The sequence below is a fragment of the Mycobacterium sp. 236(2023) genome, assembly GCF_029623955.1.
Classification (GTDB): Bacteria; Actinomycetota; Actinomycetes; order Mycobacteriales; family Mycobacteriaceae; genus Mycobacterium.
Window position 1 is genome coordinate 168,882 of the sequence record NZ_JARSBP010000009.1, and the last position, 57,671, is coordinate 226,552.

Sequence of the window (57,671 nt, forward strand, 5' to 3'; positions counted from 1 at the left end):
GACGATCTCGCCTTTAATACGACCGCGGTCAGACACCTCGTACCCGTTCTGCCGCGCCCAATCCCGGATGGCCGCAAGCTGTTCAGATGGCACCCTGCCGTTGCCCTTCGCCTTCGGCCGCCTCGCTTGGCGAGAGGTCCCGAGCTTTTCCGCAGCCGCGATATACGGTTTGAACGCTTTTTCGAGCTTTGTCACATTCGCTTTAGAGAGGTCGATCTGATAATCGACACCACGCAGCGAGAAACTTACCCGCTCACCGCCGCCGTCTAATATTTCAGAACCGTCAATATCGTCGACGAGTTGGCGGATGATTACCTCGGCCATGACTTCTCCTATCTTTCTCCGCCCCCTGCAAGCAAGTAACGATAGCAGCCGCTTGCGGAGCGACCTTCAGGGTATTCCGGGTGCGAAGGAGTCGTGAGTCAAAACTTCTGTCTAAAGCCAGATAAAAGTTGCGATCCAAGAAAGATTGCCCCCGTTGCAACGACTGTACGAGCGCCGAAGCAATTACCTTTTGAACCTCAAGAGTTGGGCTGTGGCGCCGGTAACCACCCTCTGGCCATCAGCTCGAGCACAGTAAGTGCCGATAGACAACTAGTCATACCAGTTCTGGCACACGCTGGAGGCTTCTCCGCCCAGTGGTTCGGCGAAGATTGTTTGGGGACATCTGAATTCGTGACGTCTCGTGTTGAGCGCATCAGGTGTACGCGGGCGCCATCTCGGTGATTATTCATGCAACCAACGCTAACCGAATCGACAAGCAATGATGTGCACGATTTTGTAGAGTGAATGTCATGCAGCCCTTTCGGGCATCGCTCTGCCACTGTTTACACTAAGCCATGTTGCACCTAGTTACATGTACCCAAGCGCACGCCGCACTTCAACAATCTGATCGAGATCTGGTTGTTGCGGGCTGCCGTGAAGGGTCAAGTATCGACCGTCGCCAAAATCTTCTCTTGAGATTCCGTCACCGAGAACTGCGGTGTTGAGCGGTATGTCGCTGCGCAGGTAGGTGAGCCACCCGACGTCGAGCTGGGGTGTCTTGCGGCCCTGCGCCTTGATGAGCTCATGGGTTGTCACAGCTACGTGGTCGGGTTCCCAGACCCGAACAATCGTGGTCAGGTATTCACGAATCAGATCAGGACTTGTGCCCGTATTCAGTTGAAAGACAACGCGATTAAATCGGCGTCCCGGCTTCTGGTAGCCCGCGCGGACGTAGTACTTTGCTTCCTGCGCCCATCGTTCCGCACCGTCAGTGCTGAATTCTGTAAGACTCTGTCGGGCGAACTCAAAGGTGAAGGCTTGGGCCGTTAGCGGTCCGCCAACAAATTCCTCGGTCTGCCGGACAACTGCCGCCGCGACCGCACTGCTGTCGTTGGCTGCAATCGGCACGAAGGGCATAACGACTTCACCGGCTAGCCGTTGCCGTTCGCCCCACGGACCGTAGGCGTCTGGTTCCGGGGGAAACAGTTCCCAAGAGCGCAGCACCCGTTCGGCGCACGACTCAGCGTTTTCCGGGCGGTCACCCCACGACGCAATTAGGTCCAACACAGCCTCATCCTTACCTTGGTGGCACGAAGACGACAGTAATCAGATCGTCGTAACCGAGCGTGTCGACCAAGCGTTCAATCGCGATGGCGACCCTCGGTTCGGCGACGCGCCATTCCACTGGTACGCCTCCGGCCAATTCGGCGGCGCTGTACTGGCGGCCAAGTTGTTGCGGGATGTCCCGCGCCGGCCCGAGTTCTGGCTTGAAGTTGCCGTCAGGACCAACCATCCAGTCGTAATTCTCGCCCTTCGCCTCGAAGAGCAGTCCGTCGGGTCCAGCATCCGGGTCATAGCCGTCGAAGTCGGTGCGACCGGGCTGCCCGTCCCCGCGCGGCAACTCGTATTCCATGTCTGCAGGTGCACCCGTGACCTGTTCTTCATACGCACGCGAGCCGGTCGAACCACCCCCACGCCGTTCGGCCACCCACTCACCGGGACCACGCACCACTTCACTGGGTAACACTCCTTGTTTGGCAATGGGGGGTGGCGGCACGATGGGATCACCCAAAGTATCGATTGCTGCGCTGACCGAGGAGTAGTACTTGGTCATGGCGCGAACCGCCTGGTCCTGCAGACGGTTGAACTCTTCGAGCGCCTTCGCCACTCCTGCTGCGTTCAACCCGAATGTTTCGCTGTTGCGTTTGGCTTGGTACTCCATGTTCTGGCGCGCATGCTTGAACTGATCTGGTGTGGGGCAGTCATTTTCGGCTTCGTCAAATGAGTGCGCAACCCCTTCAGCAGCAATCCCGAGCCGGTCCGCCCACCGTGACGCTGACTCCAACCATTCCCCATGACTGCGAACATTGTTGGCGGCGTTGTGCTTTCCATCAAACCAGTCAGCATCGATCTGGCCCGCCACGAATCGGGCATCGTCCGAAGCGAGTAGCAGTCCGCGGGCGTTGTCGAGCCAATCGTCGGACAAGTTTCGGATACTGCCCGAGCCCGGCCCGCCGTGCAGCTGTTCGGCGAAAACCTCGCCGGGCAGGTTCGGCAGCCCCAACAGCTTCGGGATTCTCGGAATCGGCGGTTGCCGCGGTGCTGGTGGGACTGCCGGCATCGCAGGTGCTCCGCTGTCAGTGATTCCCGGTGCCGCATGGACCGTGACCCGCTGGATATTAAGGGCGTTCTTCTCGTCGGCGACGACGAACATCACTGCCACAGAATGGATCACCGCTCCAGCCTGATCACGAAGCAGGGAAGCGTAATTGGTGACGACGACCAGACCGTCCTCATGCTCGATGAGGATGAGCGCCGCCCGCGACGACACCATGTCCGATCCCGGTGCCGCGCACCCAGACGGCTTCAGCGGGTCACCGATTGACGCCAGCTTCTGGCCATCGGCGACCAGCCCGTCGGGATCGACCTCGATCCGCTCTGTCACCGACTCCCCCCGGGTGCAGTTGACGTACGACGCTCCTCGACCCCCGCTAGAACGTACCGCGTCCCGAGACGGCCCCCGTGCGCTATTTTTCGCAGCGGAGGATCGGGGGCGTGCCGTATCGAGCCGGCGCTTGCAGCGCAGCACTTCGCATCGGGTGGAGTGCGGTTGGCCTGCGGCGTAGCCGTGACTGTAGCTACGGTAACGGGGTGGTTGCTGGAGTGCCAGCCAGACGCGGCAAGCAGATCGTTAGGTCGTTTCACCTGCAAGAACTTTTGTCCGGACCTGCACAAAAGTGTTAGGTGTGCAATATAGTCACGTCATGGCAAACGGGGGGTCTGTGGTGGCGAACAGGCACGGGAGCCGGCACAGTCAGTCGAACACGCTGATACCACCTGCGACCAGACGCCGGTCGGACACCAGCACGAAGCGGCGCATTCCAATAGCTTCTTCTCGCGCCTAGGAGAGCTTTACGCCGAGGCGCATTATCTGAATTCGGAACCGATTCCCGATAGGTGATTTTCAGGCAATCTCATTAAGACCAGCGCTGAGTACCGACTTCACCCTTAAGCCGCTGCCCGTAACCACACGGTTGGGTTGAACCCTGCTCACACCCCTCGTTCCGGGCGGCTGGTGGGATAGCCTGCGTCGGCCTGAAGCTTGCGGGTTGCCGCGAGCTCTTCACGTCGAGCTTTAACCAGGCCGGGAAGCTCATCGCGTAGCTGTCGGTTGTGCTGCTCGATCTGCGCGCGTGACCAGCCAAGGTATCTCTCAATGTTCGCGATCTGATCGTCGAACGCTGCGCGAACAGCGGCGCCATCAGAGGGTGGGTTATCGATTAACAGATGTAATTCGTCCATTTCGAGCGCGAGCACCCGCGGTGGATTCGTAGATGAGGTGCTGGCGCGCTGGGTGAACACAACGCGCTCTCCTTCGAATGGCACGACCAGGACGAACCGTGGAACCCGGTGCGTGTGAATCTCGCCGAAGCTCTGGTACTGCTGGTCGACCTCTGTCGCCGGCTTCATCCACGCCTGGTCGGTCAGGAGCCGTGGGCAACAGACTGAGCCGTCGCTGACCAGTTCTGCGACAACCGTTTCCGAGGGCAGACCGAGCAGGCTGTCTGTATCCCAGCGCTGTAACCGGTTCAGGACCTTGCGGTTTGTCGAGTCGAGCGCGGTGGCCAGCAGGTTGCTGGTGTCGTGGAAACTACCGCGGCCAAACAGCTGAACGGTGTCGCCCATCGTGATCCTTTTCGTCCAGAAGAGGTGCCTCGTTGCGCCTGTGCGATGAACACTAAGCGAGGCCACCGACACTTCGGCCCACGCGTATGCCCGCCTTCTCGGAGGGATGTCAGCCTGAGGGCTACTCCGCAGTGTCTGCTTCCGCCACCGGCAGGCCGCTCACCAGCTTTCCGGCATCGATATCGAGGCCGCTGGCAATTTTGACGATCGTCTCTAACCGCAGACTGCGCTGACCTCGTTCGACCTTGCCGAGCTGCGTCCAATGAATGCCGCAGCGCTGCGCGGCCGCTTCCTGACTGAGCCCAAGTTCGAGCCGGCGGTCGCGCACGCGTTCGCCAAAGACACGGGTGGTGGTACTCAGGGCAGCCTTCGCTCGGCCATCTGCGGGCACGGCACCAACCCCATACGCCCCAGGCGCAACGGGCCAGAGCGCATCGCACGCATGCGTTTCATACCCAATCGTATTGCACCCATGCGTATTGACCCTTATGATCATTCCACCGGCCACCCGGACGGCACATCCACCCAACCCTCCTGCGTGGTGCCCGCATGCCCTGAACAGGGCGTATAGGTCACAAGATCGGCCATAGAGGCCAGAAAGGGGCGACCTAATGGCCGCTCACCGTCATCAAAACGTCAGCGAGATTGGCCGCCGCATCGCGGCTGCGGCGCTGCTGGCCGCCAGTGGTGCTGCCGTTGCTCTCGTCTGTGGCACTGGCGTGGCGCTCGCCGAGAACGAACAGAACGTCCAACGCGGTTCGGAGATCGGGATCGTTAACGCCGGGCCTTCCGAGGTTCGATCAAGCGATGTCGGGTTGCTGTTAGCCGGCGCTGCGGAGGCCCAAGCAGGGGAGACCAACCAGGCGTGGTCGTCCATCGGCGACGAGCGATCTAATCCGTTTTCCGAGCCAGGCACTTGTGCCGAGATTTGGGACCCGGCGAATGTTTCCACCGCAGCCGTCGGCGGCGGATTGAACATTCCGGGGGTGTTTTTCGGTGGCTGCTAAGAGCGGACTGACAGAACGAAGGATGGCGACGCGGGCTCAGCGTCTTGGCGCGGCAATCGCTATCACGGCGGCACTGATCGGTGGCATTTGCTTGCTCGGGGGCGGCATGGCGTCAGCGACGGACAAGACGAGTTACAACTGCACGCTGAGCGAGCGGGCCAGCCTCGGGTTCTACGAGGTCGACGACATGCACGATGCGTGCAACAACCTGTCGAGGACTCCGATGACGGCCGTCGTTGGCCAGGAGCGCGCGAGCAAATAGTCGCAGGGGGTGCGGCTTGCTCGAACTACGGACAGGCTTGTAACCACACCTAAGTGCCCGACCTATGGACGTTGCTCCGCTTTGGCTGCATTAGTTTAGTTCTTGGTACTGCGCGCCAGGCAGGAGATTCACCCTCCGCCTGCGAAACAGGATCTGCATAGACACAGACCGTTGGGCGCGAACTGGGCCATCGCTACAAGCGCTGAGCCCATAGGTACATCAGCAATGAGTCTGCTCAGGAAGAGAACCGTCGCGGCGGTCCAGAGGGACTTGCGTGGCGCAGGCCGCGTAACCATTCGAGCGAAACTATGGAGTCACCCAATATCAGCGGTCCGACAAGTTCAGAGACCACTTCTACACCTGTGCCGTCGACCCGCTTCTGGCCAAAACAACGAATTCCCGAAAGTCCATCGAGATCAGCGACAGAGCACCGAGCCAGTGCTGTCAGGAGACCAGGGTCTTCGGTATCAACCACCACCGAAAATGATTGCAATTCAGTGACATTTGACCCGGGGTCGACGAAGACTTCGTCGTCAACAGTGATCGAGCCCGTGCCATCGGATACGACAGGCACGTACAGTGCGAAGATCGCGCGGCAACCTGTTTCGACAGCGTGACGAGAGAAACTGCTACGCCCACCCCTAACGTGAAAGTGTTTGTCGATGAGTTTGGCGATGTCAGCTCCGGTTGAATTGTGAGCAGCCTGTTCCGGTCGAAAAGTGAGCAGGTGTGCTTACGGGGTTGAGTCTGCCTGACGGTCGACTTCCACGGAGGGCAGCGTCTCGATCGTGGTGTGTTTGATGCGGTAGCTGGCCCCTTTGAGGGCGATGACGTCGGCGTGGTGCACGATCCGGTCGATCATCGCCGAGGCGATGGTGGCTTCGCCGAACACCTGTCCCCAACGGGAGAACGGCAGGTTGGAGGTCAATATGATCGACGACTTCTCGTATCGGGTCGACACCAGTTGGAAGAACAGGTTGGCCGCTTCGGTGTCGAACGGGATGTAGCCGACCTCGTCGATGACGATCAGTCCGTAGCGGGAGATCTTGCGCAGCTCGGCCTCCAGCCGGCCGATGCTGTGCGCTTCGGCGAGGCGGCTGATCCACCCGGTCGCCGGGGCGAACGCGACCCGGTGTCCGGCTTGGGCGGCAGCGATCGCCAACGCCGTCGCCAGGTGGGTCTTGCCGGTGCCCGGTGGGCCGAGCAGCACGACGTTGCGGGCCTCGGCGAGCCACCCACCGCCTTCGAGGCGGGCGATCTGGGCGCGGTCCAGGGCGGGTTGGGCGGTGAAGTCGAAGTCGGTGATCGTCTTGATCGCCGGGAATCCGGCATACCGAATACGTTGTCGTGCTCCGGATTCGGCGCGGGCATTGGATTCCACCGCCAACACCGCGGCCAAGTAGTCCTCCAACGACCACGCCGCCGCGCGGCCCTGCTCGGCCAAGCGGGCATAGTGCCCGGCGATCCGCGGCGCCTTCAACAATCGAGACTGATGGGCGATCAGCTTGTCAACCTCACCGGGAACCGGGGTCCGTTTGGTGGACATCAGGCGACCTCCCCGGTCCCGAACACCGCGTCATAAGCACTCAGATCGGCGACTTCCACGTCGACCTGCAGATGGTGCTCGGGTGATGTTCGTCGGTGCAGATACTGTTGGCGCAGGATCAATGCCGCCGCAACGTGTGCCGAATCGGAAGCCAATCCGTGCGCGCCCCAGAGCCTTTCATGATCGGCGACCATCCGGTCACCGCAGTGGGCGCGGACGCGGTCCAGGCCGGCGGTCACGGTGATCATCCGCCCGATCGCCTCGGGATGCACCGAGTACGCACTCGAGCCGATCGCCGCGTAGTAGTCGCGGCCCAACCGGGTGCTCACAGTGGTTCCGGTCGCCGGGGCGACCGGCGGCAGCGTGGCCATCGCCGCCCGGTCGGCGATCAGCGCCTCGGCCGGGATCAGCCGGGTGCTGGCGTGGCGGCGCACGTTGGCCACCGCGGCCAGCCAGTCGCCGAGTTGGGCATTGAAGTCCGTCGGCGAGCTAAACGTGCGCCCGGGCAGGAACGACGTCCCAAGGTAGCCGTTGGCCCGCTCCACCACACCCTTGGTTTCGGGGTCATAGGGTCGGGCCTGAATCAATCGGGTGCCCAGCACCCCGCAAAAGCCGGACACCCCTTGGGCGAGGCGGCCCCGTTGACCGATACCGGACTCGTTGTCCCACAGCAGTGTTCGAGGAATGGCATCGATGTCACCGGAGAGCAGCTGCCACATCCCGGCCAACAGGTCCCCAGTGATCCGCGACGGCAGCATCACCGCGGCGATGAACCGCGAATACGCCGCGACCATCACCAACACCGGAAACGACCGCAACACCCCAGCATGATCGGGCACCACCGCACCGGGAAACCACAGGTCGCACTGCACCTGCTCACCGGGCAGATGGATCAACCGGTCACACGGATCGGCTGGGGCGTACTCCGGACGGATCCGTGCGACGTTCTCCGCGAACCACGAATGCCCACCGGTCCAGCCCACCCGCTGGGCGATCACCGAGGCCGCCATCGTCGGATACTCCCGCAGCAGCACCCGCACCGCCGGCTCCACCGCCAACCACCCAGATGACGCCACCGGCGCTCGTTCATACCGTGGCGGCGACTCCGAATGCACCGCGTTGGCCACGGTGTTGCGCGCCAGCCCCAGCCGTCGCGCGATCTCAGCCTGCGACAACTTCTCCGACCGATACAGCCGGCGGATCTCGGCCCAGTCCTCCACAGTGATCACTCTCCAATCAGAAGGGTGCTCACTTTTCGACCGGAAACACCTGCTCACTTTCCGACCGGAACTGACAGGCGACGTATTCCCACAGTCGTCCAAGCGATTCGGTCAGCTCCGCCTTGCTGGCAGCGTCATGCGGGAGCAGGTAGCCCTGCCCTCGCTTCGCGTGCATTAGTGCCGACCGTTCCCTCTGATATATATGCTTGTAGATCCACTTCCTGTGGTTCGTCACGTTCGGCGGTGTCAAACTTTCAAGGCTCACCAGCTTGTGCGCCTCCTCCAGCGCAGCAGTGAACCAAGACTCTTCCGTTTCCCATTTCATCGAATTATGTTGCGCTGCAGCTTTTCTACACTGCCACCACCTCTGATTGGGCGGGGCTGAAGCAACTTGTCGCCGCGGACGGATATCGCTAAGGAGCGACTCGAACGCGAGGAACAAATTCCGATACGCATCGAACAAGTCATCGGATGTCCGGCACGTCCGCACGAACCGGAACACGTCGTCGGCGATCGGAGTGGGCGGCGGAGGTGAGGGGCGCAGGGTCCCGTCTGAATTCCTGACTTCAGCGGTCATGGTTATATCCATGCCAAACCACTGAGTAGCCCGACATCTCATGACGACACCACCTTCGGCGGAGTCGGGCCACCACACTAAGCAGTCATCGGACGCGTCGCGGATCGCGCAATCAGCCATGCCCGTAACCGACATGTAGTCGAGAGAACGGTTCGCTGCGTTCAACGCTTCGGTTAGTGTCGTGCCGAAGTTGGTCGCGGTCGAAGGGCCGCGGACAATTACGAAGCGTTGCTTCGCGGCCACCGTGGTCAGCCAGCCGTCTAGCAGTACGGAGCATGATCGCCTTGCCGCCTTCCGCAACAAGAACACAGCACCGTGCTGCCATGTGCCTTTCTCGTCCTGAAGCTGGATCCCTGCATACTCGCCAATTGCCACTCGGCGAGTATGGCCCACACTCCTAGCCAGACATTGTCATATCTGCGTTGAGCAACTCGCGCGGATCGATCTCAAGAAAATCCGCAATTCGCTCCAGAGTTTGAAGCGTCAGATTGCGCTCACCGCGCTCTACAGCTCCCATGTAGGTCCGGTGTACACCCATGTAGTCGGCAAACGCTTCCTGGCTGTAGCCGCGGTCCAGCCGAATCTGGCGCAGGTTTCGCCCGACGATCCGCTGCAGCTCGCCTTCCATAGCGGCGCTTACGCTTCCGTCCCGCTACTTGAACGTCTACATACTTATAAGTAGCGTCGGTCAACACCAGCACGCGAAGGGAGGTGTGCATGAGCGGCGGAGAGTAAGACCACCAATCTGATCGATCAGGCTGCCTCGCGACGCTCGTCGCGAGGCAGTTCTGAGTCAAGGGTCCACGTGAGCGCGAAGCCGGCCTTAGACATCAGCCATCCGGGAACCTCAATGCCGATAACTCGCCCCGGCACCGAACTTGGCATCTGTGAGATGCGCGGCGGCACCAACGCACCAACGGTATCGCTAACGCGCATATGAGCGATATCCGTATTTGTGTAGTCGACAGACAGCGAAACATCGCGCGCCGGCTGTGGCGTTTCGAAGAATAGCCGGTGCCCCCACGTCGGTGTCACCGTCCGGAACACCTGCCGGATGCGAACGGGATTGCCAGACAACGCCTCCGGACCAAGGTGGACCGAGTAGGTCTGACCCGTCTTGCGCGCAGTGCGTCGGATCGCTTGCGCCTCGCCATCAACGGTCAGCTCCAACAGCTCATAGAATTCACGGCTGCTGGCGTCCATTCCTGGACGAGGCACCATCATCCACGCGGACGTCGCCGGTACATCCAGACGCAGATCGTTGTACTCGTCCCGATCGGAGACACAAGCGAACCGGCGGACTGGCCCCGACGGGATGGTGGTGTACTCCCACTCCACGACCACATCGAAAAGTGGAGTCCCGCTGACATTTCGCGCGGGCGCGTTCGAAAGCCGCACCCGAACCTCAACGTCGTACCAGCGTTCAGGCGCGCCGATTGCTTGGTCGCGGATATCACGATAGATCTCCCGGGCGAACTGCTCATCGCCAAGTCGCAGGCTCATGACGTTTGAGGCGATGTTGTCGAGCAGTTCGGGATTTGCAACGCGCTTCAAGTCTTCTGGATGGATAGCGAAGCCTTCAATTACGGCATCACGCATAGCCGGCGCCTGTTCTTTGATGATCGCCCGGAACTGCTCGACGGTCGCTTCTTCTTGATCCTTGCGAAGGCTGTACTCGAACAAAGTCCCGAGAAGGCCTGCGCCGAAGAGGGTTCCGCCAAGCTCGGCCAACGGAAGTGCGTGGATCCAACTCCAGAAACCGAGGTCCGTACCAACAAACCAGCCGTTGAGCATGATGAGGAGAATGCCGGACAAGGTGAGGGCTACAGCTAAGAACGCCGCTTTAGTCTTACGGAGACGAAATGCTAAAGAGGAGCGGTTCTTTCGCGTCATGCTTGTGACTATTGTAGCAAAAGACCAGTTCAGTGCATATATCCAGGAACGGGCGCCCACTATGGACGGACGGGTGACGTCAACGCCAATACATGCATCGCTCGTCTGACGCCGGCATGGAGGTACCGGTCTCGCAACGTCGCCTCGTGAGCGAACCCGAGCCGCTTGAATAGTTCGAGCGACGGTTCGTTCCCATCAACGATCCACGCCTCCAATCGCGCCAGCCCGAGATAGCCGAAAGCCCAATCGGTTATGAATTGAACGGCTGTACGCCCATACCCCTGTCGCCGATTGTCTGGTGACCACACACAGACGCCCACTTGGGCCAGACCATTACGCCAATCAATCGCATGCAGGGAGCACTCAGCGACGAGCGACCCGCCAGAGATCTCAACTACAAAGCTGTATTCGTTGCTCAGCTGCGGACCGGCGGTCGCCGCGACCTTACGCAGTAATTCGGATGTGCTGCGGGGTCGCCAATAAGGCGGGCCGAATTGAGCAAGCTCCGCCAAGGAGCCCGATCCCGCGACCACTACCGGAATATGCTCTTCAGATAAAGCACGGATCGTAGTCAGCGGCGAAACGCCTATGTTCACCGGGGCTGTTCGACTCACCATACTGACAATGCTACTTATAAATAGCCGCAGCCCCAAGCGCCGCGAACGCAGATTGCGTGATCCACGACCAACTTGATCCCATGGCATGAAAGACCCGCGCGCCATTTCGGGAGGCGCGGAGACGGCAAAAGTATGCCTATTGCAGATGATTTCATATGTTTTGGCTGACGATCGACTGAGCATGCGATATATGCTAATCTATATTTATAGAATGAAGAAGTATGTCATGCATAAAACCCAATATGTCCAAGAAACAGCCGAAGGATGCCTACCGACCTGCCTGCTCTTCAGTATGCGTCTACCGCACAGCAAGCAGCATGAGCTCGACATTATGACAGTTGGCTTCGCGGCCATACGAGACACTTACACCGCGGCCGTAGTAGCTGGCTTTACGGAACTGTACGAGGCGATTATTGACGTTCACGTTCAGAATAGGCATTTCGCAAAAGAAATGAACGCTTGGTTAGTCAAATATTCGGGGAACGACAGGATTTGTGCGAGGTACGGAAATATTTCCGCGATGATAACTCATAGCGATATTCTTGATGCATCCTTATATGTAGACGCAGGTATCTTGACCCGGAGTTCGATTCACATCCCTCATTTTGTTCACGCCAAATCAGTCAATTCTAGACTCGTTTCGGTCATGGACCCATGGACAGGCGCTACTACGCAGTTCACTCGTTCTCATATTTTACGCGCAAGCGAGGCGCTCGCGTCACACTTTGGATTCGCCCAGATAGCAATCGAAACGCACCCGTTACGAGAAGTGAGAGATGTGGCGTCCTAATTCAATACGGGTAAATCGACTCCAGAGTGCATCGAATAAATCGTCCGGGACGCTCGACCAGTTTTGATTATATACAGAATAGTCTTCGAATGCATGCTCTAGCAACTCGTCCCGCCGTAAGAGTTTGTAGTTAGACCGCTCTGCAAGCAATTGATCCCCCAGAGGCGAGCCTGGGATCGGAAGGAAGCGGAACGCATCAAACATGAGGTCCGGCACGCTTTCAACAAGGTCAACGGTCGATGTCATCTCCCCGTAAGTCTCTCCTGGCCAGCCAATACCTACCGAGGCTCGGACACTAAACCCTAGACTTCTGCATCGGTCGAGCAGCGCCGGTATCGGCAACCGAACAGATCCCTTCCCCAACCGTTTTCGAACAACCGACGAGGCAGCCTCAATCCCGACATACAGTGAGCGGAAGCCAGTCCGATACATATCCTCTAGCAGTCCGGGCTCTTCTAGATCCGGAAGTTGTACGTCGGCCCCGTATCGAAACGGAAAGTCATTCCGCTCATTAACTTGTATGAATGCCTTTAACCGCGCGCGGCTCCGGTCGAGAAAGCAGTCGTCAACAAAATAGAATCCGCTTGCACCATAGATTGAATTGAAATTTACCAATTGTTCGAATAATTGATCAGCAGGAACGAACCGGTAGCGGGTCTCCGATTGGTGGTTATTCAAATAGCAGAACGTACATCGCCGAGTGCACCCCCTGGCGGCAGACACATGGACACTTGGTCGATCGATACCAGGCCAATTTTCTGCTGCACTGATATATTGGCGCACCGGATCCCACCAGGTAGGTATCGCCGTAGCGCCAAAGTTCGCGGCTTCTACGCGAGGCAGCAGTCCGCGCTCGCGCATGCCCCCAGTGACCCAATTCTTCATTGCATCTTCGCCATCGCCGGCGATAAGCACATCTACCCCGTCCCAAAGCGGATGCGTCGGCGTGGGGAAAGCGCTAACTAGCGGTCCCCCTGCTACGATCAGCGACTCGAATTCCCCCGCGCCTATTAGCTGGACGGCGTCCCGAAACCTGCGCGCAGCCATCCCAAGCTTCGTCGTGAAGCCAACGACATTTGGCGAGAAAGTGCGGAAGAGATCATCAACCGCGGACTTTAATTCAACACCATTCCAATCGTAAACACCTACGTCGAAACCGGACACCCTGAGTGTATCTGCGACTTCAAGTGCGCCCCATGGCGGAAAATAATATGGATTCTTATCCGTATAGATACCTGGATGGACTATAGCAATTCTCGGAGCATCGCCGGATATCATACTGCACTAAAGTTTTCAGCAAGGGTCCTCCCTGTTGGGAGATGAACCCAGGTCGAAGGCGGCAGATCAAGGGAGCCCCAGGCTATGCCGGTAACGCCGCTATTGGGAATCGGCGCCAATCGCACGCATTCTATTTTCGGATTATTCTCATGACGATCCGAGATGAATATCATCTCCGTAGCGTCGAAGGCCAACCACCGATCATCAGGAGCGCGTACGAACAGTATCTCGTGATAGACGTGCGATGGGCCCACAATCCACCGCAACTCGCGATTCGCACTCCTCGACCAGATCGCTGTCCACTTCTCCACTTCCGCCGAAGTAACCTTCTGAATCACTTGGCCTGGTAAAACGGTTAAACCCTTCGCTTCGAGGGCCTGTCTGCAGAGGGCGGCGAATACTCCGCAATCGATCGTCTCGGTGCCAGGCAGATCACACCAATACACCGGCCACTCTACCGGACCCCATTCGAATACATCTCGTAGCCAGCTAACTGAATCAGTTATAGTCGATCGTTCGTAAATTCTCGCTCTGGCACTGAACCATAAAAGCATGGAGCTGCACTCATTGCAGTCTCTATGATGGACTATATGGCTTGGCTCCGGCACTTCAGCGCGTTCCAACTTCACCCTTTCCAAAATCGAAGCTCATGCTTGCATCGTATGCTCCGGTGTTTAGAATCGCTACAAAATCGCCAGGATGAAGATCAGCGGGGATACGGAGGCCTATTGCCGGAATATCGTGCTCCATGCAGAGCCTCCCGAGAAGACAACCGCGACCGAACTCTAGCGGCTCCCACCGTCCGTTGTCTGCGCGCTTACGCAGCACATTGCGGAACCGGTTCGACGGGTCAGGGAGTTCAGATATGGAGGCATCAACTACGGCGCATCTTTCGCCACTCATCGTTCGGATGGAGATAACCCTTGAGACAATGGCCATGGACGATTCTACTAAATACTTTCCCGGCTCGAGGAACACCTGCTGTACGGACCATTCACGAGCTTGCTTGGGTTCGAGGGCGGAAACCAGAGCGGTTTCTAAGACGTGGGCACTCACCGATCGCGACCAGCCTCCCCCTAAGTCGACGCAAGTGATCTTTTTGTGCGCGGCAGCGGCTAAGGCGCGGCCTAGAATCAATGCGGCCGACACCTCGCTTGTCCATTTCGGAGCGCCAATAACGCTTGCAGCATGATGAAAGTGTATTGCGATATCCTCGCGTTCAAGTAGGGCTAGCGCCCTAACAGCCGCTAGGAATTCTCTTCGGTCAGACAAATCAATGCCAAACCGGGAATTCAGACCGGGCGGCATCACTCGAATGCCAACTATTTTTGCGCCAATGGAGCCTTCCTTAAGCATAGCTACTATTTGTACAAGCTCAGCGACCGTATCTGCGAAAATGGCGCCAAGATGTTTATTGTAAGCAATATCAAGATTTGGCCAGAACTTGGCTGGTCCATTTAATGTCACGGTAGATTCCGAAAATCCGCCATGTATTGCCGCGCCTAGTTCGGGCTGCGAAATTACTTCCGCACCAAAGTTTCGCCCGCTTAAGATGGTCAACACTCGATGGTCGGGATTTGTTTTTACGGAGTAGGTCAAAGAGATCGGAATTCCGGTTGACATCGAGACTCGGTCTACTACGCTGTTCAGCGCATCCGCTCGTGACTCGATCTCTGCACCTATAAAGATGCGGAGGGGTGTTTGCATTCCGCCGCATCCATCAATCGCCGCAATTAAATGGCGATCTACTTGGCTGCCTTCAAGTTCGATTTCTGCGCGGCGAGACTGCGCGGCGGGGCCGTAGTTGAGATGCCTCGAGAGCGCGGGCATATCGGACGGGTGGAACTTGCTTGCTAACTCAACCGTCATCTTTGCCTGATCTATAACCTCTTCAACAGAGTATTTTGACGGAGCTTCAAGCACTATTCGCACGAACTGACGCGTTCGGCGGGATATAAGATCGAACTTCCGCCCTGTGTAATGAGATACGAGCCGCGCAGGAAGGTTCTTATTTGCAAACGTTGCGCCGTGAATCCATGCCGGGAATCGCGGGTTCACATCGATAAGGAAGTCGGTCCCGTCGTGGGCATGTATGAATTCGAGTTCACAGCCGCCGCTCCAGCCGAGCTCGCGTGCTAGCCTTCGAACACGCTCCAAGAGCGGGGCTGGGACTTCTCTGACAGCCCCGCCCCATGTCTTACCTTTATCAGTGACATGTGTCTTGTACATAACGCACGCGTCCAGGAGTAGACCGTTCGCAGCGCAGAAGGCAATCGATCGTTCTGCGCCGTCGATATGGGACTGAACGATGACGCCGTTATCGCCCCAGAGCTCCACGGTTCGGTGGATCGCACCAATAAGATCTATAGGATTCGACGCGCGGTAGCCCTCGTACCGCGGCCCCTTCACCCACAAATCGTATCCGTGTCGACCAATGAAGTGTTCAATCTCAGACCTCGACTTCAATGCGAGAGTTGGAGGTACTTGCATACCGAGACGCTGAGCGAACACTGCTGCGGGCTTTCGTGCCAAATGAAGTGATTTTGCCGGCGGTACAATGAATCGGGCATCTGCCCGCCTATTTCGAGAGATGAGCTCCGTTTCGACATCTAGACCTGAGATAAAAATCCCTTTGTGAAGGTCGAGAAGCCCCTTCAGGTTACGGACTGCGCCCTCGGGGGAAACGTCCTGCCAGGACGGGAGAACATGAGTGTCATCAAAGATCGTCGAACTTAGTCCGGTAGATCGGCTTGAATAGTCAACTGCATGGACCTTTATTTCTGGCCACATGGACTTCAGCGCGGAAGCCGTTCCTAACGCAGGTGATGGATTTGGTCCGCTATGGGCGCCGGATAGGAATATAGAAATATCGATCCCCACGTGCAAACCTCCTCGGAGTGCTTGAGTTTCGGGCCGCGAGACCAAAGTCGGAGCAAGTGTGATTTATACTTCCAATGTGGCCGACATCTGTTGCCGGTTATTTCATTCGACCGCTGCATAATCTTGTGACGTTTCCAGTTAGCCGATGCCGCATGGAAGTCGGCGTCATCGTATTGAGATTGGTTCCATTTCAATACGAAGGATCGAGGTGGTAGGGTCAGTTTCGCTTTGATTGTTCCCTGCTGGCGACTCGTCGTCTCCCAAGCAACACAAACATAGCAACAGTGCTCCGCGGCTGCTATCTCCCCCTCAAGATGACCCGGTCCTATTGTGACGCACCACAATCTCATCAAATCATAGCGACCAATTGGCTATGAGTCGCAACTTCAGCGAACCTGCCGCAGCTCTGGCGCCAACGAGCATTCCTGCTAGCACTCAGGCTCATCGACCAATCGGTCCGTTCCTGCGTCTAACCCCCGGAGACCACTCGTCGCGCTTCGTGACGAGTCAGGCCCACGTCGTTTCGATCCGTCGTACCACTCCAACCAAACCTCGATACCGCGGTCTCGGAAAGTCCGTGTTCGCACCCACACTCTCGGGTCGGCGATGCGGGTCATTGTCTGCCAGGTCGGCCACACTGGCATCGGCCAGTGAACGACAATCGAGGCCATAACCTCCTGCCCCTCAGGGCCTGTATCGAGCTGCACCCCGTCCGCAACGAGCTCGTAGTAGTAACCCCCGGTAACGTCCGGGTTTGGGCGGAGTGTGAATACGGGCTCGGACACATCGTCACCGTTTAATCGGATCTCCGCTGGCCTCCACGACTCATAAGCCATCATCAGTCGGACGATGAAATCGACTGTGTCGCCGGACTGGAACACACTCACGAAACCCCACGGCCTGTTGGTCTCAGCTCGGTCCCTGATAATCGTCGCGAGCTTGTCCGCTCCGCGGTCACCCCGCCGGAGTGCGGTGCGCTCATCACAATGGAAATCGTTGGCATACTGGCTTTTCCGCTGATCGAGGCTATACCCGCCGATACCCCAGCCAGCCAGATAGAAAAAGGCGCCGATATCCGATTTGGGATCGGCGCCATTCTCTTCGCGAAGCCGCTCGAGTCTGGCCCAGGCTCGTTGCAGGTCTCCCATGCCAAGCGCTTCAATCAGCTCACTCTGTCCACTGAGGCGTTCGACCGTGGGCACATCGGGCATCCGCCGGATCGCACGCAGTTCCTCCACGAGGCGATCACGGACAGGGTCTATGAGCTTTGCCACCCGTGTGCCAGCCTGCCTGTCAGTTTTGTGTCAGTGACGGCGACGCTACGGGACGACAGCCTGGAACCACCGCAACAGAGCGGAACTAAGGAGGTCTCTCGTCATGAACAACGTCCCCGCATCACGGTTCAAGTCCGGAGTCGTAGAGCGGATCCCGGATGGCTTCAGCCGCACCGAGGGCAAAGAGCTGATGCACGCCACCAACAAGGAAGTCGCCCGCGGCATCGTCGCCGCCACTCGTCTCCATGCCGCGGCCTATGTCGCCAACGTTGGCATTCAAGCGGTGGGCATGATCTCCCGCGAAGCCCAGCACCAGTCAGATGGGGATCCGACAACGACGGGCCGGATGCACCATATCGCCGACCAGTTTGCATTGGTCGCCGCCGCCGAAGTCGCCCGATTCGCGTACTGAGGAGCAAGTTCCATGACCGCTGCAGATTCTCGCGAGCGAACCACGACACCGTCTCCATCTCCGTCGGTGCCACCCGGCGACAAACTCGACGCTGCCAGTGCCGTCCTCAACGACGTCCTTGAGTGCGTCGCGGCACTCCAGGACGACCTGCACATCATCGCGACCCGCCATGTCGACAGCGCTCCGGCCAGCAGTATCCATGTGCTCAACCTAAACGCCTCGCTCGCGCGTGCCGTACTGGAGTGGATCGGGCGGTGGCCGACGTGAGCGATCCATTCCTCGCATCGCTCCTGAACTTCTTGCTCCTGTGGGCGGTCCTGTTTGGCGCGTACTGTGCCGCGATCCTGGCGCTGGACTGGCTCATCGCCAGTTGGCGTGAGCGGCGACTAGAGGAGAAAGCGCTCCAGGACCACCTCGACGGCATCGACGCAGAAGCGGCGCTGTCGGTTCGTAGGCTGGCAGTGGCGTTCGCCATCGCTCAGCAGCAGATGCGTGACGCTTAGAGGCAGGAGGCGCCGTTCCTCTGACGCGCACAGCCTTACGAGCACCCTCATCGCTGCGAATTTCACAACAGAAGTGAATCGCGAAACCCACTGCCAGAAAACACAATCTGACCCCCACTGCAATGTGTCCGGTCGCGTGTCCGATCGCCCGACCGGTCGGCCGGAACGACGATTGAGCGCCACGCTGCCTCGTCGTTAAGTCAAGACACACCCAGACCGCACATCGGCATGACCTCGCCACCACACGGGTCGATGCCTGTCTTACGTGCACCCAAAATCACTGGGAGAAAGGAGCTTCGCCCAAATGTTATCTACAGAACTTGTTCTCCTACGTCGGGATGAACGGCGGTCGCTACCGAGCGGCCCCCGCAGTATTGCCCGACTCAACCGGCTTGGCCACCGGGCCGTAGCCGTCTCCGGAATCGTCCCGAACGACGGCAATCGTATCGGCACCGCCGCTCCCGAGCAGCTACGCATGATCGATCTGTTTGCAGGCATGGGCGGATTCCACGAAGCGTTCCGCCGAATCGGCGCCCGTTGCGTCTTCGCCTGCGAGAACAACCCAACCGCGAGGCGGGTCTACGAAGCCAACTTCTGCGCCGAGTCGCCGGAACTGTTCACGGACAATCACTTTTCAGGTGACATCGCCAAGGTCGATGCCGCCGCTGTGCCCAATCACGACGTCCTCACAGCAGGCTTTCCGTGCCAGCCGTTTTCAGTCGCGGGTAAGCGCCGCGGCTTCGGCGACGACCGAGGTCTCCACTTCTTCGACGTCGCCCGAATCCTGCGGGCCAAGCGGCCTGCCGCGTTTTTCCTGGAGAATGTCAAAGGCCTGCTGCGCCACGACGACGGCTACACGTACGAGGCCATCCGATCGGTGCTCTGCGACGACCTCGGTTACTCACTCCATCCAAAAATCGTCCGCGCCTGCGACTTTGGGCTCCCGCAACTGCGCCCACGCCTGTTCATGGTGGGGTTCCGCGATCCGTCGACGCCGTTTGAGTTCCCGGAGCCAGAGCCGCTGTCTACCACCCTGAGTGACATCCTCGGCGGTGACTCTGAGCGCATCGTCAGCCGGACCCTCATGGCCACTGGCCATGACAAGCTCTACGGCCAGAAGTTCAACTGGGCGCATTACCTCGTCGACGGCCAAGTGCACCGTCTGACACCGCACGAAGCGCTGGCACTGCAAGGCTTCCCGTCCCACTTCGAGCTCCCAGAGTCCTATAGCGCCGCCATGCGGCTCATCGGCAACAGCGTGGCAGTACCCGCTGTGACCGCCACAGCTCGGGAGATTGCCCGCAGCCTCGGCTTCCTCACGCCGACCAGCACTCCGCCGTCGTCCAAGGAGGCTTACTTATGACTAAGGTCCCGCAGTACCGCACAATCCTCGCTGACCCGCCTTGGGACATCCAGCAGCAGGGTGGGCGGGGTGCCGATAAGCACTACCCGGTGATGCCACTCGATCACATCAAGGCCATGCCCGTCGCAGACCTGGCCGCACCTGATGCGCACTGTTGGCTGTGGGTCACCAACGCCACCCTGCGTGCCGGGTACGACGTCCTCGAGGCGTGGGGCTTCGTACCGCGGTCTCCGCTGACCTGGATCAAGCCGCGGCTGGGACTCGGCAACTATCTGCGCAACGCCACCGAGCACCTGATCCTGGGTACCCGCGGTCACGCACCGGTCAAGTTTCGCGCCCAGCCGACGTGGATGTTCGCACCCCTCCAGGAGCACAGCCACAAGCCCGAGGAGCAGTACGCGGTCATTGAGCGCATCAGCGAAGGCCCGTACCTCGAGCTGTTCGCACGTCGTCGCCAACCGGGATGGGACGCCTGGGGCAACCAAATCGCCTCGGATGTAAGCCTTCCCGGCTACCCGGTCCCGTCCGACAGGCTTCAGGGTAGGGCGGGCGGAGTGCGCCCATGAATAGCTCGCCTCCAAGCAATCCGGTTCAGTGGTTCTTCAATGCCTGCCTGTTGATTCTGTTTGGTGTCGTCGCTCTTTCGGTGGCAGTTGACCTGCTGCAAGCCATTTGGTACTGGGTGCTCGGAATGCTGCTACTGGGCGGAGGGATTGCTACGGCCGTCATCGCCTGGCGGATATGGAGGAAACCGTGGTGAATTCGTCAGTTACAGAGCGCTTTCTAATCACAGGCGACACGCAAAGTCCGATGGCTTCCGTTGTGGAATTGACAATTCCCATTGACAGCCCGTCTGTTCGAGCGCATAGAAGTAGTATCGCCGCCGCCTTTGGGATGTGTGCCGGTTTGGCATTTCCGACCGTCACCCACGAGAAAGGAGGCAAGTGATGGCCCGCTCCCAACCAAAGCGCAAGTACCGCAAAAACAGCGACCGCTCAATCCGCGTCCATGGCGTCCGTCACGACCCGCCTGACCCGAGGCGTCTGTCAAAGGCGCTACTGGCGCTGGCATCCGAACTGGCCGCTGCCCAAGTCGAAGCCGACGCTGCGGCCTCCTATGACCAACCCGAGCCTCCAGAAGGCGAGCCGGGAGCTGCCCTATGACGCCCGAAACCGGAGTCGTCTTCCACCGACTATGGCTACCGCGCCCGCTCGATCCAACACGGGTTCTGCTGTTGCTGGCGCGAATGGCTGCCGACCCGCTGAGCCCCTGGATGGTGCTGGAGACCCGGGCTACCACGGCGGGGGTGGCGCACCTGGTGGCCGTCCATGCGCCTCAAATTCCCTGGCTCTACCAAACACTTCACGATCTGCTCCCGGGTGTCACCATCAGCGCGAAGCCGGAGGTTATCGACAGACCGCTGTGCGGTGCAGCAGCCGATCTCGCGTTCGTCCCGGACTCCGTAGCCCTCAAGTCTGACGACCCCGTCGCCGCAACGATCGCTGTGCTGTCCGCGTTGGCAGTGCGGCTTCAGGACGGTGACACCCTGGCGGTGCAGTTCGTGTTGGGCCCGCGCCGCGGTGGCCGTCATGTGCGGAGTGATGCGTCAGATCCACACCAGTCACCGTTAAATCGCCTCTCTCGCGGAAACCGGCCGCTGACCGGCGCCACCCGAACCCAAGTTGAGGAACGCGTCGCCCACCACGGATTTCTTGTAGCAATCCGCATCGGAGCGACGACTGCCAACCCGACCAGACGGCGCCAACTGCTCGCGAACCTGGCTGGCGCACTAGGGACAGCGCGCAGCACGGGCGTGCGACTTAAGGCATACCGAGGCAAACCCGCACATCTGAACGCGGCGACTCCGCCACGACGTTGGCGCCAACGCCTCGCCCCTCACGAACTCTCGGGCTTGATCGCCTGGCCGATCAGCGACAACGACCTTCCTGGGGTACCGCCGATCCACCCACGCCTGCTGCTTCCAACGATCGCGCCGCAGGAACCGGCTCGAATCGTTGGGCGAACGGCACTGCCCGGCACCGACATTCCGATCGGCATCAGTCCGCGTGACGGGCTGCTCCACACCATTGTCATGGGACCGACCGGTTCCGGGAAGTCAACGGCGCTGCTGCAACTCATCAAAGCCGATGTCGCCGCCGGAAGGCCTCTACTCATCATCGATCCCAAGAAACAGCTGATCGACGACGTTGTAGAACGATGCATCCCGGCAGATCGCACTGATGACGTCGTGCTTTTTGACCCAGCCTCGCCAATGCCGCCTGGTCTTAACAGCCTCGACACTGGCGACCGCGACCCCGATGTATTGGTCGATTGTCTGCTGTCGGCCCTCAAAGCCGTCTTTCACGACGGGTGGGGGCCACGCACCGAAGATATCTTCCTGTCCAGCTTGCTGACCCTTGCCCGAGCAGGGCAACAACGCCCCGAGCCCTACACCCTGGTCGATCTGCCACGACTTCTCACCGATGCAGCATTCCGCCAGCGAGTGCTGGCCCAGGCGCGGCCAGACGAGGTACTGGCCGGCTTCTGGGCCGCCTACGACGACATGAGTCCCGGCGCCCAGTCCGCCATGATCGCCGCTCCGATGAACAAGCTGCGACGGTACCTATTGCGGCCCGCTGCCCGGAACATTCTTGGCCAATCTGCTCCGCGCTTTCGGCTGCGAGACATATTCCGCCAGAACAAGATTGTTCTCGTCCCGCTCAACGATGCGCTTATCGGGCCCGTCACGGCCGAACTCCTCGGATCGCTTATCGTAGCCGAAGCCTGGCAGGCCGCACAGGAGCGCGGCAACGAGAACAACCCGATGGACCGGCCCGGCACCGTGATCGTTGATGAATGCCAGAAGTTCATCCACCTTCCGACGTCTTTCGGGGATGCGCTCAGTCAATCGAGGTCATACGGAGTCGGATGGGTACTCGCCCATCAGCAGCGGAGTCAGTTGCCCAAAGAGCTCGCCGATGCGATCGATAGCAACGCCCGCAACAAGTTGATATTTCGACTCGAAAGCGCCGGCGACGCCGCAGCCATGGCAAAACTCGCTCCAGGTCTCGACGCCGAAGACTTCCAGCTGCTGCCCAAGTATCACGCCTACGCTCGCGCCGTCGTCTCGGGCGAGCCCTCCGGTTGGTGCACCATCGCCACCAATCCCCCGCCGGAGAAGACGGGACTTGCCGACGCCATCCGACGCCGCAGCCGCGAACTCTACGGTGGCGCACCGAACTCAGTCGCTAGTCAAACTCGTTCGGGCTCCGAGACTTCATACGGGCCGCAAGACATTCCAGTTGGCCGAAAGAAGCGAACACAGTCTCAGACGAAAGCTTATGTTGCAGAGGAGGAGTCGATGTGATGACAGATTCAGCTATTCCCGTCGCCCGTCCGGTCACGTTGTTCACGTTTTCTCATTCCCGCAGCACCTTCCGTATAACTCATTCCTTCTTGGAGGGGACTGACCGCTGGATCAGCGGTCCCGAGACGCCGACAGGGTGGCTGGGCCGAACTATCCGCAGGCGAGGGAGATAGCGGAGATGATGCGCATTGTTTCCCACCTGACCGAAGCGCTCAGCGACCGTGATCTGCGCATCCTGCATGACCTCGAGGAGTTCCGGCTTCTCACGACTAGGCAGATCCAACGGCTCCATTTCACGGACGGACATGCCACGATCAGCGCGGCCACCCGTGCCTGCACTCGCGTCATGGGGCGCCTCAACGGTCACGGTCTCGTTAGCACGCTTGCCCGGCGCATCGGCGGTGTACGGCAAGGAAGTTCAGGCCTCACTTGGCAACTGGCCGCAACGGGCGATACCTACCTACGGGCGATTCGTGGTGACCCTAGCCGTCGGCGCTACAGCGAACCCGGCCCAACGTTCGTCAACCACACCCTGATGGTTGCCGAACTGGGAGTCCAATTGCGCGAGAACTCCCGCATACAAACCGATTGGGGCATTGCCTATCTGGCGGTGGAACGGCGCGCCTGGCGCGTCTTTAGCGGCCCTTACGGCGCCAAACAGTGGCTGCGCCCTGACCTCCATGTGATCGCCACAGATGCGGACTACGAACAGCATTGGTTTATCGAGGCTGATCGCGGCCGCGAACACGGCCCACAGCTGTTACGCAAGTGCCAGGCCTACGTCCGGTATATGGCCAGTGGCGCCTACCAGGCACAGCACGAGGTTTTTCCGACTGTGCTCTGGGTTGTCCCCGATTTCAAACGCGTCCGCGAGCTCGAGGACATCGTGTCCAGCGGTGGTCTCCCTCGCCAGATCTTCCGTTTTCGCACCCTTGATGGCTTCATCGACACCATGACCACATACGAAGGGCCAGAGGCAGTTCCACTCCCGGGCATCTTTACCGATCCTGAAGCCGGCATCAGCTAATCAAACGAAAGGAGGAAACACATGAACCACAACCAACCACCAGAGAACCAAGCGCTTCCCGAGATCGACCCACCGGAGTGGACACTGCCCATCAGCTTCGCTCAGACCGAACTCCTCAGCCGACGGCTCGACGCCGCGGGCGACATAGATACCGTTGTGACAACCCAGGACGCGCAGACGATCGCCCTTTGCATCAGTGACCAGTTGGGATCCGGGGTTCAAAGCGCCATCCGGCAGTTCGCCGAGATCGGCTCGATCAGCGCCCCTGCCCTGCGCACCGAATGTCTTGACGTCCATGCCTTCGGCGAGCTGACCTCCGGGCTTCGCCGCTGGTGCGCGTGGCTCGTTATCTACGCTGCTCGCGCCCTGCCGCCGTCTGCTGGGGGGATAGATGTCCCTACAAACGGCGACGCCCTTGACGCCTACCTCCGACTACCCGATGTTGATCCTGTTGATGACGAGGCGCTCGAACACTTCAAGATCCACTACTGCGGCAGCTATTTCGACTTCGATGGCGTTCTCGACGGTATGACCGACGTTGTTGAGTGGGAGAGGAAGATTCACTCTTTGGCAAGAGATCTCGGTTGCGAAGAATTCGTTTCGATCGATCGTGAAGCTATCGGGTGGCATCTCCGGGAGGGCTGGGAGGTCATTCCGAATCATGGTCGGCTGCACGTGTTTACGCGTTAGTTGTCATCCATTCTCAACACCCAATTCTGCTGCAGCAGATGTAAATTCCGCATCGTGACAACTATCGGAAGTATCGCCAAGCAGAGTTAATCTCAGACATACAAAATTAGGGGCCACCGTCGCCCCACATACATCGATCTCAGAAGGGAGGCGCAACAATGGATTTGAAGAACGCCGCGGCTACACAGACACCAAGCGCGTATCTGGATACGTCTACGCGACAGCCTGTCATTTCACCCCGGGAACAGAAGCCACACCAGGCCACAGCGGTCGAGCGTCCCGGCAACCGGGCCGTCCTCTATCTCCGCGTGTCGTCCTCCGGACAGGTAAACACCGACTACGACCCGGAGGGCATTTCCATCCCAGCCCAGCGCGTTTCGTGCGAACGCAAGGCCGGCCAGCTTGACCTCGAGATCATCGGGGAGTACGTCGAGCCTGGTCGCTCTGGCACCGAGATGACTAAACGAATTGCTTTCCAGCAAATGCTCGAGCGTATCCGGCGCGAGAGGGATATCGACTTCGTCATAGTCTACGAACTCTCCCGCTTGGCTCGCAACCGTATCGACGACGCCATCGTCATGGCGGACCTCCGCAAGCGCGGTGTCACGCTGATCTCGGCCACCGAGAGTGTCGATGACAGCCCTGTGGGGCAGCTGATGCACGGCATCCTCGCGGCCTTCAACGAGTACCGCTCAGCCAAGGACGGCGCGGATATCGCCTACAAGATGGGCGAGAAGGCTAAGAAGGGCGGCACCCTGGGCGTCGCTCCCCTCGGGTACTTGAACACCATTGATCGTGTAGAAGGGCGCGAGATTCGCTCAATTGCAATCGATCCCGAGCGGGCACCCTTCGTTCGACGAGCGTTCGAGCTGTACGCCGATGGTGACGCGAGTATCGAGAACATTGTCGACGATTTCAAGGAGCGGGGCCTCACCACGCGTGCCACACGGGTACGTCCTGCCGGTCCGATCTCTCGATCCAAGGTTGCCGCCATGCTGAAAGATCCGTACTACCTCGGCTTCGTGAAGTACAAGGGGCAGACGTTTGAGGGGCGCCATCCGCCGCTCATTGATCAAGAGCTATTCGACCGCGTTCAGGATCTGCTCGATGCACGGGGATACTCCGGGGAGAGGCGTCGGCGGAACCATCACTATCTCAAGGGCACCCTCTTCTGTGGCGCGTGCGCCGCGAAGACAGGCACTGTCCGACGAATGATCATCCAGAGGGCAACCGGTCGCCACGGCGGTGAGTACAGGTACTTCTTCTGCCGAGGCGTGCAGACGCACGACTGTGACGCTCCGTATAGCAATCTGGATCTCGTTGAGGCGGCGATCGAAGATCACTACAGAACCCTTCGCTTTACGCCGGGTTTCATTGAGGCGCTCAGCAAGTCGATGCGTCAGGTATTAAACGACAGCGCTAGCTCCTCGCGGATACTGCGCAATGACCTCACCAAGCAGCTCAAGCAGCTCGACGTGAAGGAAGACAATCTGCTCGATATGGCAGCGGCTGGCGAGCTGGCGAAGGAGAAGATCCAGCAGCGGCTCCGCGATGTGGATCGCCGCCGCAAGGAGCTTCAGGAGCAACTGGAAACCGTCGTCGATGACCTGCCCGGTGCCGAGAAGTACCTCGACGCCTGCCTCCGACTGCTCGAGGACCCTCACCGCTTGTACATGGCTGCCAGCGACCAGACGCGCCGCCGACTCAACCAGGCCATTTTCAAGTATCTGTTCATCGATACCGAGCGGGTGACCGGAGAAGAAGTGACCTCACCACTTGCCGAAATGCTGGCCGCCGACACCGGCTGGCAGGTCCACAACGAGACGGGTGACCCCGCCATCGCGAGAAGCGCTGCGCTCGCAGCATTCAAGAATCACAAAACCGCCGGACTTGAATCCGGCGGTTCTGTTGCGCTCGTCGATGACCTGCTTCAGGCTGTCAATTCACGCGGTGATTGCAGTAAGCACTCTATGGTGCGGGCGGTGGGACTCGAACCCACACGTTCTTTCGAACACGGGCACCTAAAGCCCGCGCGTCAGCCAATTGCGCCACGCCCGCGACGGCTGTGATCGTATCAACCGCAATCTGTCGAAGTCCGACTCCGGTGAGCAGCACTTCATCGCCCGGCCGGACGAATTCATCGGACCGAAAGATCGCGCGGTACCGTTGACCGGTGTCCACTACACGGCGTAGGAGGCCGGCGCTCATCCTGTTGATGATCGCTGCCGCGGCTGGCTGCCTCGCACTGGCGTGGTGGCAGTGGACCCGCTACGAGTCGACGTCGGGCAGCTTCCAGAATCTCGGCTACGCGCTCCAGTGGCCGTTGTTCGCGGGGTTCTGCGTGTATGCGTACTTCAAGTTCGTCCGCTACGAAGAGGCCCCACCCGAGCTTCGTCCACAGGACGCTGTCTCCGAGATTCCCGCCGGGCTGCTGCCCGAACGTCCCAGGGCGGCCGCCGCAGATGATGCAGACCCGACCTTGCGCGAATACAACGCCTACCTGGCCGAGCTCGCCAAAGCCGATGCCGACGCCGACAACCAGAAACACCAGTAGAGGAACCGGTACGTGACCGCACCCGAATCCCCCGCCCCGATCACCCCCGTCGAATCCATCCGTAAAGCCCTCACCGGGTACCGCGTGCTGGCCTGGGCGACAGGTCTGTGGCTCATCGCCCTCTGCTACGAGATGGTCATGAAGTACGGCTTCAATGACGACTCGCTCGGGTGGATCGCGGTCGTGCACGGCTGGGTGTACTTCGTCTACCTGCTGTTCACGGCCAATCTCGCCGTCAAGGTGCGCTGGCCCATCGCCAAGACCGTCGGCGTCCTGCTGGCCGGCACGATCCCGCTGGTCGGCATCATCGTCGAGCACTTCCAGACGCAGACCATCAAGGAGCAGTTCGGCATCTGAGGCAGGGCTCGGTGGCGCGGTTCGTCGCTACACTCGAACCCGATGTCAGCCAGCCTCGGCGAGCGCTGCGGCGCCGCCCCGGCGGGCTCGCGCAGCGCTTCGTCCCCTCGTAGTTCGGGGCCTTCCCGAGATCCCGCCCTGACCGGCCTGCGCGCCGTCGCGGCACTGCTCGTCGTGGGCACCCACGCGGCGTTCGCGACCGGTTACCTCGCGCACGGCTATCTCGGCACCATGTATGCGCGCCTGGAGATCGGGGTGGCGATCTTCTTCGTGCTCTCCGGATTCCTGCTTTTCCGGCCGTGGGTGCGCGCCATCGCGCAGGGCCATCGCGCTCCGAGGGTGACCCTCTACGGCTGGCATCGATTCCGCCGCATCGTGCCGGCATACCTGATCACGGTGGTCGCGGCCTTCGAGATCTACACCGTCTTCACGCCCGGCCCGAACCCCGGCCAGACCTGGCACGGCTTGCTGCGCCATCTGACCTTCACCCAGATCTACGAGGACAACTACCTCGTGACCATGCTGCATCCGGGGCTGTCGCAGATGTGGAGTCTGGCTGTCGAGGTGTCGTTCTATCTCGCGCTGCCACTGCTGGCGTTCCTCATCCTGCGTGTGCTGTGCCGCGGCACATGGCGGCCCCGGCGCGCGTTGGCCGGCATCGTCGTGCTGGCCGCAGTGTCGCCGATCTGGATCTTCGCTGTCCCCGTCGTCGACGCACTGCCCAACTCGGCGGGAATGTGGCTGCCGGCTCATTTCGCCTGGTTCGCGGGCGGGATGGCGCTCGCAGTGCTGGCCGAGATGGGCGCGCGGTGCGCCGCGGTCATTGCGATCCCCCTGGCCTGCGTGCTTTACCTGACGGTGTCGACATCCCTCGGCGGCACCCTCGCCGGGCCGGACCCGGCGTGGACGCCCGTGGCGAAATCGCTGCTGTACGCGGCGATCGCAACGCTGGCCGTCGCGCCAATAGCGCTCGGCGGCAACGATTCCTACTCGCGGATGCTGTCGAGCCGGCCGATGGTGTGGCTCGGCGAGATCTCCTATGAGATCTTCCTCGTCCACGTCGTGGTGATGGCCGTGACGATGAACCTGGTGCTGCGCTGGCCGCTGTTCACCGGATCGATGCCGGGGCTGATCCTGGCCACACTCGCGATCACGATTCCGATGGCGTGGTTGCTACACCGCGTGACACAACCTCAGCTGTCTTCTGTGCTCCTCGCGTCCGCGGTCAGCGAACGCAGTGCTGGCAGCAGCAACGCCAACGCCCGACCGCGATGCGACGCGGCATCCTTCTCGGCCGGGCTCAGCTCGCCCGCCGTCCTGTCAGAACCTGCAGGCAGGAAAACCGGGTCGTAGCCGAACCCGCCGGAGCCGCGGTTCTCGCGCACGATGCTGCCGCGCCACTCCCCGCGGACCACAGCCGACTCGGACTCCCCCGGCCCTGAGACCAACGCGCACGCCGAGACGAACGCCGCCCCGCGCCGCTCATCCGGCACGTCACGGAGCTGGCCGAGCAGTAGTTCGGTGTTCGCCGGATCGTCGCCGTGCCGCCCCGACCACCGCGCGCTCAACACACCCGGCATGCCGTTGAGAGCGTCCACCTCAAGGCCGGAATCGTCGGCGACAGAAGGCAATCCCGTTGCCGCATAAGCATCTCGGGCCTTCGCCAACGCGTTCTCCTCGAACGTCGCACCCGTCTCCGGCGCTTCGTCGAATGCCGGCACGTCATCGAGGGACAACAGGGACACGCCCGAGAGCCCGGCAGCGTCGAGCACCCGGCGCAACTCCGCGAGCTTCTTCGCGTTGCGCGAGGCGACCAGTAGGCGCGTCAGCTTCCGAAAGCTTTCTTTGTGGGCTCTCCGGATTCGGGAAGCACTCCCGGGTACGGCAGTTCCAATGCGGCGCGCTGGATCTCGAATAGCTGATCGCAGGCGGCCATCGCGGCGTCGAGCATCTTGTCCAGCGTCGAGCGCGGGAACGTCGCACCCTCGCCGGTGCCCTGGATCTCGACGAGCGTGCCCGTGTCGGTGGCGACGACGTTCATGTCGACCTCGGCGCGCGAATCTTCGGTGTAGGGCAGATCGACACGGACCCGGCCGTCGACGACACCGACGCTCACCGCGGCGATCGCGCACGACAGCGGCCGCGGATCGGACAGTTTGCCCGCCGCACCCAAGTAGGTGACGGCATCCGAGAGCGCGACGTATGCGCCGGTGATCGCAGCAGTGCGGGTACCGCCGTCGGCCTGCAGCACGTCGCAGTCGATCGCGATCGTGTTCTCCCCCAGCGCACCCAGGTCGATGCACGCGCGCAGCGAGCGACCGACCAGGCGACTGATCTCCTGGGTACGCCCACCGACGCGGCCCTTGACCGACTCCCGGTCCGAACGATCGTGGGTGGCGGCGGGCAGCATCGCGTATTCAGCGGTCAGCCAGCCCTGGCCGGAGCCCTTCCGCCAGCGGGGCACGCCCTCGGTGACGCTCGCGGTGCACATCACGCGGGTCTGACCGAACTCCACCAGGACAGACCCCGCCGGGTGGTTGGTGAAACCGCGGGTGATGGTGACCGGGCGCAGTTCGTCGTCGAGCCGGCCGTCTTCTCGTCTGGACACGGGCCAACCCTAGCCGGTCACGCAGACAGGCCTTTCAGGAGCGGGAGACCTCGAACGTCTCGTTGCACACCACGGCATGCACCGGGCCGTCGAATTCGGCCTTCGCCTCACTGATGACGTCCTCGCGCGACGTCCACGGCGGAATGTGGGTCAGCAGCAACTCGCGGACGCCGGCGCGCGCGGCGGCGCGACCCGCTTCCGTACCCGAGAGGTGCAGCCGCGGCGGGCGCGACGGCGAATGCGTCCAGGACGCCTCGCACAAGAAGATGTCGGCATCGCGGGCAAGTTCGATGAGCTGATCGCAGTATCCGGTGTCACCGCTGTAGACGACGGTGGCCCCGGCCGGATCGGTGATCCGCATCCCGTAGGACTCCGTCGGATGACAGACCAGGCGCGGCAGAATCGTCAGCGCGCCGATCTCGACAGCCTGATTGTCGACCCAGTGGCGGATGTCGAAGATGTCGGTGAAATCGTCGATCTCGCCGCCCTCGGGCGACGATGCGGCTCCCAGCCGTGCCCACGTGTTCGCGGGCCCGTAGACGAAGCCGCGCTCCGGGGCCGGCGTCGGGTGATACCGGCGCCAGACGAACAGCCCGGGCAAATCCAGGCAGTGGTCGGCATGCAGATGTGACAGCAACACGTGCACAGAGTTCGGATCCGCGTGGCGCTGAAGTGCACCGAGAACGCCGCCGCCGAAGTCGAGCACCAGCGGCGGGGTGTCGGGGGCGGTGACGAGGTATCCGGACGCGGGCGAATCAGGACCGACAACACTGCCGGAGCAACCGAGTACGGTGATTCGCACGCTCACTAGCTTGCCATGCCCAAGATCGGCGTGGCGAAAACATCGCAGGTTTGGGCGACGAACGTCATGTTCTGCTGCCGACGTGACGAGCAACAGGCCGGACGCCGTCGAGGCTGGGCCCAAGGAACCGGGCCGCGAGGGCGGTGAACGCCTCGGGGTCGCCCGTCGCCTCGAAGATCCGGCGCGGCGGCGGAGCCGGATCCCCCGGGTGCGGTTTCAGCAACTCCCGCTCGGAGAGCACGCGCAGCAGGTCCTTGGCGGTCTCCTCGGCGCTGGACACCAGCGTCACGTGATCGCCCATCGCGAGCTGAATCAGCCCCGACAACATCGGATAGTGCGTGCAACCGAGCACCAAGGTGTCGACCTCCGCGCGCTGCAGAGGTTCGAGGTAGCCCTCGGCCAAACCGAGCACCTGACGTCCGCTGGTGACGCCACGCTCGACGAAATCCACGAACCGGGGGCATGCCACGCCGAACACCTCGATGTCGCGGGCCGCCGCGAACGAATCCTGGTAGGCGCCGGAGGCGATCGTGGCGGCCGTTCCGATGACGCCGATCCGGCCGTTGCGCGTCGCGGCGACGGCTCGCCGCACCGCGGGAAGGATCACCTCGACGACCGGGATCGGCGCGTAGCGCTCGCGGGCATCGCGCAGGCAGGCCGACGACGCCGAGTTGCACGCGATGACGAGCGCCTTGATGCCCCGCCCGGCAAGGTCGTCTCCGATCGCGAGCGCGTGGGCGCGGATCTCGGGAATCGTCAGCGGCCCGTACGGACCGTTACCGGTGTCGCCGACGTAGACGATGTCCTCGTCGGGCAACTGGTCGATCACCGCGCGGGCGACCGTGAGCCCACCCACACCGGAATCGAAGATGCCGATCGGCGCCGTCGGATCCGCGGTCATGTGTTCAGAGACGGTGGACGGACCGGGCGCCGCAACGCACGCGCCTTGCGTTCGGGTCCGGACAGCAGATACGCGGCGAGGACGCCGGCGACCGCGCCACAGAGGTGGCCCTGCCACGAGACGCCGAACGTGCCGGGCAGCACGCCGAGCAGGATGCTGCCGTAGATGATGAGGACGACGACGCCGGTGACGATCTCCCAGATCTTGCGGGTGAAGAACCCGAACACGATCAGGAATGTCAGCCATCCGAAGATCAGTCCGGACGCGCCGATGTGGTTGGTCTCTACGACCATCCCGTTGTATTGCGGCGCACCGATGTTGCCGATCAACCAGGTTCCGAGGCCGCCCAGGATCCAGATGATCGCGGTCGCGAAGATGAACCGGGACAACCCCGCCAGCGTCATCAGGAATCCGAGCACCAGTGCGGGACCGGTGTTCGCAATCAGGTGTTCCCAGTTCGAATGCAGCAGCGGCGCGAACAGGATGCCCGAGAGGCCATCGGTCTCCAGGGGCCGAATTCCGTTGCTGTCGAGGCGATGTCCGGTGACGGAGTCGTAGGCCTCGATGATGTAGAGCAGGGCGACGAACGATGCGATGGTGATGCCGCCGACCACCCAGGCGGGCCGCTTCTTGGGCTCCGAGGGCAGCGCGGAATATCCACCGGTGTTCGTCATGCCCAAAGTTGCCCTTCCAGCGCGTCCTCCGCGTCATCCAGGCTACCGGCGTACGCGCCGGTCGACAGATACTTCCAGCCCGCATCACACACCGTGAAGGCGATGTCGGCGCGCTCGCCCGCCTTGACCGCCTTGGCCGCCATGCCCAGTGCGGCGTGCAGGATCGCGCCCGTGGAGATCCCCGCGAAGATGCCTTCGACCTGGACGAGTTCCCGGGTCCGCTTCACCGCGTCGTAGGAGCCCACCGCGAAGCGGGTGGTCAGCACGTCGGGGTCGTACAACTCGGGGATGAAGCCCTCGTCGATGTTGCGCAACGCGTACACGCCCTCGCCGTACCGCGGTTCGGCGGCCACGATCTGCACGCCGGGCACGTTCTCACGCAGAAAACGTCCCGTGCCCATCAACGTCCCCGTCGTGCCGAGGCCCGCGACGAAGTGCGTGATCTCAGGAAGGTCGGCCAGCAATTCCGGCCCGGTGCCGTCATAGTGTGCGGCCGCATTGGACCGGTTGCCGTACTGGTACAGCATCACCCACGAAGGGTTCTGCGCCGCAAGCTCTTTGGCGTGCGCGACAGCGGTGTTGGAGCCGCCTTCGGCAGGTGAGAAGATGATGCGCGCACCATAGAGCTCCAGGAGCTGCCTGCGCTCGATCGACGTGTTCTCCGGCATCACGCAGATCATCTGGTAGCCCTTGATCAGCGCGGCCATCGCCAGCGAGATCCCGGTGTTGCCGCTCGTGGGTTCCAGAATCGTGGCTCCCGGCGCCAGCTTCCCCGCGCGCTCGGCGTCCTCGATCATCCGCAGCGCCGGCCGGTCCTTGATCGAGCCCGTCGGATTGCGGTCCTCCAGCTTGGCCCAGAGCCGCACGTGCGGTGAGCCGTCCCAGGAAGGCGACAGCCGGGGCAGACCGACCAGCGGCGTGTCACCGAGAGCCTGCAGAAGAGAATCGTGCCGCGCCAAGGTCAGCCTCCTGCCACGGCCGGCAGGATCGTCACCGAGTCACCGTCGGAGATCGCGGTGTCGAGCCCGCCGGAGAAGCGAACGTCCTCGTCGTTGACGTAGATGTTGACGAAGCGGTGCAGCTTGCCTGAATTGTCGGAGTCGATGAGACGTTCCGAAATTCCCGAGTAGTTGGACTCGAGATCGGTGATGACGGCCTGCAGCGTCTCGCCGGAGGCGGAGACGCGCTTCTCGCCGCCGGTGTGGGTGCGCAGGATGGTCGGGATCGACACGGTTACGGCCATGGGGTGATTCCTTTTCTCGTACTGCTCGACTTCTAGTACTGCTCGACGATGGTCACGGGCTCCTCGGTGACGACCCCATCCACGATCCGATAGCTGCGGAGCTCGTGTTCGTCGGGGTCGCGGGTGGACACCAGCACGTAGTGGGCGTCAGGCTCCTGGGCATACGAGATGTCCGTGCGACTCGGGTAGGCCTCGGTGGCGGTGTGCGAGTGGTAGATCACGACGGGCGCCTCGTCGGCCTGGTCCATCGCCCGCCACACCTTCAGCTGCTCCCCGGAATCGAATCGATAGAAGGTCGGGGAACGCTCGGCATTGACCATCTGAACGAACCGCTCAGGACGGTCGGAGCCCTCGGGCCCGGCGATAACGCCGCACGCCTCGTCGGGATGGTCCGCGCGGGCATGCTTCACCATCGCCTCAACCAGGTCGGCACGAATGGTCAGCAAGCTGGAAATCCCTTCACTCAAACGCTCCAGGCAACAGCCCACGGTATGTCGGTATTCCTGCGACCGCCTCAGCGGCCAGCACTCCCACCATCACCGCGCGCGCCAGAACGTCCGCCGCGGCGGCGCCGACGGCGGTCATCAGCGGCAGTTCCGGCGTCATCGACGCCGGCGTCGTCGGATCCGGGTTCACTTCGACGGCACCGGTGGCCAGCGCGAACACGGTGTCACCGTCGAGCGGGGTGTGGCATGGGTTGATCGTGCGCGCCAGTCCGTCCTGCGCCGCAACCGCCACGCGGCGGCACGCCGCCTTGCTCAGCGCCGCGTCGGTGGCGACGACGGCGATCGTGGTGTTCAGCGGGCTGAGCTCGCCACGGCGGTCGGCATAGGCGACACGTTGGTCCGCGGGCGGCGGCACCAGCCCGAACTCCTCGATGTGCGAGGCCAGCCATGGCAACCCGGTGCCGGGATCGACGACATCGCCCGCCGAGTTGACGACGACGAGCGCGCCGACGGTCACGCCGGATTCGAGGGTGACCGACGCCGTGCCCACACCGCCCTTGAGGACACCGGCGCGGGCGCCGACGCCGGCGCCGACCGTGCCGATCCCGACGTCCGTCGTCGCGGTGGCCGCCGCGCGGTAGCCGAACTCGGCGGTGGGGCGGCACTGCCAGCTTCCGACGGGAAGATCGAAGATCACCGCGGACGGGACGATCGGCACCACGCCGCCGTCCATGGCCACGCCGCGATCCTGTTCTTCGAGCCATGTCATGACGCCGTCGGCGGCGGCCAGTCCGAACGCGCTGCCGCCGGTCAGGACGACGGCGTCGACGTGGCGCACCGAGTTGCTCGGGTCGAGCAGGTCGGTCTCCCGGGTGCCGGGCGCACCGCCGCGGCCGTCGACGGCGCCGATGGTTCCCGGCGGCGTCAGGATGACGGTGGTGCCGGTGGCCCAGCCCGAACCGAGTTCGGCGTCGTCGTCGATTCTGTGGTGGTGGCCGACGCGGATGCCGCCGACGTCGGCGATCGAGCCGCTCATTACCGCGTCCGCCCCATCAGGCAGATCACCAGATACTCCTGCAGCACCGTCAGCCACTGGTAGACGTCGAGGTGCCCGGCCATCGGATGGTCACCCGGCAACCGGTCGGGCCCGTCGGAGCCGATGTCGAGCATCGTGCCCAGCGCGAGTCGCACGTCGTTGACCGCTGACGCCCAGGCATGCGCGTCGTCCTCGGACAGTTCGAACTTTCCCCCGGCAGAGGGCACGGTATCCAATAAGCGTTGCGCCGCTTCGCGTTTCGCATCGAGTATGGCGGGCTCGTGAAGGCTGCGCAGCGCGCTGTTCAAGCTCTCCGCGGTGCCCGACCCGGCAGGGTGCTCGGTGGCGGGCCGGTAGAAGTCCGGCAGCAGCCGCTTCATCGTATCGTCTTGCGGCGGAGAGGAATTGCCCGTACGCATGCCGGTGATCTCGGCGAGTTCGTCGACCGGACCAGAAGATTCCCGATCGTCGAGCATCCCCAGCAGCGACGTGACGAGGCTGCTCAGCAGCTCCGCTTCATGAGCGGCAAGAGCCGATCGGAACCGAGGGCCTGCGGGACTCTCGACCCGCTTCCATTTGCGCACAGTGCCTTTCTCGCTCCTCGCGTCCGCAGTATCTTCAGCGGTCCTGTTGGAGTGTCGCCCACAGCCCCGCGGCGTGGAGCTTGGACACGTCGACTTCCATCGACTCCCGGCTACCCGCGGACACCACCGCTTTGCCCTCGTTGTGCACCTGCATCATCAACTTGGTGGCGTGCGGTTCGCTGTAGCCGAACAGCTTCTGGAATACGTAGGTCACGTAGGTCATCAGGTTGACGGGGTCATCCCAGACGATGGTTACCCAGGGTGTGTCGGCGGTGGCGTCCTCCCGGACGTCGCGGTCCTCGCGAGTTCCCGGTCGGGCCTTCGCCGGCGTCACCATGGGGCCAGGATACCGGGGCCGAAAGTGCTGATCTGAAGGTGCACCGAACCGGCTACGGTTGGGCTGTGAACCCGGCCCCCGAGTCGACGGCCTTGCTGACCGACAAGTACGAACTGACGATGCTGGCCGCGGCACTGCGCGACGGCACCGCACATCGGCGGAGTTCTTTCGAGGTGTTCGCCCGCCGGCTTCCCGAGGGACGGCGATACGGCGTCACCGCGGGCACGGCTCGATTCGTGGAAGCCTTGCAGGCGTTCAGGTTCGGCACCGACGAGTTGAGCGCACTGCAGGACTTCCTCGATCCCGAGTCGCTGGAGTACCTCGAGGGATACCGCTTCGCCGGCGACGTGGACGGCTACGGCGAGGGCGAGCTCTATTTCCCGGGCTCCCCCGTGCTGTCGGTGCACGGCACGTTCGCCGAATGCGTCATCCTCGAAACCCTTGCGCTGTCGATCTTCAACCACGACACCGCCGTTGCCTCGGCCGCGGCGCGCATGGTCTCCGCATCGGCCGGGCGTGCACTGATCGAGATGGGCTCACGGCGCACCCACGAGCAGGCCGCCGTCGCCGCGGCCCGAGCGGCATATCTCGCGGGGTTCACCGGCTCGTCGAACCTGGAGGCCCAGCGTCGCCACGGGGTGCCCGCCCTGGGCACCAGCGCCCACGCCTTCACGCTGCTGCACACGACCGCCGACGGTGGCACGACGTCGGACTGGGAGAAGGCGGCCTTCCGGGCGCAGGTCGACCGATTGGGCGTCGGCACGACCCTGCTCGTCGACACCTACGACATCACCGCCGGCGTGGCGAACGCCGTCGAGGCCGCCGGGCCGGAGCTTGGGGCGGTGCGGATCGACTCCGGCGACCTCGGTGTGCTGGCCCGTCAGGTGCGCGAGCAACTCGACAGCCTCGGCGCGACGAAGACCCGCATCGTGGTGTCCGGGGACCTCGACGAGTTCGCGATCGCCGCGCTGCGCGCCGAGCCGGTCGACATGTACGGCGTGGGCACGTCGGTGGTCACCGGATCGGGTGCCCCGACGGCGAGCATGGTCTACAAGCTCGTCGAGGTGGACGGCATTCCCGTCGAGAAGCGAAGCAGCCACAAGGAATCCCACGGGGGCCGCAAGCAGGCGCTGCGACTGGCCAGGGCATCGGGCACCATCGTCGAAGAGGTCGTCCACCCGGCGGGTCAGCCGCCCGCGATCCCCGATGATGCCGACGCGCGCACCTTGACCGTCCCGCTGGTCCGCAACGGCGAACCTGTCGCCGAGCTGGGGCTCGACGCCGCCCGCGCCAGGGTCGCCGACGGACTGCTGAGCCTGCCGTGGGACGGGCTCGCGCTGTCGAAGGGTGACGCGGCGATCCCGACCCGGATGATCGCGCCGACGCGCGGCAGAGGGTAGGTCCGGTGGAGGTCACCGAACTGCTGGCCACGGCGGTAGCCGCGCTGGGCGGCACCGAACGCGACGGCCAGATCGCGATGGCGCAGGCCGTGGCGCGTGCGTTCACCACCGGCGAGCACCTGGCCGTGCAGGCGGGTACGGGCACCGGCAAGTCGCTCGCCTATCTGGTTCCCGCCGTCGCGCATTCGCTCGACGACAACCAGCCGGTCGTGGTGTCGACCGCGACGATCGCCCTGCAACGCCAGCTCGTCGACCGCGACCTGCCGCGGCTGGCCGACGCGCTGACAGGCGCGCTACCCAGACGGCCTGTCTTCGCGTTGCTCAAAGGCCGGGGAAACTATCTGTGCCTCAACAAGATTCACAATGGGTCGGCGGCCACCGAGCCTGACGACGTGCCACAGGAGGAGCTGTTCTCCCCCGTTGCCGCCAGTGCGCTGGGGCGCGACGTACAGCGGCTCACCGAGTGGTCCGAATCGACGTCCACGGGCGATCGTGACGAGCTGAAGCCGGGTGTCCCGGACCGGTCGTGGTCGCAGGTGAGCGTGTCATCGCGCGAATGCATCGGGGTGTCCCGCTGCTCGTTCGGCACGGACTGCTTCTCCGAGCGCGCGCGGGATCGCGCCGGGCAGGCCGATGTCGTCGTCACCAATCACGCGCTGCTGGCCATCGATGCGATCGGCGACGCGAATGTCCTGCCCGAGCACGACCTGCTCGTCGTCGACGAGGCGCATGAACTGGTCGACCGCGTCACCGGGGTGGCCACCGCCGAGCTCTCGGCCACATCGCTGGGTATCGCGCAGCGGCGCGCCTCCCGCATCATCGGCCCCGAACTCGCCGAGCGGCTCGACGCCGCGTCCGCGACCTTCACGTCGGCGATCTTCGACGCCCGCCCGGGGCGGATCGACGTGCTCGACGAGGAGATGGCGAGCTATCTGACGATGCTGCGCGACGCCGCACACGCGGCGCGCACCGCGGTCGACACCGCGCCGAACGACCCGAAGACCACCTCGGCGCGCGCGGAAGCCTCCACCGCGCTGTCGGACGTGGCCGACACCGCATCCCGGATCCTCGACTCCTTCGTACCCGCCATCCCCGACCGCACCGATGTCGTCTGGCTCGAACAGTACGAGGACAACCGGTCGGGCAGCCGCACGATCCTGCGCGTCGCGCCGCTGTCGGTGGCAGGACTGTTGCGCAGCAGGCTCTTTGGGCAAGCGACAGCCGTACTGACGTCCGCGACGCTGACCATCGGCGGCAGCTTCGAGGCGATGGCATCGGCGTGGGGGCTCTCCGGTGGCAAGGCTGACGCCGACGCGGGGTGGCGCGGGCTCGATGTCGGTTCACCCTTCGACCACGCGAAGTCGGGAATCCTCTACGTGGCCGCGCACCTACCCGCGCCCGGACGCGACGGAACGGGTTCGGCCGAGCAACTCGACGAGATCACCGCGCTCATCGAGGCAGCGGACGGCCGGACCCTGGGCCTGTTCTCGTCGATGCGCGCGGCCAAGGCCGCAGCGGAAGTGTTACGTGGACGACTCCGCACCCCTCTGCTGTGTCAGGGCGACGACACGACCTCGGCCCTCGTCGAACGGTTCGCCGACGATCCGCAGACATCGCTGTTCGGGACGTTGTCGCTGTGGCAGGGGGTCGACGTTCCGGGCCCCTCTCTGTCGCTGGTGCTGATCGACCGGATTCCGTTCCCGCGCCCCGACGATCCGCTCCTGACGGCCAGGCAGCGGGCCATCGCGGCACGCGGCGGCAACGGGTTCATGGCCGTGGCGGCCAGTCATGCCGCCCTGCTGCTGGCTCAGGGTGCCGGCCGACTGCTGCGGCGCGTCGACGACCGTGGCGTCGTGGCCGTACTCGATTCCCGGATGGTGACCGCGCGGTACAGCGGCTTCCTCCGGGCGTCACTGCCACCGTTCTGGGCGACGACGGACAGCGCGGCCGTCCGGGCCGCCCTCGCGCGTCTGCGCGACGCCGACTGAGGTCGAGTCTCGCGATAAGCGCAGTCGGCGGCGGGAATTCACTATTCTGGCGGGAGTTCGGCGCGAGCGAGTGCGCCACTACCGAAAGGCGGCGTCCATGAGCCCGTCGAGAAATCCGAGGCGCCTCGTCGGCGCGACGATCGCGGTGTGTGCCGTGCTGATGGGCTCCGCGTGCTCAACGACGTTGCAGGGCAAGGCTGTTTCGGTGTTCGACGATCCGTTCAGCGTCGCCGGAATGCCGGCCACCGACGGTCCGACCGGCTTGCGCCCCAACGCCGAAGGCCCGGCCCGCGACGTCGAGGGCACCGACGGTGGCGCGATTGACGAACTGGCCGCGAGCGCCATCAGCGACATCGAGGACTTCTGGGCGATCGCCTACGAGGAGACGTTCGGTGAACCGTTTCGGCCGGTCGCCGAGCTGATCTCGTGGGACGCCAACGGCTTCGACGGGGAGTTCTGCGGCGAAGGCACCTACGGGCTGGTCAACGCGGGGTACTGCTACGACGACCGGACGATCGGCTGGGACCGTGGTGAGCTGCTGCCCAGCCTGCAGGATGCGCACGGCGACATGGGTGTGGTGATGGTCCTCGCCCACGAATACGGCCACGCCGTAGCCCGGCTCGCCGCGCTGTCCAAGGACAGCACCGAAACTCTGGTCGCCGAACAACAGGCCGACTGTTTCGCGGGAGCCTACATGCGCTGGGTCGCCGAGGATTCGTCACAGCGCTTCTCGTTGAGCACCGGCGAAGGGCTCAACAATGTTCTGGCAGGCGTCATCTCGTTCCGCGATCCGGTGCTCAACGAGGGCGACCCGGACGTGGGGTATGACGAGCACGGCTCGGCGTTCGAACGGCTCTCGGCGTTCCAGTTCGGCTTCACCGACGGACCGTCGGCGTGCGCGGCCATCGACATGCGGGAGATCGGCCAGCGGCGCGGCAACCTGCCGGTGCTGCTGCCCGAGGACGAGACCGGCGAGTACACGGTCGACGAGCAGTCGGTCCGCTCGATCGTCGACGTGCTAGGGGTGCTGTTCTCCCCGAAGAATCCGCCCGCATTGAGCTTCGAACCCGACGAGGCCGAGAACTGCGCCGATGCCCGCCCGAGCCCGCCTGCGTCGTTCTGCCCCGCGACCAACACGATCGTCGTCGACCTTCCTGGGCTCGAAGAGCTGGGTGCCCAGGCCGATCCGGATGACGGTTCGTCCCTGGCCACCGGCGACAACATGGCGTATTCGGTGCTGATGTCGCGTTACACGCTGGCGATCCAGCACGAACGCGGCGGGGTGGCGCTCGACAACGCCGAGACCGCGTTGCGGACCGCATGCCTGACCGGGGTTGCGACGGTGAAGATGTCGAAAGACGTCACAACCCCCGACGGGCACACCCTGGTGCTGACCGCCGGCGACATCGACGAGGCCGTGTCCGGGATCCTCACCAACGGACTGGCGGCCAGCGACGTCAACGGAGAGTCGGTACCCGCCGGCTTCTCCCGCATCGATGCATTCCGCGTCGGCGTGCTCGGCGACGAGGAGCAGTGCTTCAAACGCTTCTCCTGAGAGCCCGCACCGCGGCCAGGCACGTCAGGCCAGCGTGACCAGACCGAGTTCGTTGTCGCCGGCGAGCAGTCGGTGATGTGGGAGCACCCGCACCGTGTAACCCACGGAGCCGGCGAACGGCAGCGGCGTCGTCGCGGTGAAGGTCTCACCTCCGTTGTCGGCCGTACCGGTGTGGGTCATCGGTACGCAGTCCGGGTCCACCAGCGCATCGCCCCCGTCGACCCGACCGAAGACGGCCTGGACGGTCACCTCGTCGGCACGCAGGCCGCCGAGGTCGACGAGCGCCGTCAGCGTCAGCTCCGAACCCAGCAGCGGGACGTCGGGGAGCCCGTAGCTGTCCACCTCCGTGATCTTGACCTGTGGCCAGGCCTGCCGCACCCGGTGGCGGTACTCCGCGAGCTCGAAGGCCGCGCCGAAGGGCACGGCATACTCGGCGACGTCGGGCCGCCCCGGCTCGATCACCTGACGTAGCGCCTGAGCCGCGGGCAGGTAGTACTTCTGCGTGTAATCGCGAACCATCCGCGATGCGAGCACCTTCGGACCGAGCACCTGCAGTGTGTGCCTGACCATCTCGACCCACCGCACCGGAACGCCACTTTCGTTGCGGTCGTAGAACTTCGGCGCAACCGCGCGCTCCAGCAAGTCGTACAGCGCAGAGGCTTCGAGGTCGTCGCGACGGCTCTCATCGGCAAGACCGTCTGCGGTGGGGATCTCCCAGCCGTTCTCGCCGTCGTACCACTCGTCCCACCAACCGTCGCGAATCGACAGGTTCAGTCCGCCGTTGAGCGCGCTCTTCATCCCGGAGGTGCCACATGCCTCCAGCGGGCGCAACGGGTTGTTCAGCCACACATCGCAGCCGTGATAGAGCTTGCGCGCCATCGACATGTCGTAATCCGGCAGGAACGCGATGCGATGTCGCAGATCTTCGCGATCGGCGAACCGCACCACCTGCTGGATCAGCGCCTTGCCTCCCTCGTCGGCCGGATGGGACTTGCCTGCGACGATCAGCTGGATCGGACGCTCCTCGTCGAGCAGCAGCTTCGCCAGCCGCTCGGGGTCGCGCAGCATCAGCGTCAGCCGCTTGTAGGTGGGCACCCGCCGCGCGAACCCGATCGTCAACACGTTCGGATCGAAAGCCGTTGCTATCCAGCGCAATTCAGCCTCCGATGCACCACGCTCCAGCCACGATCGGCGCACTCTGGCACGCACATCCTCGATCAGCGCTTCACGCAGTTGCGAACGGATCCACCACATGTGGCCCGGGTCGACCTCCTGCAGGCGCTGCCAGGTTTCCGGTTCGCTCAACGAACTCAGATCCACGCTGCCGATCAGTTCCCGCCCGAGCTGCAACCACTGTGGGGCTGCCCAGGTCGGCGCGTGCACACCGTTGGTGATCGAACCGATCGGGACCTCAGCGGGATCGAATCCCGCCCACAGCTCGTTGAACATCTCTCGGCTGACCCGCCCGTGCAGCAGGGACACCCCGTTGGCGCGCTGCGCCAGCCGCAGCCCCATATGGGCCATGTTGAATTTCGTCGGGTCGTCCTCCGCGCCGAACGCGATGATGCGTTCCAACGGCACACCGGGCAGAAGCCGCGAGCCGCCGACCGACGGCCCGCCGGGCTCCGGCCCGAAGTAGCGCTCCACCATCTCGACCGGGAAGCGGTCGATACCCGCGGCCACCGGTGTGTGCGTCGTGAACACCGTCGACGCCCGGACGACCGCCAACGCGGTGTCGAAGCCGAGGCCCGCCTCGATCAGCTCGCGGATCCGCTCGGCGCCCAGGAATCCGGCGTGCCCCTCGTTCATGTGGAACACCTCGGGCGCCGGAAGTCCCTCGATTTCGGTGAACGCCCGGATCGCCCGCACGCCGCCGATGCCGGCGAGGATCTCCTGCCGGATCCGGTGTTCCTGATCGCCGCCGTAGAGCCGATCGGTGACCGACCGCAGTTCGTGGTCGTTCTCCGGAATGTCGGAATCCAGCAGCAGCAACGGGATTCGGCCGACCTGCGCAATCCAGATCCGCGCGTTCAGCTGTGCTCCTCCGGGTAACGCGAGCTGGATCAGCACGGCGTCACCCTGTGCGTCGGTGAGCTGACGCAGCGGCAGACCCTGCGGATCCAGCGAGGGGTAGTTCTCGTGCTGCCAGCCGTCGGCGGTCAGCGACTGCCGGAAATATCCGGATCGGTAGTGGAGGCCGACGGCCACCAGCGGCAGCCCAAGATCCGATGCCGACTTCAGATGATCTCCAGCCAGGATCCCGAGACCGCCCGAATAGTTGGGCAGCACTTCGGCGACACCGAACTCCATCGAGAAATACGCGATGCCCTTGGGCAGCTCGGCGGGCTGCTCCCCGGCGAGCTGCTGGTACCACAGCGGCCTGGTCAGATAGTTGTCCAGATCTGCGGCGAGCGCGTCGAGACGGCCGATGAACGCCTGGTCACCGGCGAGTTCCTCCAGCCGCGCGGGCGTGACCTGCCCGAGAAGCGCGACGGGATCGGCACCGACGTGGGCCCAGATCTGAGGGTCGATCTCCTCGAACAGATCCTGCGTCGGTTTGTCCCATGACCAGCGCAGATTGATGGAAAGCCGCTCGAGGGCGGCCAACTGCTCGGGAAGGTGGGCGCGGACGGTGAATCGCCGGAGTGCTTTCACGCGTCTCCACGTTACTGCTGTCGGTGGGTCACATGTGGCGCGTTGGATGACCGACAGAAGGTTGAGCCGGACACTACGGTGGGTATAGGCGCGACTAGTGATAGATCAGTGCCGATCGACCTGCAGACGAGACCAGACAACGACGAGTGCGGTGTATGCCGCAGCATGTTCGAGTGGTAGGGAGAGTCGAAAGTGACCGCCGGTCGTATCGAGATCGATGACGTCCAGCCCGTGGTGTCCAACGGGCGGTTTCCCGCGAAGGCGGTTGTCGGTGAGGTGTTGCCGGTGTCCGCGACCGTGTGGCGGGAGGGCCACGACGCGGTGGCCGCCACCTTGGTCGTGCGCTATCACGGCAACTCTTACCCACCCCTGGCGGAAGAGCCGCCCGGACGGGTCCGCGGCACCGAAGCGGTGCCCATCCAGGAAGTCGTCAGCCTCAAGGGACGCGGCAAGCCGACCGCCCTGCCGATGGCGCCCGGCCGCACTCCTGATGTGTTCCACGGGCAGTTCAGCCCCGACGCCGTGGGGCTGTGGACCTTCCGCGTCGACGGTTGGAGTGACCCGATCGCCACGTGGCGAAAGAACGTGATCGCCAAACTCGACGCAGGCCAGAGCGAAGGCGAACTCGACAACGACCTGCTGATCGGCGCGAAACTGCTGGATCGCGCCTCGACCGGCGTCCCCCGTCAGGACCGCTATCCGCTCGCCGAGGCGGCCGCCCGGCTACGGGAGCCGGGTGACCCGTTCTATCGCGCGGGCGCCGCCCTCGCCCCCGAGATCACCGCGCTGCTCGACCAGTTCCCGCTGCGGGAGCTGATCACCCGGGGCACGCAGCACGGCGTGTGGGTCGACCGCCCGCTGGCCCGATTCAGCTCCTGGTACGAGTTCTTCCCCCGGTCGACGGGCGGTTGGGACCAGGCCGGACATCCCGTGCACGGAACCTTCGCCACCGCGACGAAGGCGTTGCCGCGCGTCGCGCGGATGAACTTCGACATCGTCTACCTGCCGCCGATCCACCCGATCGGCAAGGTGCACCGCAAGGGGCGCAACAACAGCGTCACCGCCGCGCCGGGCGATGTCGGGTCTCCGTGGGCGATCGGTAGCGACGAGGGCGGCCACGACGCGATACACCCCGACCTCGGCACCATCGAGGACTTCGATGATTTCGTCAGCGCCGCGCGCGACGAAGGCCTGGAGGTCGCACTCGACCTGGCGCTGCAGTGCGCGCCGGACCATCCATGGGCCCGCGATCATCCGGAGTGGTTCACCGTGCTCCCCGACGGCACGATCGCCTACGCGGAGAACCCGCCGAAGAAATACCAGGACATCTATCCGCTCAACTTCGACAATGACCCGACGGGCCTCTACGAGGAAGTGCTGCGGGTCGTCAAGTTCTGGGTTTCGCACGGGGTCAAGGTCTTTCGCGTGGACAACCCGCACACCAAGCCGCCGAACTTCTGGGCGTGGCTAATCGGCGAGGTCAAGAACATCGACCCCGACGTGTTGTTCCTCGCCGAGGCGTTCACCCGCCCGGCGCGGCTGTTCGGGCTCGCCAAACTCGGCTACACACAGTCCTATACGTACTTCACGTGGCGCACCGCCAAGTGGGAGCTGCAGGAGTTCGGCGAATCGATCGCCGAGCACGCCGACTACAGCAGGCAGAGCCTCTGGGTGAACACCCCCGACATCCTGCACGAGAGCCTGCAGTACGGCGGGCCCGGCATGTTCGCCATCAGGGCAGTGCTCGCGTCGACGATGAGCCCGACGTGGGGCGTCTACTCCGGGTTCGAGCTGTTCGAGCACAAGGCCGTCAAAGAAGGCAGCGAGGAGTACCTGAACTCCGAGAAGTACGAATTGCGGCCGCGGGACTTCGAGGCGGCGCTGGCCGACGGCGAGTCGCTCGAGCCGTTCATCACGCGGCTCAACGAGATCCGGCGCTGGCACCCGTCGCTGCAGCAGATGCGCACCATCACGTTCCACCACATCGACAACGACGCGCTGCTCGCCTACAGCAAGTTCGATCCCGTCTCCGGCGACCAGGTGCTGGTCGTGGTGACGCTGAACGCCTTCGGGCCGGAGGAGGGCATCCTCTGGCTCGACATGGGCGCACTCGGAATGGACCAGCAGGACCGCTTCTGGGTGCGCGACGAAATCACCGGCGAGGAATACCAGTGGGGCCAGAGCAATTACGTGCGAATCGAGCCGGCGCGGGCCGTCGCACACATTCTCAACATGCCCCAGATCCCCGTCGACCAACGATCCAACCTTCTGCGTAGGGAGTGACGACATGACCAACGCGTCCAACCTGAAGAACCAGATCGACAGCCCGCATCTGAGGCCGCACACCGCTGACCTCAACCGGCTGTTGTCCGGTGAACATCACGACCCGCACGCGATCCTCGGCGCGCACGAGTTCGACGACCACACGGTGATCCGGGCCTACCGCCCCCACGCCGCCGAGGTCGTCGCGGTGATCGGCGGCACCCGCTACCCGCTGCAGCACGTCGAGTCAGGCCTGTTCGCGGTCGCGGTGCCGTTCACGAACCTCATCGACTACCGGTTCGAGATCAAGTACTCCGAGGACGAGTCGGCGTTCGTGCACGCCGTCGCCGATGCGTATCGCTTTCTGCCGACGCTGGGCGAGATCGACCTGCACCTGTTCGCCGAAGGACGGCATGAGCGGCTCTGGGAGATTCTGGGCGCGCACCCGCGCACCTTCAGCACTCCCGACGGCGATGTCACCGGTGTCTCGTTCGCCGTGTGGGCGCCGAACGCCAAGGGCGTCAGCGTGACCGGCGACTTCAATCACTGGGGCAACGAGGCGCAGATGCGTGTCCTCGGGTCGACCGGTGTGTGGGAGTTGTTCTGGCCGAACTTCCCCGAAGGCGGGCTGTACAAGTTCCGCATTCACGGCGCAGACGGGTCGGTGACCGACCGTGCGGATCCGATGGCGTTCGCCACCGAGATCCCGCCGCAGACCGCGTCGAAGGTGTTCGAGAGCGGCTACACCTGGGACGACGACGACTGGATGAGCCGGCGTGCGCTCCGTAATCCGGTCTTCGAGCCGATGAGCACCTACGAGGTCCATCTGGGGTCGTGGCGTCCCGGGCTGAGCTACACCGAGCTGGCCGACCAGCTCACCGACTATTTGCTCGAGCACGGGTTCACCCACGTCGAGATGCTGCCGGTCGCCGAGCACCCGTTCGGCGGATCCTGGGGCTACCAGGTCACGTCGTACTACGCGCCGTCTTCACGGTTCGGCTCCCCCGACGAGTTCCGCTACCTCGTCGACAAGCTCCACCGGGCGGGCATCGGCGTCATCGTCGACTGGGTCCCCGCGCACTTCCCCAAGGACGCCTGGGCGCTCGGCCGCTTCGACGGCACCGCGCTCTACGAACACGGCGACCCGCGGCGCGGCGAGCAGTTGGACTGGGGCACTTACGTTTTCGACTTCGGCCGGGCCGAGGTGCGCAACTTCCTGGTCGCCAACGCGCTGTACTGGCTGCAGGAATACCACGTCGACGGGCTGCGCGTGGACGCCGTGGCGTCGATGCTGTATCTCGACTACTCGCGTCCCGCGGACGGTTGGTCGCCGAACATCTACGGCGGCCGCGAGAACCTCGAGGCGGTGCAGTTCCTCCAGGAGATGAACGCGACCGTCCACAAGATCAATCCCGGCATCGTCACCATCGCCGAGGAGTCGACGTCATGGCCCGGCGTTACCCGCCCGACCAACCTTGGCGGACTTGGCTTTTCGATGAAGTGGAACATGGGCTGGATGAACGACACGCTTGAATTCATCAAGCGTGATCCCATCCACCGCAGCTACCACCACCATGAGCTGACCTTCTCGCTGCTCTACGCGTTCAGCGAGAACTTCGTGCTGCCGATCAGCCACGACGAGGTGGTGCACGGCAAGGGCACGCTGTGGGGCCGCATGCCGGGCAACGACCACATGAAGGCCGCAGGCATCCGCAGCCTGCTCGCCTACCAGTGGGCACACCCGGGCAAGCAATTGCTGTTCATGGGACAGGAATTCGGCCAGCGTGCCGAATGGTCCGAGGAACGCGGCGTGGACTGGTTCCAGCTCGACGAGCAGGGATTCTCCGACGGCATCCTGCGCATGCTGACCGACACCAACGGGATCTATTCCAGCCGCCGCGCGCTGTGGTCGCGAGACACCCAGCCCGAGGGCTACTCCTGGATCGACGCCAACGACTCGGCCAACAACGTGCTGAGCTTCCTGCGCTTCGGCGACGACGGTTCGATGATGGCGTGCGTCTTCAACTTCTCGGGCACCGAGCACGCGCGATACCGACTGGGACTGCCGCACGCCGGAACCTGGCGCGAGGTGCTCAACACCGACTCCGACACCTACCACGGTTCGGGCATCGGGAACTACGGTGCTGTCGAGGCGACCGACGAGCCGTGGCACGGCAGGCCCGCATCGGCGGTCATGACTCTTCCGCCGCTTTCGGCCCTGTGGTTCGAGCCCGTCTAGTCTCCGCGCGAGATCAGTAGAGGGCGTTCGCGAGATTGCGACGGCCCGCGACCACCTCGGGGTCGGCGGGGTCGAACAGGTCGAACAGTTCGATCAGCCGGGTGCGGATCGCCGTCCGGTCGTCGCCAGCGGTGCGCCGGACGAGATTGGTCAGCCTGGTGAACGCCGCCGCGACGTCCTGCTGCAGGATCTCCACGTCGGCGGCGGCCAGCGCCGCATCGATGTCGCCGGGTGCGGCGTCGGCCAGCGCCACAGCGTTCTGCGGGTGGGTGGTCGCGCGCTGTAGGAACCCGATCTGGCGGACCGCGCCCTTGGCCTCGGCGTGGTTGGGATCTCCGTCGAGGATGGCTTGATACGCGGTGCGTGCCGCCTCGAAATCGCCGGCGTCCAGAAATCCACGCGCCTGCTCGACCTGGGAGTCGACGACCTCTTCGGCGCCGTCGTCTTCTCCTCCGCCGCCGAGCTTTCCGGCCACGGCGTTCAACAGCGAGTCGATCCACCGCCGCAGTTGCTCGGGCGGTTGCGGTCCTTCGAAGCTCGACACCGGCCGACCCGCCGCGAGTGCGACCACGGTCGGCACCGCTTGGACGCCGAACATCTGAGCCACGCGCGGGGTGGTGTCGACGTTGATCGTCGCGAACGTCCACTTCGAACCGTCTGCGGCGGCCAGAGAGCTCAGCGCCTGGCCCAGTTGGACGCTGGCGTCGCTGCGTGGTGACCACAACAGCACGACGACGGGCACCTCGGTGGACCGGACCAGCACCTCGGCTTCGAGGTTGGCCTCGGTGACCTCCACGCCGCCTGGGCCGCCACTCGCGGCGCCTTCACCGGCGGAGGAAGGCCGTTGCTTGAGCGCCGACAGGTCGACGGCACCGGCCATGGCCGACGAGATTCGGGGTCCAGGTCGTGTCACACCGACAAGTCTGTCACGTCGTTTCGGGTACCGACGCGCCCGCCTGACCGATCCCGGCGGAGACCTGCGCAGTGCCGGTGGGAGCACCCATACGCCCGCTCCGATCAGCCCATATGAGGAAGATCACACTGCCCAATGGCACGATGCTGCCCAGCAACGCCAGCAACCACGTTCCGACGCTCCATTTGAACGCGATGCCGACGACGAGCGCGGCGGCCAGGAACGCGACGAAGATGCCGCCGTGGATCGGCCCGAAGATCTTGACGCCGATCTCGGTCTGCGGCGATCCGACGTACTTGAAGTACATCCCGATCAGCAGGCCGGCCCAGCTGAGGGCCTCCGCGAAGGCGATCAACCGGAACCATCCCGCGGCAGTGCGGAGGTCATATGCGCTTGTGTCGGCGGCCATAAACGTCATTGTGCCCGAAGAGAGCCTTCAGCTACTACACAGCGTCGTTGACTGCGGCGAACGTCACGGCCTGCGCAGGATGAGCGCGTCGCCCTGACCGCCGGCACCGCAGAGCGCGGCGACGGCGTAGCCCGACCCCTTACGGGCCAGTTCCAGTGCTGCGTGCAGCGTGATCCGGGCGCCCGACATGCCGATCGGGTGGCCGATCGCGATGGCGCCGCCGTTGGAGTTGACCCTCTCGCCGTCGATTCCGAGTTCCTTCGTCGAGGCCAGCGCGACCGCCGCGAAGGCCTCGTTGATCTCGATGACATCCAGGTCGTCGAGCGAGATGCCCTCCTTGGCGACGGCCTTCTTGATCGCGTTGGCGGGCTGGCTCTGCAGCGTGGAGTCCGGTCCGGCCACGACGCCGTGCGCGCCGATCTCACACAGCCAGGTCAGACCCATTTCCTCGGCCTTCGCCTTGTTCATCACCACGACAGCGCACGCACCATCGGAGATCTGCGACGCCGACCCGGCGGTGATGGTGCCGTCCTTGCGGAACGCCGGCCGCAGCCCGCCCAGCGACTCCGCGGTGGTGTCGGCGCGGATGCCCTCGTCCTCGGTGAACTCGATGGGATCACCCTTGCGCTGCGGGATCTTCACCGGCACGACCTCGTCGGCGTACACCCCGTCCTTCCAGGCCCGGGCGGCCTTCTGGTGCGATTCGGCGGCGAATGCGTCCTGCTCGGCGCGGGTGAACTTGTCGACGTCGTTGCGCTGCTCGGTGAGCGCGCCCATCGGCTGGTCGGTGAACACGTCGTGCAGCCCGTCGTAGGCCATGTGGTCGAGCGCGGTGACGTCGCCGTACTTGTACCCAGAGCGGCTGTTCATCAGCAGATGAGGCGCCTGCGTCATCGACTCCTGACCACCGGCGACGATCACATCGAACTCCCCGGCGCGGATCAGCTGATCGGCCAACGCGATGGCATCGATGCCGGACAGGCACATCTTGTTGATCGTCAGCGAAGCCACGTCCCAGCCGATCCCGGCGGCCACGGCAGCCTGACGCGCAGGCATCTGGCCGGCGCCTGCGGACAGCACCTGGCCCATGATCACGTACTCGACCAGTTGTGCCGGCCCATCAATATTCGGGAAGGCCTTCTCCAGCGCGCCGGCGATGGCCACCGCGCCCAGGTCACTGCCCGAGAAATCCTTCAGCGAACCCATCAACTTGCCAACGGGAGTACGGGCTCCAGCAACAATCACCGACGTCGTCACAGCGACCTCCAGACTAGTTTTACGCGGCCGCAGAAAGGCTATACGTGCGCATCGTCCTATTCGAAACCGATCTTGTTAGGTTACTTTTTCTTTATGACCGCCGAGCAGACTGACGCCCGTCCGGTACTGGCCACCGCGCTGGTGACCGCCATCGACCATGTCGGCATCGCCGTCCCCGATCTGGACGCCGCGATCAAGTGGTATCACGACAACCTGGGCATGATCGTTCTCCACGAGGAGATCAACGAGGAGCAGGGCATCCGCGAGGCGATGCTCTCGGTCCGAGGCGCGCCCGTCGGCAGCACCCAGATCCAGTTGATGGCTCCGATCAACGACGAGTCGACGATCGCGAAGTTCCTCGACAAGCGGGGCCCCGGGCTCCAGCAGTTCGCCTACCGCGTCAGCGACATCGACGCTCTGAGCGAGCGTCTGCGCGAGCAGGGTGTGCGTCTGATCTACGACGCGCCCCGCCGCGGCACCTCCAACTCACGCATCAACTTCATCCACCCCAAGGATGGCGGCGGTGTGCTGATCGAACTCGTCGAGCCCGCTTCGGACTCAGCTCACTAGGACCAGCGTCTCGTAGGCCCGCGCGTCGCGCGGTTCGCCCAGCACGGGGTGTGCCAGTGCCGGCGATCGTCGATGTCCCGCCACACCACCACGTGCGCGATTCCCGGCCGTATTTCGTGGTCACAGCCGGGGCACCGGTAGACCTTGACCGCCCTCGCCGCCGCGACGGGACGCACCTCGTAGTCGTAGCCGTCGGTTCCGACTTCGATGCGGCGCGGGGCCGGCAGCGGATCTCGCGCCGGCTTCAGCTTGCGCGGAGCGCGGCGTTTGACCATCAGAAGAGGCGGAACTCGTCGCTGTCCATGCCTCGCATCTTGTCGTAATCGAGTGTGAGGCAACGGATTCCACGATCGGTGGCGAGGGTGCGCGCCTGGGGCTTGATCTGCTGGGCCGCGAACACGCCGGCGACGGGAGCCAACAGAGAGTCGCGGTTCATCAGCTCCAGGTAGCGGGTGAGCTGCTCGACACCGTCGATCTCCCCGCGCCGCTTGATCTCCACGGCCACCGAGCGACCCTGCTCGTCGCGGCACAGCAGGTCCACCGGGCCGATGGGCGTCATGTATTCGCGCCGCACCAGCGTGTAGCCGGCGCCGAGAAGTTCGACGTGCTCGGCTAGCAGGGCCTGAAGATGCGCTTCGACACCGTCCTTGACCAGACCCGGGTCCACACCGAGCTCGTGGCTGGAGTCGTGCTCGATCGCCTCGACGGTGATACGCAGCTGCTCGCCCGCCTTGTTCTCCACAACCCACACCGGCGTCTCACCGTCAGGCTGTTCGACGACCCAGCAGGGCGGAGACATCCAGTTCAGCGGTTTATAGGCCCGGTCGTCGGCATGCACACTCACGGACCCATCAGCCTTGAACAACAACAACCGTCGGGCCGATGGCAGATGAGCAGTGAGACGTCCGACGTAATCCACGGTGCACTGAGCGATGACAAGCCGCACCGAACCACCATAGATGGCCGGTCCCGGGTCACTAGGCTGACGCCACGATGACGGACAAGAAGACCGGCACCCAGCGGCTCGGCAGACTGCTGGAAAGGGTCACGAGCCAGACAGCAAGCGGACCGTCTACATCCGAGTACGGATCGTGGATCCTGGGACGGGTCTCGGAGAGCCAGCGGCGCCGCAGGATCCGCATCCAGTTGATCCTCACCGCATTCGCGCTCGGCGCGAACCTGATCGGCGTCGGCGTCGCGATCCTCGTCGTCACCGTGACGTTCCCGGTACCCAGCGTGTTCGACTCCGACGTCCTGTGGATCACGTTCGCCGTGGCACCCGCGTACATCGTCGCGGCGTTCATGGTCGGCGTCGTGTGGGCGACCAACCGCGTCATCGGGAACGTGCGCTGGGCGATCGAAGAACGAGAACCGACCCGCGAGGATCAGCGCAACACCTTCTTCGCGCCCTGGCGGTTGACCCGCGTGCTGCTGGTGCTGTGGGGAGGCGGCACAGTCGTGCTGACCGTCCTCTACGGCATGGAGAACACCGATTTCATCCCCAAATTTCTGCTTGGCATCAGCTTCCCGGGCATCGTCGTGTCCGCAAGCTGCTACCTGTTCACCGAGTTCGCCCTGCGCCCCGTCGCCGCCCAGGCACTAGAAGTCGGACCACCGCCGCGTCGGTTCGCGCCAGGCATCATGGGGCGAACGTTGACCGTGTGGGCACTCGGGTCCGGGGTCCCGGTACTCGGGATCCTGCTCGCGGCAATCATCACCCTCACACTGCAGATCGTGTCGCCGACGCAATTCACCATCGCGGTGATCATCCTGGCCCTGTTCGCGCTGGTCTTCGGTTTCATCCTGATGTGGATCCTGGCCTGGCTCACCGCGACTCCGGTTCAGGTGGTGAGCAAAGCGTTGAACGAGGTCGAGCGCGGCGAACTCGACACAAGCCTCGTCGTGTTCGACGGCACCGAACTCGGACAGCTGCAGCGCGGCTTCAACTCGATGGTGCACGGCCTTCGCGAGCGCGAGCGTGTCCGAGACCTTTTCGGACGCCACGTCGGCCGGGAGGTCGCCGCCCTGGCCGAGAAAGAACGGCCCAAGCTCGGCGGCGAAGAACGCCACGCGGCAGTCATCTTCATCGACATCATCGGTTCCACGCAGCTCGTCACGAGCAGGCCTGCCGCCGAGGTCGTCGAACTGCTCAACCGGTTCTTCGACGTCGTCGTCGACGAAGTCGATGAGCACCACGGGCTGGTCAACAAATTCGAGGGCGACGCCGTTCTCGCAGTGTTCGGCGCACCGGTCTCGCTGGAGAACGCCGAAGCCGAAGCGCTGGCCGCGGCACGCGCAATGGCGAGACGACTGCGGACCGAGGTCCCCGAGTGCGAAGCAGGCATCGGGGTGGCATCGGGGCAAGTGGTGGCGGGCAACGTCGGCGCCAAGGAGCGCTTCGAGTACACCGTCATCGGCGGCCCGGTCAACGAGGCCGCCCGGCTGTGCGAGCTGTCCAAGAAGGTGGACGGGCATCTGGTCGCATCGTCGCAGACCGTGGACAACGCGACCGAAACCGAAAGGCGCAACTGGACGTTGGGTGAGACGGTGACGTTGCGGGGCCACTCGGAACCGACCCGGCTGGCGACTCCGGTCAATCCCGACTGACCGGACCGCGCTGCCAGGCCCTGGCCGCTTCGACGGCGTCGCCGACGGTGTGGAAGCGGATCGCTTCGAGTTCGGGTTCGTTCCGGATGACCATGCCGTCGGGATCGACTAGATGGTGAATTCGACTGCCGCGTCGCCGGATTCATAGATGAAGCCGTCCGCCGACGACAGCGACAGTGCGAACCCGCGGGGATCGACTTCGGCGAGCTCAGGGATGTAGTCGGCCATGGCGCCATCGTCGATGCCCGCATGCTCTGCACGGATGCGGTCGAGATAGTGCTGCACCAGTTCGGCCATGCGCTGGAGTATAGGCGCTACCTGCGATGCAGAACTTCCTGTTCCTCCGCCAGTTCGGCGAGCATCGTCAGCCTGCGCTTGGACCTCCGGACCGCCCAGTAGGCCACCAGGAGCGCCAGCGCCAGAAGCGGATATCCCATCGCGATCCTGGCGACGGCCAGCCAGCCCGTCTGGTCACCGTCGTAGAGCCACCGCTGCACGACGAAACGCGCGGTGAAGACGGCGGCGAAGGCGAGCGTCGCGACGTCGTAGGCGCGCCGCGACGGCTTGTCGTGCCGCCAGGATTGCCCCGCGCCGTTGATGACGTTCCACAGGACGCCGACGAGCGGCCATCGCATCAGCACCGAGGCGAGAAAGACCACCGCCATGGCCAGACTCATCCAGATCCCCAGCAGGAAATAGTCTTTCGCCTCGCCGGTCTGCCAGGCAATGTACGCACCGATCGCGACGCCCAGTGCACCTGACAGCGCGGGCTGGATCGGCTCCCTGCGGACCAGACGCACGACGGCGATCACGACGGCCGTCGCGAGTGCCACGGCGATCGCACCGGTGAGCTCCAGAACGGCGTCACCGGCAACGAACGCGAGGCTCGGCAACGCGGCGTAGATCAGGCCCGACGTGCCACCCATCTGCTCGAGCAGCGTGGGTGCCGGTGTGGTGGTGTCAGGCATCGCCGCGCCGCTCCCCGAGATGCTCGGCCAGGAACCGGTCAACGGTGCGAAACATGTCAATCGTGTTGTCGGGGTTGACGAACCCGTGCCCCTCGTCCTCCTTGACCATGTACTCGACGTCGACGCCTCGCCCGCGCAGCGCCGCGACCAGGTTGTCCGATTCGGCCTGGACCACGCGTGCGTCGTTGGCGCCCTGGATCACCAGCAGCGGCGTCCGGATCTGGTCGACCTTGGTGATCGGGGAGCGAGCGAGCATGTCGGCCAGCTCGTCGGGGTCGTCCGGGTTCCCGACGTAGAGGTGCCAGTTGTTGGCCAGGTGCGGCCGTGCGATCTCGGGCAGAGTGCGCATGAAGTTGGACAGGTCCGAGATACCGACGTAGTCGATGGCGGCGGCGAATACGTCCGGCGTGAACGTGATTCCGACCAATGTCGCATAGCCGCCGTAGGACCCGCCGAAGATGGCCACCCTGTCGGGGTCGGCGTAGCCCTCGTCGACGGCCCAGTTGACGCCGTCGATGAGGTCGTCATGCATCGTGCCGGCGAATTGCCCGATGGCGGCCTTCATGAACGCCTTTCCGTAGCCCGATGATCCGCGGAAGTTGACCTGCAGCACCGCATATCCGCGGTTGGCCAGCAGTTGCGCGGCGGGCGCGTACATCCACCCGTCGCGCGCCCACGGCCCACCGTGGACGACGAGCACCATCGGCAGGTTTTCCGCCTCGATCCCGATGGGCAGCGTGAGGTAGCCGTGCAGGTCCAGCCCGTCGCGCGATGGGATCGTCACCGGCTGCATCGGGGCCAACTTCTCCGGGTCCAGGTGCGGGTAAGGCCGGAACAGCAGGCGACTCTCACCTGTGGTGTGGTCGTAACGGTAGGTCAGGTTGGGGTCGCGGTCGTGGGTGAAGGTGACCAACCATTTCTGCCCCGTCCGATCTGAGGACAGCGCGCCGATGTCACCGTCGGACAATTTCTCCAGATTCGCCAGCACGTCGGCGAATTGCGGATCGATCGTCTGAATCACCTGCCGCTCACCGAGATAACGGACAGCGAGGAGCTCACCGGTTGCTCTGTCCTGGATGAGCGGCTCGGGCAGGCCGGGCCACACCTGACTGCGTGCGTCGAGGTCGAAGGTCGGATGGCTGTCGACGGCGCGCTGCTTGCCGGTGGCGACGTCGAGCCGGACCAGGCGCGTCCGGTCGGTGCCCTCGTTGGATCCCATCCAGATCCCGGATCCGTCGGGGGTGACGACCATCGGGTACATCCCCATGGGATAGTCGGCGCCGTCGTAGGTGACGATGCGGCGCCGTGACTGAGTCACTTTGTCCCACACGAAGATCTCGAGGTCACCATCCCTGGTGAGCGCTGTCGCGAAGAGATCACCGCCGCGGCTGACCATCCACCCGCTCAGATCGCCGGGGTTCTGCGCGATCGGGGTGAGTTCACCGGCGGCGATGTCGAGTTCGTAGGCGTCCAGCGCCTGCACTGTGCGCTTGTTCGAGTAGACGATCGCCGTGCCCGGCATGTCGCCAGGCAGCTCGTAGACCGCCATCGCGCCCGGGAACGGTGTGAGATCGACGGGGACCGAATCCGGGTCGTCGAGGTTCACGCGAAAGATGTGCCAGTTCTCGTCACCGCCGGCATCCTGCAGATAAAGCAGCCAGCGCGAGTCGTGGGTCCACGAATAGTGGAGCACGCTGCGCGTCTCGTCGAAAGTGACGCAACGGGGTTCGATCCCGGAATCCCACGAGTCGACGGCCTGTACCCAGATGTTCATCCGGTCGCGCCACGGCGCGAGGTAGGCGATGCGGGTTCCGTCGGGCGAGATCGTCGCACCGGCGCGAACCGGGGGCTTGAACAGATCTTCGACGGAGATGAGCTCGGGTGGCGGCACGATTCATTCCTTTCGGGGGCGCTTCGGGCATGCGGCATCGGCGAGCCGACCGGCACGCGAGGTGTGATGTTGTTCTTGGGCCCGCGGTCAGCGGGTCACTGGTCCGCCAAGGCGCCCGTATGTTGCTTCAGTGATCGCCCGGTCCATCAGGGCCAGAGCTTCCTGTTGGGTGTATTTCTTCTTGTCGACGATGACCTCGACGCTGACGACCTCGTCGATCACCCGGAATGCTCCGGTGACCGCAGCCGCATAGAGCTTGACGGTCAGATCGGATTCGTCGAGGTTTAGCCGGCGGGCAAGTATCGGCAGCAGGCCTTTCTCCATGTAGTCGTGGACCATCAGGTACGACGTGCGCAGGGTCGGATCCTCCAACGACAGCGTCGCGATCCGCATCGACCGGCGTTCGTCTTCCATGTCGTCATCGGACAGCGGATTGGATTCGGCGTTGGCAGCCAGGTGCTCCGACAGCGACAGGTTGTCCGGCCAGCGGCTCATGATCGCCACGAACCGGTCGGCGGACGTCGCGAGCACCGGTTCGA

Annotated in this window: 57 protein-coding genes, 1 tRNA gene and 2 pseudogenes (2 of these 60 cut by a window edge); 21 read left to right on the plus strand and 39 right to left on the minus strand. The window is 63.5% G+C overall.

Annotated elements, in window-relative coordinates:
• The 5 genes from P9A17_RS28925 to P9A17_RS28945 form a co-directional block, all read right to left on the minus strand.
• Window positions 1-324, minus strand: partial view of an Lsr2 family protein gene (locus tag P9A17_RS28925; RefSeq protein ID WP_278042211.1) — the 5' portion only. The gene continues 24 nt to the left of window position 1, outside the view; the window shows 324 of its 348 coding nt (coding positions 1-324); the start codon lies at window positions 322-324; the stop codon falls past the left edge of the window.
• Window positions 325-852: 528 nt separating this feature from the next.
• Window positions 853-1,401 carry a hypothetical protein gene (locus P9A17_RS28930; protein WP_278042212.1) on the minus strand — a complete coding sequence of 183 codons (549 nt, stop codon included), beginning with the start codon at window positions 1,399-1,401 and terminating at the stop codon, window positions 853-855.
• 160 nt (window positions 1,402-1,561) lie between these two features.
• Entirely contained in the window at window positions 1,562-2,929 is a 1,368-nt protein-coding gene (locus P9A17_RS28935; protein ID WP_278042213.1) for a PPE domain-containing protein, read from the minus strand.
• A 605-nt stretch (window positions 2,930-3,534) separates the two neighbouring features.
• Window positions 3,535-4,170 (minus strand): hypothetical protein, encoded by a 636-nt coding sequence (locus P9A17_RS28940; protein ID WP_278042214.1) that lies wholly within the window; start codon window positions 4,168-4,170, stop codon window positions 3,535-3,537.
• Between the two features lie 121 nt (window positions 4,171-4,291).
• Window positions 4,292-4,561, minus strand: coding sequence for a helix-turn-helix transcriptional regulator (locus P9A17_RS28945; protein ID WP_278042215.1), 270 nt, complete (start codon window positions 4,559-4,561; stop codon window positions 4,292-4,294).
• A 220-nt stretch (window positions 4,562-4,781) separates the two neighbouring features.
• On the opposite strand from P9A17_RS28945, the gene P9A17_RS28950 reads away from it, so the two are divergent.
• A complete protein-coding gene (locus P9A17_RS28950; RefSeq protein ID WP_278042216.1) occupies window positions 4,782-5,177 on the plus strand; it encodes a hypothetical protein in 396 nt (131 codons plus the stop codon).
• A 106-nt stretch (window positions 5,178-5,283) separates the two neighbouring features.
• Window positions 5,284-5,439 carry a hypothetical protein gene (locus P9A17_RS28955; RefSeq protein WP_278042217.1) on the plus strand — a complete coding sequence of 52 codons (156 nt, stop codon included), beginning with the start codon at window positions 5,284-5,286 and terminating at the stop codon, window positions 5,437-5,439.
• A gap of 733 nt (window positions 5,440-6,172) precedes the next feature.
• Here P9A17_RS28955 and istB read toward each other — a convergent pair.
• The 9 genes from istB to P9A17_RS29000 form a co-directional block, all read right to left on the minus strand.
• Window positions 6,173-6,985, minus strand: coding sequence for an IS21-like element helper ATPase IstB (gene istB, locus P9A17_RS28960; protein ID WP_278042218.1), 813 nt, complete (start codon window positions 6,983-6,985; stop codon window positions 6,173-6,175).
• Complete coding sequence (gene istA, locus P9A17_RS28965) at window positions 6,985-8,205, minus strand: IS21 family transposase (protein WP_278042283.1); 1,221 nt, start codon at window positions 8,203-8,205, stop codon at window positions 6,985-6,987. The genes istB and istA overlap by 1 nt, the downstream gene beginning before the upstream one ends.
• 28 nt (window positions 8,206-8,233) lie before the next feature.
• Window positions 8,234-9,157 carry a hypothetical protein gene (locus P9A17_RS28970; protein WP_278042219.1) on the minus strand — a complete coding sequence of 308 codons (924 nt, stop codon included), beginning with the start codon at window positions 9,155-9,157 and terminating at the stop codon, window positions 8,234-8,236.
• A 22-nt stretch (window positions 9,158-9,179) separates the two neighbouring features.
• Window positions 9,180-9,410 (minus strand): helix-turn-helix transcriptional regulator, encoded by a 231-nt coding sequence (locus tag P9A17_RS28975; protein WP_278042220.1) that lies wholly within the window; start codon window positions 9,408-9,410, stop codon window positions 9,180-9,182.
• Between the two features lie 125 nt (window positions 9,411-9,535).
• Window positions 9,536-10,675: a hypothetical protein gene (locus P9A17_RS28980; RefSeq protein WP_278042221.1), complete on the minus strand. Its 1,140-nt coding sequence runs from the start codon at window positions 10,673-10,675 to the stop codon at window positions 9,536-9,538.
• Window positions 10,676-10,734: 59 nt separating this feature from the next.
• A complete protein-coding gene (locus tag P9A17_RS28985; RefSeq protein ID WP_347403866.1) occupies window positions 10,735-11,475 on the minus strand; it encodes a GNAT family protein in 741 nt (246 codons plus the stop codon).
• A gap of 577 nt (window positions 11,476-12,052) precedes the next feature.
• Window positions 12,053-13,360: a radical SAM protein gene (locus P9A17_RS28990; protein ID WP_278042222.1), complete on the minus strand. Its 1,308-nt coding sequence runs from the start codon at window positions 13,358-13,360 to the stop codon at window positions 12,053-12,055.
• Window positions 13,361-13,969: 609 nt separating this feature from the next.
• Window positions 13,970-15,769, minus strand: coding sequence for an ATP-grasp domain-containing protein (locus P9A17_RS28995; protein WP_278042223.1), 1,800 nt, complete (start codon window positions 15,767-15,769; stop codon window positions 13,970-13,972).
• A gap of 899 nt (window positions 15,770-16,668) precedes the next feature.
• Window positions 16,669-17,514: a hypothetical protein gene (locus P9A17_RS29000; protein WP_278042224.1), complete on the minus strand. Its 846-nt coding sequence runs from the start codon at window positions 17,512-17,514 to the stop codon at window positions 16,669-16,671.
• Between the two features lie 103 nt (window positions 17,515-17,617).
• Here P9A17_RS29000 and P9A17_RS29005 point away from each other — a divergent pair, with 103 nt between their 5' ends.
• From P9A17_RS29005 to P9A17_RS29045, 9 genes are all read left to right on the plus strand, one after another.
• The gene (locus P9A17_RS29005; RefSeq protein WP_278042225.1) at window positions 17,618-17,926 is read left to right on the plus strand and encodes a hypothetical protein; all 309 of its coding nucleotides are present in this window, start codon (window positions 17,618-17,620) and stop codon (window positions 17,924-17,926) included.
• A 12-nt stretch (window positions 17,927-17,938) separates the two neighbouring features.
• A complete protein-coding gene (locus P9A17_RS29010) occupies window positions 17,939-18,193 on the plus strand; it encodes a hypothetical protein (RefSeq protein WP_278042226.1) in 255 nt (84 codons plus the stop codon).
• Complete coding sequence (locus P9A17_RS29015; protein WP_278042227.1) at window positions 18,190-18,429, plus strand: hypothetical protein; 240 nt, start codon at window positions 18,190-18,192, stop codon at window positions 18,427-18,429. Before P9A17_RS29010 ends, P9A17_RS29015 begins: the two co-directional genes overlap by 4 nt.
• Before the next feature lie 475 nt (window positions 18,430-18,904).
• Window positions 18,905-19,792, plus strand: coding sequence for a DNA cytosine methyltransferase (locus P9A17_RS29020; protein WP_278042228.1), 888 nt, complete (start codon window positions 18,905-18,907; stop codon window positions 19,790-19,792).
• Window positions 19,789-20,358 carry an MT-A70 family methyltransferase gene (locus tag P9A17_RS29025; protein WP_278042229.1) on the plus strand — a complete coding sequence of 190 codons (570 nt, stop codon included), beginning with the start codon at window positions 19,789-19,791 and terminating at the stop codon, window positions 20,356-20,358. The genes P9A17_RS29020 and P9A17_RS29025 overlap by 4 nt, the downstream gene beginning before the upstream one ends.
• Window positions 20,355-20,552, plus strand: coding sequence for a hypothetical protein (locus P9A17_RS29030; RefSeq protein ID WP_278042230.1), 198 nt, complete (start codon window positions 20,355-20,357; stop codon window positions 20,550-20,552). Before P9A17_RS29025 ends, P9A17_RS29030 begins: the two co-directional genes overlap by 4 nt.
• Before the next feature lie 399 nt (window positions 20,553-20,951).
• Window positions 20,952-23,159: a type IV secretory system conjugative DNA transfer family protein gene (locus P9A17_RS29035; protein ID WP_278042231.1), complete on the plus strand. Its 2,208-nt coding sequence runs from the start codon at window positions 20,952-20,954 to the stop codon at window positions 23,157-23,159.
• 178 nt (window positions 23,160-23,337) lie between these two features.
• On the plus strand, window positions 23,338-24,186 hold the full coding sequence (locus P9A17_RS29040) for a replication-relaxation family protein (protein ID WP_278042232.1): 849 nt from the start codon (window positions 23,338-23,340) through the stop codon (window positions 24,184-24,186).
• A 21-nt stretch (window positions 24,187-24,207) separates the two neighbouring features.
• A complete protein-coding gene (locus tag P9A17_RS29045; RefSeq protein WP_278042233.1) occupies window positions 24,208-24,876 on the plus strand; it encodes a hypothetical protein in 669 nt (222 codons plus the stop codon).
• A 233-nt stretch (window positions 24,877-25,109) separates the two neighbouring features.
• On the opposite strand, the gene P9A17_RS29050 is transcribed toward P9A17_RS29045, so the two are convergent.
• From P9A17_RS29050 to P9A17_RS29065, 4 genes are all read right to left on the minus strand, one after another.
• Complete coding sequence (locus tag P9A17_RS29050; RefSeq protein ID WP_278042234.1) at window positions 25,110-25,538, minus strand: hypothetical protein; 429 nt, start codon at window positions 25,536-25,538, stop codon at window positions 25,110-25,112.
• Between the two features lie 417 nt (window positions 25,539-25,955).
• Window positions 25,956-26,219: a hypothetical protein gene (locus P9A17_RS29055; protein WP_278042235.1), complete on the minus strand. Its 264-nt coding sequence runs from the start codon at window positions 26,217-26,219 to the stop codon at window positions 25,956-25,958.
• A gap of 63 nt (window positions 26,220-26,282) precedes the next feature.
• Complete coding sequence (locus tag P9A17_RS29060) at window positions 26,283-26,540, minus strand: hypothetical protein (protein WP_278042236.1); 258 nt, start codon at window positions 26,538-26,540, stop codon at window positions 26,283-26,285.
• A 307-nt stretch (window positions 26,541-26,847) separates the two neighbouring features.
• A tRNA-Leu gene (locus P9A17_RS29065) sits at window positions 26,848-26,934 on the minus strand.
• Window positions 26,935-27,049: 115 nt separating this feature from the next.
• Here P9A17_RS29065 and P9A17_RS29070 point away from each other — a divergent pair.
• The 3 genes and pseudogenes from P9A17_RS29070 to P9A17_RS29080 all read left to right on the plus strand — a co-directional run.
• Complete coding sequence (locus tag P9A17_RS29070; RefSeq protein ID WP_278042237.1) at window positions 27,050-27,430, plus strand: hypothetical protein; 381 nt, start codon at window positions 27,050-27,052, stop codon at window positions 27,428-27,430.
• A gap of 12 nt (window positions 27,431-27,442) precedes the next feature.
• On the plus strand, window positions 27,443-27,787 hold the full coding sequence (locus tag P9A17_RS29075; protein ID WP_278042238.1) for a DUF3817 domain-containing protein: 345 nt from the start codon (window positions 27,443-27,445) through the stop codon (window positions 27,785-27,787).
• A gap of 42 nt (window positions 27,788-27,829) precedes the next feature.
• Window positions 27,830-28,951 (plus strand): annotated as a pseudogene (locus tag P9A17_RS29080) (acyltransferase); the annotation flags it as partial.
• Window positions 28,952-28,980: 29 nt separating this feature from the next.
• Here P9A17_RS29080 and rdgB read toward each other — a convergent pair.
• The 11 genes from rdgB to clpS are packed head-to-tail and all read right to left on the minus strand — an operon-like array spanning window position 28,981 to window position 36,418.
• Window positions 28,981-29,616: an RdgB/HAM1 family non-canonical purine NTP pyrophosphatase gene (rdgB, locus tag P9A17_RS29085; RefSeq protein ID WP_278042285.1), complete on the minus strand. Its 636-nt coding sequence runs from the start codon at window positions 29,614-29,616 to the stop codon at window positions 28,981-28,983.
• A complete protein-coding gene (gene rph / locus P9A17_RS29090; RefSeq protein WP_278042239.1) occupies window positions 29,613-30,395 on the minus strand; it encodes a ribonuclease PH in 783 nt (260 codons plus the stop codon). The genes rdgB and rph overlap by 4 nt, the downstream gene beginning before the upstream one ends.
• 34 nt (window positions 30,396-30,429) lie before the next feature.
• Window positions 30,430-31,203: a cyclic nucleotide-degrading phosphodiesterase gene (locus tag P9A17_RS29095; protein ID WP_278042240.1), complete on the minus strand. Its 774-nt coding sequence runs from the start codon at window positions 31,201-31,203 to the stop codon at window positions 30,430-30,432.
• A gap of 58 nt (window positions 31,204-31,261) precedes the next feature.
• Window positions 31,262-32,098: a glutamate racemase gene (gene murI, locus P9A17_RS29100; RefSeq protein WP_278042241.1), complete on the minus strand. Its 837-nt coding sequence runs from the start codon at window positions 32,096-32,098 to the stop codon at window positions 31,262-31,264.
• On the minus strand, window positions 32,095-32,772 hold the full coding sequence (locus tag P9A17_RS29105) for a rhomboid family intramembrane serine protease (RefSeq protein WP_278042242.1): 678 nt from the start codon (window positions 32,770-32,772) through the stop codon (window positions 32,095-32,097). Before P9A17_RS29105 ends, murI begins: the two co-directional genes overlap by 4 nt.
• Window positions 32,769-33,731, minus strand: a complete 963-nt coding sequence (locus tag P9A17_RS29110; protein ID WP_278042243.1) for a cysteine synthase — start codon at window positions 33,729-33,731, stop codon at window positions 32,769-32,771. The genes P9A17_RS29105 and P9A17_RS29110 overlap by 4 nt, the downstream gene beginning before the upstream one ends.
• A gap of 2 nt (window positions 33,732-33,733) precedes the next feature.
• Window positions 33,734-34,015 carry a MoaD/ThiS family protein gene (locus P9A17_RS29115; protein WP_278042244.1) on the minus strand — a complete coding sequence of 94 codons (282 nt, stop codon included), beginning with the start codon at window positions 34,013-34,015 and terminating at the stop codon, window positions 33,734-33,736.
• Between the two features lie 32 nt (window positions 34,016-34,047).
• Window positions 34,048-34,461 (minus strand): M67 family metallopeptidase, encoded by a 414-nt coding sequence (locus P9A17_RS29120; protein WP_278042245.1) that lies wholly within the window; start codon window positions 34,459-34,461, stop codon window positions 34,048-34,050.
• Between the two features lie 13 nt (window positions 34,462-34,474).
• Window positions 34,475-35,497, minus strand: coding sequence for a P1 family peptidase (locus tag P9A17_RS29125; RefSeq protein WP_278042246.1), 1,023 nt, complete (start codon window positions 35,495-35,497; stop codon window positions 34,475-34,477).
• Window positions 35,497-36,081, minus strand: a complete 585-nt coding sequence (locus P9A17_RS29130; protein WP_278042247.1) for a DUF2017 domain-containing protein — start codon at window positions 36,079-36,081, stop codon at window positions 35,497-35,499. Before P9A17_RS29130 ends, P9A17_RS29125 begins: the two co-directional genes overlap by 1 nt.
• 34 nt (window positions 36,082-36,115) lie before the next feature.
• Window positions 36,116-36,418 (minus strand): ATP-dependent Clp protease adapter ClpS, encoded by a 303-nt coding sequence (clpS, locus tag P9A17_RS29135; RefSeq protein WP_278042248.1) that lies wholly within the window; start codon window positions 36,416-36,418, stop codon window positions 36,116-36,118.
• 65 nt (window positions 36,419-36,483) lie between these two features.
• On the opposite strand from clpS, the gene P9A17_RS29140 reads away from it, so the two are divergent.
• The 3 genes from P9A17_RS29140 (at window position 36,484) to P9A17_RS29150 (ending at window position 41,361) form a co-directional block, all read left to right on the plus strand.
• A complete protein-coding gene (locus P9A17_RS29140; RefSeq protein WP_278042249.1) occupies window positions 36,484-37,818 on the plus strand; it encodes a nicotinate phosphoribosyltransferase in 1,335 nt (444 codons plus the stop codon).
• Window positions 37,819-37,823: 5 nt separating this feature from the next.
• Entirely contained in the window at window positions 37,824-39,806 is a 1,983-nt protein-coding gene (locus P9A17_RS29145; protein ID WP_278042250.1) for an ATP-dependent DNA helicase, read from the plus strand.
• A gap of 97 nt (window positions 39,807-39,903) precedes the next feature.
• Window positions 39,904-41,361, plus strand: a complete 1,458-nt coding sequence (locus tag P9A17_RS29150; protein WP_278042251.1) for a peptidase — start codon at window positions 39,904-39,906, stop codon at window positions 41,359-41,361.
• A gap of 24 nt (window positions 41,362-41,385) precedes the next feature.
• Here P9A17_RS29150 and glgP read toward each other — a convergent pair whose 3' ends face one another.
• Window positions 41,386-44,016 (minus strand): alpha-glucan family phosphorylase, encoded by a 2,631-nt coding sequence (glgP, locus tag P9A17_RS29155; RefSeq protein ID WP_278042252.1) that lies wholly within the window; start codon window positions 44,014-44,016, stop codon window positions 41,386-41,388.
• A 192-nt stretch (window positions 44,017-44,208) separates the two neighbouring features.
• Here glgP and P9A17_RS29160 point away from each other — a divergent pair, with 192 nt between their 5' ends.
• Both P9A17_RS29160 and glgB read left to right on the plus strand, forming a co-directional pair.
• Window positions 44,209-46,299 (plus strand): alpha-1,4-glucan--maltose-1-phosphate maltosyltransferase, encoded by a 2,091-nt coding sequence (locus tag P9A17_RS29160; RefSeq protein WP_278042253.1) that lies wholly within the window; start codon window positions 44,209-44,211, stop codon window positions 46,297-46,299.
• Window positions 46,300-46,303: 4 nt separating this feature from the next.
• Complete coding sequence (gene glgB / locus P9A17_RS29165) at window positions 46,304-48,517, plus strand: 1,4-alpha-glucan branching protein GlgB (RefSeq protein ID WP_278042254.1); 2,214 nt, start codon at window positions 46,304-46,306, stop codon at window positions 48,515-48,517.
• A gap of 13 nt (window positions 48,518-48,530) precedes the next feature.
• Here glgB and P9A17_RS29170 read toward each other — a convergent pair whose 3' ends face one another.
• The 3 genes from P9A17_RS29170 to P9A17_RS29180 form a co-directional block, all read right to left on the minus strand.
• Window positions 48,531-49,430, minus strand: coding sequence for a tetratricopeptide repeat protein (locus P9A17_RS29170; RefSeq protein ID WP_278042255.1), 900 nt, complete (start codon window positions 49,428-49,430; stop codon window positions 48,531-48,533).
• Window positions 49,431-49,443: 13 nt separating this feature from the next.
• On the minus strand, window positions 49,444-49,839 hold the full coding sequence (locus P9A17_RS29175) for a DUF3817 domain-containing protein (protein WP_278042256.1): 396 nt from the start codon (window positions 49,837-49,839) through the stop codon (window positions 49,444-49,446).
• 63 nt (window positions 49,840-49,902) lie between these two features.
• Window positions 49,903-51,096: an acetyl-CoA C-acetyltransferase gene (locus P9A17_RS29180; RefSeq protein ID WP_278042257.1), complete on the minus strand. Its 1,194-nt coding sequence runs from the start codon at window positions 51,094-51,096 to the stop codon at window positions 49,903-49,905.
• 93 nt (window positions 51,097-51,189) lie between these two features.
• Between P9A17_RS29180 and mce the strand changes: the two genes are divergently transcribed.
• Window positions 51,190-51,666 carry a methylmalonyl-CoA epimerase gene (mce, locus tag P9A17_RS29185; RefSeq protein ID WP_278042258.1) on the plus strand — a complete coding sequence of 159 codons (477 nt, stop codon included), beginning with the start codon at window positions 51,190-51,192 and terminating at the stop codon, window positions 51,664-51,666.
• Here the strand turns inward: mce and P9A17_RS29190 are convergent.
• On the minus strand, window positions 51,663-51,941 hold the full coding sequence (locus tag P9A17_RS29190) for a hypothetical protein (RefSeq protein WP_278042259.1): 279 nt from the start codon (window positions 51,939-51,941) through the stop codon (window positions 51,663-51,665). The two genes, mce and P9A17_RS29190, sit on opposite strands and share 4 nt — an antisense overlap.
• Window positions 51,941-52,612 carry an endonuclease NucS gene (gene nucS, locus P9A17_RS29195; RefSeq protein WP_278042260.1) on the minus strand — a complete coding sequence of 224 codons (672 nt, stop codon included), beginning with the start codon at window positions 52,610-52,612 and terminating at the stop codon, window positions 51,941-51,943. Before nucS ends, P9A17_RS29190 begins: the two co-directional genes overlap by 1 nt.
• Window positions 52,613-52,659: 47 nt before the next feature.
• Between nucS and P9A17_RS29200 the strand changes: the two genes are divergently transcribed.
• Window positions 52,660-54,273 carry an adenylate/guanylate cyclase domain-containing protein gene (locus P9A17_RS29200; protein ID WP_278042261.1) on the plus strand — a complete coding sequence of 538 codons (1,614 nt, stop codon included), beginning with the start codon at window positions 52,660-52,662 and terminating at the stop codon, window positions 54,271-54,273.
• 111 nt (window positions 54,274-54,384) lie between these two features.
• Here P9A17_RS29200 and P9A17_RS29205 read toward each other — a convergent pair.
• The 4 genes and pseudogenes from P9A17_RS29205 to P9A17_RS29220 form a co-directional block, all read right to left on the minus strand.
• Window positions 54,385-54,570, minus strand: a pseudogene (locus tag P9A17_RS29205) (glutaminase); the annotation flags it as partial.
• 17 nt (window positions 54,571-54,587) lie between these two features.
• The gene (locus P9A17_RS29210) at window positions 54,588-55,241 is read right to left on the minus strand and encodes a DUF3159 domain-containing protein (RefSeq protein ID WP_278042262.1); all 654 of its coding nucleotides are present in this window, start codon (window positions 55,239-55,241) and stop codon (window positions 54,588-54,590) included.
• Window positions 55,234-57,132, minus strand: a complete 1,899-nt coding sequence (locus tag P9A17_RS29215; RefSeq protein ID WP_278042263.1) for a S9 family peptidase — start codon at window positions 57,130-57,132, stop codon at window positions 55,234-55,236. Before P9A17_RS29215 ends, P9A17_RS29210 begins: the two co-directional genes overlap by 8 nt.
• Before the next feature lie 87 nt (window positions 57,133-57,219).
• Window positions 57,220-57,671: the 3' portion of a TetR/AcrR family transcriptional regulator gene (locus P9A17_RS29220; RefSeq protein WP_278042264.1), read on the minus strand. It continues 181 nt past the right edge of the window; only the last 452 of its 633 coding nucleotides appear in the window; its start codon lies beyond the right edge, outside the window; the stop codon is at window positions 57,220-57,222.

What these genes read in the sequence shown, in the direction of transcription:
- P9A17_RS28950 (WP_278042216.1), top strand. Translation starts at nt 4,782, where the DNA reads ATGGCCGCTCACCGTCATCAAAACGTCAGCGAGATTGGCCGCCGCATC.
- mce (WP_278042258.1), top strand. Translation starts at nt 51,190, where the DNA reads ATGACCGCCGAGCAGACTGACGCCCGTCCGGTACTGGCCACCGCGCTG.
- P9A17_RS29010 (WP_278042226.1), top strand. Translation starts at nt 17,939, where the DNA reads ATGACCGCTGCAGATTCTCGCGAGCGAACCACGACACCGTCTCCATCT.
- P9A17_RS28930 (WP_278042212.1), bottom strand. Translation starts at nt 1,401, where the DNA reads ATGCCCTTCGTGCCGATTGCAGCCAACGACAGCAGTGCGGTCGCGGCG.
- P9A17_RS29175 (WP_278042256.1), bottom strand. Translation starts at nt 49,839, where the DNA reads ATGGCCGCCGACACAAGCGCATATGACCTCCGCACTGCCGCGGGATGG.
- P9A17_RS29150 (WP_278042251.1), top strand. Translation starts at nt 39,904, where the DNA reads ATGAGCCCGTCGAGAAATCCGAGGCGCCTCGTCGGCGCGACGATCGCG.
- murI (WP_278042241.1), bottom strand. Translation starts at nt 32,098, where the DNA reads ATGACCGCGGATCCGACGGCGCCGATCGGCATCTTCGATTCCGGTGTG.
- P9A17_RS29115 (WP_278042244.1), bottom strand. Translation starts at nt 34,015, where the DNA reads ATGGCCGTAACCGTGTCGATCCCGACCATCCTGCGCACCCACACCGGC.
- P9A17_RS29045 (WP_278042233.1), top strand. Translation starts at nt 24,208, where the DNA reads ATGAACCACAACCAACCACCAGAGAACCAAGCGCTTCCCGAGATCGAC.
- P9A17_RS29210 (WP_278042262.1), bottom strand. Translation starts at nt 55,241, where the DNA reads ATGCCTGACACCACCACACCGGCACCCACGCTGCTCGAGCAGATGGGT.
- P9A17_RS28975 (WP_278042220.1), bottom strand. Translation starts at nt 9,410, where the DNA reads ATGGAAGGCGAGCTGCAGCGGATCGTCGGGCGAAACCTGCGCCAGATT.
- P9A17_RS29190 (WP_278042259.1), bottom strand. Translation starts at nt 51,941, where the DNA reads ATGGTCAAACGCCGCGCTCCGCGCAAGCTGAAGCCGGCGCGAGATCCG.
- P9A17_RS29040 (WP_278042232.1), top strand. Translation starts at nt 23,338, where the DNA reads ATGATGCGCATTGTTTCCCACCTGACCGAAGCGCTCAGCGACCGTGAT.
- P9A17_RS28980 (WP_278042221.1), bottom strand. Translation starts at nt 10,675, where the DNA reads ATGACGCGAAAGAACCGCTCCTCTTTAGCATTTCGTCTCCGTAAGACT.
- P9A17_RS29125 (WP_278042246.1), bottom strand. Translation starts at nt 35,497, where the DNA reads ATGAGCGGCTCGATCGCCGACGTCGGCGGCATCCGCGTCGGCCACCAC.
- P9A17_RS29025 (WP_278042229.1), top strand. Translation starts at nt 19,789, where the DNA reads ATGACTAAGGTCCCGCAGTACCGCACAATCCTCGCTGACCCGCCTTGG.
- P9A17_RS28985 (WP_347403866.1), bottom strand. Translation starts at nt 11,475, where the DNA reads ATGCTCAGTCGATCGTCAGCCAAAACATATGAAATCATCTGCAATAGG.
- P9A17_RS28990 (WP_278042222.1), bottom strand. Translation starts at nt 13,360, where the DNA reads ATGATATCCGGCGATGCTCCGAGAATTGCTATAGTCCATCCAGGTATC.
- P9A17_RS29105 (WP_278042242.1), bottom strand. Translation starts at nt 32,772, where the DNA reads ATGACGAACACCGGTGGATATTCCGCGCTGCCCTCGGAGCCCAAGAAG.
- P9A17_RS29035 (WP_278042231.1), top strand. Translation starts at nt 20,952, where the DNA reads ATGACGCCCGAAACCGGAGTCGTCTTCCACCGACTATGGCTACCGCGC.
- P9A17_RS29030 (WP_278042230.1), top strand. Translation starts at nt 20,355, where the DNA reads ATGAATAGCTCGCCTCCAAGCAATCCGGTTCAGTGGTTCTTCAATGCC.
- clpS (WP_278042248.1), bottom strand. Translation starts at nt 36,418, where the DNA reads ATGGTGACGCCGGCGAAGGCCCGACCGGGAACTCGCGAGGACCGCGAC.
- glgB (WP_278042254.1), top strand. Translation starts at nt 46,304, where the DNA reads ATGACCAACGCGTCCAACCTGAAGAACCAGATCGACAGCCCGCATCTG.
- istB (WP_278042218.1), bottom strand. Translation starts at nt 6,985, where the DNA reads ATGTCCACCAAACGGACCCCGGTTCCCGGTGAGGTTGACAAGCTGATC.
- P9A17_RS28940 (WP_278042214.1), bottom strand. Translation starts at nt 4,170, where the DNA reads ATGGGCGACACCGTTCAGCTGTTTGGCCGCGGTAGTTTCCACGACACC.
- P9A17_RS28955 (WP_278042217.1), top strand. Translation starts at nt 5,284, where the DNA reads ATGGCGTCAGCGACGGACAAGACGAGTTACAACTGCACGCTGAGCGAG.
- P9A17_RS29020 (WP_278042228.1), top strand. Translation starts at nt 18,905, where the DNA reads ATGATCGATCTGTTTGCAGGCATGGGCGGATTCCACGAAGCGTTCCGC.
- P9A17_RS29200 (WP_278042261.1), top strand. Translation starts at nt 52,660, where the DNA reads ATGACGGACAAGAAGACCGGCACCCAGCGGCTCGGCAGACTGCTGGAA.
- P9A17_RS29005 (WP_278042225.1), top strand. Translation starts at nt 17,618, where the DNA reads ATGAACAACGTCCCCGCATCACGGTTCAAGTCCGGAGTCGTAGAGCGG.